Annotated in this window: 43 protein-coding genes, 1 tRNA gene and 1 pseudogene; 21 read left to right on the top strand and 24 right to left on the bottom strand. The window is 37.5% G+C overall.

The annotated features are described in order from the left end of the window. The 3 genes from GXZ72_08110 to GXZ72_08100 all read left to right on the top strand — a co-directional run. On the top strand, window positions 1–2271 hold a 2271-nt coding region (locus GXZ72_08110; GenBank protein HHT19507.1), incomplete at its 5' end, for a CDC48 family AAA ATPase. A 39-nt stretch (window positions 2272–2310) separates the two neighbouring features. Beyond that, complete coding sequence (locus GXZ72_08105) at window positions 2311–2754, top strand: archease (protein ID HHT19506.1); 444 nt, start codon at window positions 2311–2313, stop codon at window positions 2752–2754. 66 nt (window positions 2755–2820) lie between these two features. After that, complete coding sequence (locus GXZ72_08100; protein ID HHT19505.1) at window positions 2821–3849, top strand: DUF2927 domain-containing protein; 1029 nt, start codon at window positions 2821–2823, stop codon at window positions 3847–3849. Window positions 3850–4052: 203 nt separating this feature from the next. Here GXZ72_08100 and GXZ72_08095 read toward each other — a convergent pair whose 3' ends face one another. Continuing rightward, entirely contained in the window at window positions 4053–4406 is a 354-nt protein-coding gene (locus GXZ72_08095) for a hypothetical protein (GenBank protein HHT19504.1), read from the bottom strand. Window positions 4407–4611: 205 nt separating this feature from the next. Between GXZ72_08095 and GXZ72_08090 the strand changes: the two genes are divergently transcribed. The 6 genes from GXZ72_08090 to GXZ72_08065 all read left to right on the top strand — a co-directional run bounded on the left by GXZ72_08090 (window position 4612) and on the right by GXZ72_08065 (window position 12203). Further along, window positions 4612–6060: an RtcB family protein gene (locus GXZ72_08090; GenBank protein ID HHT19503.1), complete on the top strand. Its 1449-nt coding sequence runs from the start codon at window positions 4612–4614 to the stop codon at window positions 6058–6060. A 43-nt stretch (window positions 6061–6103) separates the two neighbouring features. Beyond that, window positions 6104–6883 (top strand): S-methyl-5'-thioadenosine phosphorylase, encoded by a 780-nt coding sequence (gene mtnP, locus GXZ72_08085; GenBank protein ID HHT19502.1) that lies wholly within the window; start codon window positions 6104–6106, stop codon window positions 6881–6883. 203 nt (window positions 6884–7086) lie between these two features. Then, window positions 7087–8001, top strand: coding sequence for a quinolinate synthase (gene nadA / locus GXZ72_08080; protein ID HHT19501.1), 915 nt, complete (start codon window positions 7087–7089; stop codon window positions 7999–8001). A gap of 151 nt (window positions 8002–8152) precedes the next feature. Then, window positions 8153–9163, top strand: a complete 1011-nt coding sequence (locus GXZ72_08075; GenBank protein ID HHT19500.1) for a hypothetical protein — start codon at window positions 8153–8155, stop codon at window positions 9161–9163. 50 nt (window positions 9164–9213) lie between these two features. Continuing rightward, entirely contained in the window at window positions 9214–10977 is a 1764-nt protein-coding gene (locus GXZ72_08070; protein ID HHT19499.1) for a glycosyltransferase, read from the top strand. Window positions 10978–11069: 92 nt separating this feature from the next. Beyond that, window positions 11070–12203: a DUF763 domain-containing protein gene (locus GXZ72_08065; protein HHT19498.1), complete on the top strand. Its 1134-nt coding sequence runs from the start codon at window positions 11070–11072 to the stop codon at window positions 12201–12203. A gap of 220 nt (window positions 12204–12423) precedes the next feature. Here GXZ72_08065 and GXZ72_08060 read toward each other — a convergent pair whose 3' ends face one another. The 3 genes from GXZ72_08060 to GXZ72_08050 form a co-directional block, all read right to left on the bottom strand. After that, complete coding sequence (locus GXZ72_08060) at window positions 12424–12717, bottom strand: 4a-hydroxytetrahydrobiopterin dehydratase (GenBank protein ID HHT19497.1); 294 nt, start codon at window positions 12715–12717, stop codon at window positions 12424–12426. A 46-nt stretch (window positions 12718–12763) separates the two neighbouring features. Continuing rightward, entirely contained in the window at window positions 12764–13249 is a 486-nt protein-coding gene (locus tag GXZ72_08055) for a tetratricopeptide repeat protein (protein ID HHT19496.1), read from the bottom strand. A 368-nt stretch (window positions 13250–13617) separates the two neighbouring features. Continuing rightward, window positions 13618–14121: a hypothetical protein gene (locus GXZ72_08050; GenBank protein ID HHT19495.1), complete on the bottom strand. Its 504-nt coding sequence runs from the start codon at window positions 14119–14121 to the stop codon at window positions 13618–13620. A gap of 267 nt (window positions 14122–14388) precedes the next feature. On the opposite strand from GXZ72_08050, the gene pdxS reads away from it, so the two are divergent. Beyond that, window positions 14389–15270 (top strand): pyridoxal 5'-phosphate synthase lyase subunit PdxS, encoded by an 882-nt coding sequence (pdxS, locus tag GXZ72_08045; protein HHT19494.1) that lies wholly within the window; start codon window positions 14389–14391, stop codon window positions 15268–15270. A 161-nt stretch (window positions 15271–15431) separates the two neighbouring features. On the opposite strand, the gene GXZ72_08040 is transcribed toward pdxS, so the two are convergent. The 6 genes from GXZ72_08040 to GXZ72_08015 form a co-directional block, all read right to left on the bottom strand. Continuing rightward, window positions 15432–15785 carry a PepSY domain-containing protein gene (locus GXZ72_08040; protein HHT19493.1) on the bottom strand — a complete coding sequence of 118 codons (354 nt, stop codon included), beginning with the start codon at window positions 15783–15785 and terminating at the stop codon, window positions 15432–15434. Between the two features lie 145 nt (window positions 15786–15930). After that, window positions 15931–16713 carry an Fpg/Nei family DNA glycosylase gene (locus GXZ72_08035; GenBank protein HHT19492.1) on the bottom strand — a complete coding sequence of 261 codons (783 nt, stop codon included), beginning with the start codon at window positions 16711–16713 and terminating at the stop codon, window positions 15931–15933. Between the two features lie 442 nt (window positions 16714–17155). Continuing rightward, on the bottom strand, window positions 17156–18682 hold the full coding sequence (locus GXZ72_08030) for a 4Fe-4S binding protein (GenBank protein HHT19491.1): 1527 nt from the start codon (window positions 18680–18682) through the stop codon (window positions 17156–17158). After that, window positions 18683–19822, bottom strand: a complete 1140-nt coding sequence (locus GXZ72_08025; GenBank protein ID HHT19490.1) for a hydrogenase — start codon at window positions 19820–19822, stop codon at window positions 18683–18685. It abuts the gene before it with no gap. A gap of 2 nt (window positions 19823–19824) precedes the next feature. Beyond that, window positions 19825–20514, bottom strand: coding sequence for a tributyrin esterase (locus tag GXZ72_08020; GenBank protein HHT19489.1), 690 nt, complete (start codon window positions 20512–20514; stop codon window positions 19825–19827). Window positions 20515–20523: 9 nt separating this feature from the next. Then, window positions 20524–21441 (bottom strand): glutamine amidotransferase, encoded by a 918-nt coding sequence (locus tag GXZ72_08015; GenBank protein ID HHT19488.1) that lies wholly within the window; start codon window positions 21439–21441, stop codon window positions 20524–20526. Window positions 21442–22265: 824 nt separating this feature from the next. On the opposite strand from GXZ72_08015, the gene GXZ72_08010 reads away from it, so the two are divergent. The 4 genes from GXZ72_08010 to GXZ72_07995 all read left to right on the top strand — a co-directional run bounded on the left by GXZ72_08010 (window position 22266) and on the right by GXZ72_07995 (window position 25403). Beyond that, the gene (locus GXZ72_08010; GenBank protein HHT19487.1) at window positions 22266–23765 is read left to right on the top strand and encodes a DUF2193 domain-containing protein; all 1500 of its coding nucleotides are present in this window, start codon (window positions 22266–22268) and stop codon (window positions 23763–23765) included. A 67-nt stretch (window positions 23766–23832) separates the two neighbouring features. Continuing rightward, window positions 23833–24057, top strand: coding sequence for a DUF2180 family protein (locus tag GXZ72_08005; protein ID HHT19486.1), 225 nt, complete (start codon window positions 23833–23835; stop codon window positions 24055–24057). A 4-nt stretch (window positions 24058–24061) separates the two neighbouring features. Then, window positions 24062–24808 (top strand): aquaporin family protein, encoded by a 747-nt coding sequence (locus GXZ72_08000; protein HHT19485.1) that lies wholly within the window; start codon window positions 24062–24064, stop codon window positions 24806–24808. Between the two features lie 301 nt (window positions 24809–25109). After that, window positions 25110–25403 carry a PTS system mannose/fructose/sorbose family transporter subunit IID gene (locus GXZ72_07995; protein HHT19484.1) on the top strand — a complete coding sequence of 98 codons (294 nt, stop codon included), beginning with the start codon at window positions 25110–25112 and terminating at the stop codon, window positions 25401–25403. An 82-nt stretch (window positions 25404–25485) separates the two neighbouring features. On the opposite strand, the gene GXZ72_07990 is transcribed toward GXZ72_07995, so the two are convergent. After that, a complete protein-coding gene (locus GXZ72_07990; GenBank protein HHT19483.1) occupies window positions 25486–26448 on the bottom strand; it encodes a malate dehydrogenase in 963 nt (320 codons plus the stop codon). A gap of 104 nt (window positions 26449–26552) precedes the next feature. Then, complete coding sequence (locus GXZ72_07985) at window positions 26553–27110, bottom strand: HEAT repeat domain-containing protein (GenBank protein ID HHT19482.1); 558 nt, start codon at window positions 27108–27110, stop codon at window positions 26553–26555. A 249-nt stretch (window positions 27111–27359) separates the two neighbouring features. On the opposite strand from GXZ72_07985, the gene GXZ72_07980 reads away from it, so the two are divergent. Next, window positions 27360–28373, top strand: a complete 1014-nt coding sequence (locus tag GXZ72_07980; protein HHT19481.1) for an NAD-dependent isocitrate dehydrogenase — start codon at window positions 27360–27362, stop codon at window positions 28371–28373. Between the two features lie 227 nt (window positions 28374–28600). Then, window positions 28601–29698 carry a fructose 1,6-bisphosphatase gene (locus tag GXZ72_07975; GenBank protein ID HHT19480.1) on the top strand — a complete coding sequence of 366 codons (1098 nt, stop codon included), beginning with the start codon at window positions 28601–28603 and terminating at the stop codon, window positions 29696–29698. A gap of 52 nt (window positions 29699–29750) precedes the next feature. On the opposite strand, the gene GXZ72_07970 is transcribed toward GXZ72_07975, so the two are convergent. The 3 genes from GXZ72_07970 to GXZ72_07960 all read right to left on the bottom strand — a co-directional run bounded on the left by GXZ72_07970 (window position 29751) and on the right by GXZ72_07960 (window position 31434). Next, window positions 29751–30413 carry a DUF434 domain-containing protein gene (locus tag GXZ72_07970; GenBank protein HHT19479.1) on the bottom strand — a complete coding sequence of 221 codons (663 nt, stop codon included), beginning with the start codon at window positions 30411–30413 and terminating at the stop codon, window positions 29751–29753. A gap of 185 nt (window positions 30414–30598) precedes the next feature. Continuing rightward, window positions 30599–30841 carry a DUF357 domain-containing protein gene (locus GXZ72_07965; protein HHT19478.1) on the bottom strand — a complete coding sequence of 81 codons (243 nt, stop codon included), beginning with the start codon at window positions 30839–30841 and terminating at the stop codon, window positions 30599–30601. Between the two features lie 17 nt (window positions 30842–30858). Continuing rightward, a complete protein-coding gene (locus GXZ72_07960; GenBank protein HHT19477.1) occupies window positions 30859–31434 on the bottom strand; it encodes a CDP-alcohol phosphatidyltransferase family protein in 576 nt (191 codons plus the stop codon). An 859-nt stretch (window positions 31435–32293) separates the two neighbouring features. On the opposite strand from GXZ72_07960, the gene GXZ72_07955 reads away from it, so the two are divergent. From GXZ72_07955 to GXZ72_07940, 4 genes are all read left to right on the top strand, one after another. Beyond that, window positions 32294–33337, top strand: a complete 1044-nt coding sequence (locus tag GXZ72_07955) for a PAS domain S-box protein (protein ID HHT19476.1) — start codon at window positions 32294–32296, stop codon at window positions 33335–33337. Beyond that, a complete protein-coding gene (locus tag GXZ72_07950; GenBank protein ID HHT19475.1) occupies window positions 33310–33909 on the top strand; it encodes a sensor histidine kinase in 600 nt (199 codons plus the stop codon). Before GXZ72_07955 ends, GXZ72_07950 begins: the two co-directional genes overlap by 28 nt. A 46-nt stretch (window positions 33910–33955) precedes the next feature. Then, window positions 33956–34672 carry a response regulator gene (locus GXZ72_07945; GenBank protein ID HHT19474.1) on the top strand — a complete coding sequence of 239 codons (717 nt, stop codon included), beginning with the start codon at window positions 33956–33958 and terminating at the stop codon, window positions 34670–34672. A gap of 230 nt (window positions 34673–34902) precedes the next feature. Beyond that, window positions 34903–34985 (top strand) — tRNA-Leu (locus tag GXZ72_07940). Between the two features lie 256 nt (window positions 34986–35241). On the opposite strand, the gene GXZ72_07935 is transcribed toward GXZ72_07940, so the two are convergent. From GXZ72_07935 to GXZ72_07895, 9 genes are all read right to left on the bottom strand, one after another. Beyond that, window positions 35242–36993 carry a DNA polymerase gene (locus tag GXZ72_07935; GenBank protein HHT19473.1) on the bottom strand — a complete coding sequence of 584 codons (1752 nt, stop codon included), beginning with the start codon at window positions 36991–36993 and terminating at the stop codon, window positions 35242–35244. Between the two features lie 248 nt (window positions 36994–37241). Then, window positions 37242–38429: an anaerobic nitric oxide reductase flavorubredoxin gene (locus GXZ72_07930; protein ID HHT19472.1), complete on the bottom strand. Its 1188-nt coding sequence runs from the start codon at window positions 38427–38429 to the stop codon at window positions 37242–37244. Window positions 38430–38511: 82 nt separating this feature from the next. Next, entirely contained in the window at window positions 38512–38838 is a 327-nt protein-coding gene (locus tag GXZ72_07925) for a hypothetical protein (GenBank protein HHT19471.1), read from the bottom strand. A gap of 338 nt (window positions 38839–39176) precedes the next feature. Beyond that, window positions 39177–39491 (bottom strand): DUF488 family protein, encoded by a 315-nt coding sequence (locus tag GXZ72_07920; GenBank protein HHT19470.1) that lies wholly within the window; start codon window positions 39489–39491, stop codon window positions 39177–39179. 249 nt (window positions 39492–39740) lie between these two features. Then, entirely contained in the window at window positions 39741–40427 is a 687-nt protein-coding gene (locus tag GXZ72_07915; protein HHT19469.1) for a M23 family metallopeptidase, read from the bottom strand. 76 nt (window positions 40428–40503) lie between these two features. Further along, window positions 40504–40710 (bottom strand): hypothetical protein, encoded by a 207-nt coding sequence (locus tag GXZ72_07910; protein ID HHT19468.1) that lies wholly within the window; start codon window positions 40708–40710, stop codon window positions 40504–40506. 210 nt (window positions 40711–40920) lie between these two features. Then, on the bottom strand, window positions 40921–41415 hold the full coding sequence (locus tag GXZ72_07905; GenBank protein ID HHT19467.1) for a hypothetical protein: 495 nt from the start codon (window positions 41413–41415) through the stop codon (window positions 40921–40923). Between the two features lie 65 nt (window positions 41416–41480). Then, window positions 41481–41879 carry a hypothetical protein gene (locus tag GXZ72_07900; protein ID HHT19466.1) on the bottom strand — a complete coding sequence of 133 codons (399 nt, stop codon included), beginning with the start codon at window positions 41877–41879 and terminating at the stop codon, window positions 41481–41483. Between the two features lie 433 nt (window positions 41880–42312). Next, window positions 42313–42717 (bottom strand): hypothetical protein, encoded by a 405-nt coding sequence (locus GXZ72_07895; GenBank protein HHT19465.1) that lies wholly within the window; start codon window positions 42715–42717, stop codon window positions 42313–42315. Window positions 42718–42952: 235 nt separating this feature from the next. On the opposite strand from GXZ72_07895, the pseudogene GXZ72_07890 reads away from it, so the two are divergent. Beyond that, a pseudogene (locus GXZ72_07890) lies at window positions 42953–43727 on the top strand (transposase).

Raw genomic sequence — 43727 nt, 5'->3', positions numbered from 1 at the left:
GAAATCGAGTTAAGAGTCGCTGAAGCACTGCAACAGGATGTGGGCAAAGGGATGGTGCGCATAGACCATGATCTAATGAATGAAATTGGCGCAAATCCTGGTGATATTGTTGAAATAATTGGTAAAAGAACCACCGGTGCCATAGCCGGGAATTCCTATCCTGCAGATGTGGGGTTGGAAATCGTTCGTATGGACGGACTCACACGATCAAATGCAGGAACATCCATCGGAGAAACCATAACTATCCGAAAATCACAACCCAGAATGGCTAATAAAGTAGTCATAGCCCCGGCAGCTAAGGGAATGCGTATAATGGCTTCAGGAGACATTATCAAAAGGAACCTCATGGGCCGAGCAGTAACCCGGGGAGATGTACTGGCTCTGGTATCCCCCCGAAGAACCAAAGAAACATTAAGAGAATTCCCCGGTTCTGAAGACATCTTCCGGGAATTTTTCGAAGCCACCACACCATTTTCTCTAGGAGAAATCAAGTTCACTGTAGTATCAACCAACCCTGCCGGACTGGTGCGAATCAATGAAACCACCCAAGTGGAAGTTAGACCTGAAGCAGTGGAGTTAATGGAGAAAAAAGTCCCAGACGTAACTTATGATGATGTGGGTGGGTTAAAAAAAGAAATTTCCAAAGTCAGGGAAATGATTGAACTCCCACTCCGCCATCCAGAAATATTTGACAGATTGGGAATAGACCCACCTAAAGGAGTGCTATTACACGGAGCACCCGGCACTGGAAAAACACTCCTCGCTAAAGCAGTATCCAGTGAGAGTGGATCAAATTTCGTGGCTATTAACGGACCTGAAGTTATGAGTAAATTTGTGGGAGAGGCTGAAAAGAAAATCAGGGAAATCTTTGAAGAAGCAGCTGCCAATGCCCCCACTGTAATATTCATTGATGAAATAGATGCCATTGCCCCTAAAAGGGAAGAAGCCACTGGCGAAGTTGAACGCCGAGTAGTGGCACAAATACTGGCACTTATGGATGGACTGAAAGAAAGAGGTAAAGTAATTGTTATTGGAGCCACAAACCGTCCTGATGCCCTTGACCCAGCCTTACGAAGACCTGGTCGTTTTGACAGGGAAATCGAGTTACGAGTTCCAGACAGGGATGGCCGGGCAGAAATATTAGAAATACACACACGGGCAATGCCCTTAGATGATGATGTGGAAGTTAGTAAACTAGCTGAAACCACTCATGGATTTGTAGGTGCAGACCTGGCAGCACTCTGCAGAGAAGCAGCTATGAATGCCTTAAGAAGAGTTTTACCCGATATTGACTTGGAAGAACAGCGAATATCATCGGAAATCTTAGACAAACTCTTTGTCACCAGCAATGATTTTATTGATTCCATGAAATCCATAAGTCCCTCTGCACTACGGGAAGTGTTTATAGAAGTTCCTAATGTACACTGGGAGGATATTGGAGGACTGGACGAACTCAAGGAAAACCTTAAAGAAGTGGTGGAATGGCCATTAACCAACATATCCTCATTTAAACGTATTGGAATACAACCTTCCAAGGGCATACTCCTATTCGGACCCCCTGGTACTGGTAAAACATTGCTCACAAAGGCAGTTGCCACCGAATCAAAGGCTAACTTCATCTCAGTTAAAGGATCTGAAATACTGAGTAAATGGTTCGGTGAATCAGAACGTAAAATATCCGAAATATTCACCAAAGCAAAACAAGCATCTCCCTGTATAATCTTCTTTGATGAGATCGATGCAATAACGCCCATCAGAGGTTCTGCTGCTGGCGAACCTAGAGTTACCGAGCGCATGGTTAACACCATACTATCAGAAATGGATGGACTGGAAGAATTGAGGGGGGTGGTGGTTATAGGAGCAACTAACAGGCCGGATTTGATTGACACGGCACTTTTGCGCCCAGGCCGATTTGATGAAGTTGTACTGGTACCCCCACCTGATGAAGACGCACGAAAAGAGATACTTCGCGTTCATGTGGGACACATGGCCCTGGATGAGGATGTTAAACTGGGACAACTGGCTAAGAAAACTGATGGATACTCTGGGGCCGATATTGAAGTGCTATGCCGTAAAGCAGGTATGATCGCCCTCCATGAAGATATGGACATAGAAAAAGTATCTTACAAACACTTCAAAGCAGCTTTAAAGAAAATAAATCCTTCAACCACTCCTAAAACCAAAGAATACTATGAACAAATAGCTCAAAAGCTGGGCAGAGGCATAGAACCTAAAAAGATTCGAGAGGAATTCCCTCGAGAAGTGGCCTAGTGAATTTTTCCAAAAAGATTATAGTTAGAGGTAAGATTTGTGGATAAAAAAGAAAACAAAAGGAAATTCGAATTTTTTGATGTAACTGCCGATGTGGGTTTCCGGGCTTATGGTACTAGTATAGATGAGACTTTCCAGAACGCTGCCCTGGCCATGTTCGAAGTCATGACTGACACCACCCACATTAATCCACAAATTAAGCGAAACATAACCCTGGAATCAGAAGACTTGCAAGCCCTCCTATATGACTGGTTAAGTGAATTGTTATTCATCCATGATTATGAATCACTGGTTTTTTCTCAGTTCAACGTTAAAATAACCAAGACTGCTGATGGAAGTTTAACTTTGCATGCTGAGATTGAAGGGGATGAATTCAATCAAGCCATCCATGAAGTTAGAGATGAAGTTAAGGCAGTCACCTTCCACCTAATGGAAATCAAGAAGGAAAATGGGTTCATGGTCCAAGTGATTTTAGATACATAGTAACATCTGGAATTTTAGATACATAGTAACAACTGGACATTATAATTGGGTTATGCTGTGATTTTCATGCCTTATCTGGTCTGTGGAGAATGTGGGAAGTATTACCAACTTCAGGAAGGTGAATCTCCTGAAAATTTCCTTTTGAGTTGTACTTGTGGTGGCAGATTAATTCTGACCGAATCACTGGATGACATCGAATCACTGGATGGCACGGAATTATTGCAAAAACAGGAAGAACAACACGGTTACAAAAATAAAGAAGTGTCCAATAGAATATTAAACTCTGATGAATTAGTGGATGCTCCCAATCTTGCAGGGTTACCAAAAACTGTGCAAAACCCTCTAACACTAAAATTTTTTAAAATCAGCAGTATTTTAGCCATATTTGGAATATTAATCATATCCGCCAGTATTATAGAGTTTAGTGACGGTTATGGTTTTATATCTTCCAATGAAAACGAAAAATACTCCCAGGAACAGATCAGCTGTTTCCTGGAAACTACTTTCAGCCAGGAGTATCATGGCCAATGCCATGATCGGGTGGGGAAATGGAACATTAACGTTGTCAGAATCAAAATATTTGGTTCACCCACACCAGAGGACATGAATACTCTGAACAAAGCTATTAATGATATAAATGTTAATGCTAAATCTTTTCGAATGGTAATTGATGATAAAAACCAGTATGAACCGGATATGGAAATATATTTCATACCCCACTTACAATTTGCCCAATACTCTGTTAACCCATCAGAAGCTGATGGATTCACTGAATGGCTGGTCAGCACCAGCAGTATTTATGGTGGAAATCCTGCTGGAGAAATATTCAAAGTAAGAGTATTCATTGGCAGTGACCAGCTAAGTCAAGCCAGGCGTTCCCATGTCATAGTCCATGAACTGGGACATTGTCTTGGATTTCATCATAATCAGAATCGAAACAGCGTATTATGTTATCAAGGACCAGTCATCACCGAATTCACAGATTTGGATAAAACTATGATACGAATGCTTTATCGTGAGGATATATTGCCTAACATGTCCAGAAATCAGGTGGAAACTATTCTAAACAATTCCAGAAGAAGCTTCTTTTTTTGAGAAATTACTCAACAAGGTAGTAGTATAGGGTGGATTTATTGAACAAGGCAGTAATATGCAAGGAATTATTCAACAAAGGAGTAATTATAGAATTCGAACTGTTAAGTGAAGGAAATTTATTTATAAGATGGTGTTAGGTATGGTGGGATTTATCTGGTTCAGGATGTTTTTATTAATTGATGAATAATAGAAGGGGAAGTTTTTCAGGGAAATATTATCTTCTGAAGTTCATTTAAGTTTTGTCGGATAAAATCTCCAGATTTAGGGTCGGCCAATATTTTTAACTGTTTCTGCCCTGTTTCATGGTAAGCCTTTTTTAAGATTTCCTGCAGTTCTGGAACCGGCATATCCATAACTTTTTCTATTTTCAACAATTCCTCCCTTGATAAATTAGCTTTATATTCCCTTACTTGGGATTCAAATGATCTGACCACATTCTTATTGCTATTAACCACCATCTTTAGGAGTAGTGGGGGGACTCGTGTGAAAAGATCCACTAAGCTAATAACATCTTCCTCAGTTACTGTTACTTCTTTTTTTGATTTTGTTGACATCATATCCTATTTTCCAAAAAGTTGGTCTTAGTTAATTCTATGTAAATCGAAATCTTGGTATACCAGTTCTGTATAATAAATTATCTAATAACTAAAAGACTTATATCATTAATTAATTAATGGATTTTAATTAAGGTTCCAATAGGCCAATTGGAGAAAAATTAAATAAATTTAAGTATGTTAATTAGATTTGAGGAGATCAGATTTCATGGTTACTGGAGAAATTTTGAAAAAGGTACGCGATTGTGTTTGGGAAGTTCCTGGCGATTATAAGAAGGAAATGAAGGTTCCAGGTAGGATTTTTCTGGATGAAGATTCTATAAAAACCTTAGAAAAGGGAGCTGTGGACCAAGTGGCAAATGTGGCTTGTCTTCCTGGAATCCAGAAGTTTTCAGTTGGACTCCCTGATATTCACTTTGGTTACGGGTTCAGCATCGGTGGAGTGGGAGCTTTCAGCAGTAGCACAGGAGTTATAAGTCCAGGTGGTGTTGGGTTTGATATTAACTGTGGTGTGAGACTTATCCGCACCAATTTAACCAGTGCAGAAGTCAAACCCAAAATCAAAGAACTAGTGGATTTAATGTTTCGTAACGTACCATCAGGTTTAGGGAGCAAAGGGAAAATAAGACTTCGTAAGGGTGAAATCGACGATGTTCTATTAAATGGTGCTAGATGGGCTGTTGAAAACGGTTATGGCTGGGAAAAAGACCTGGAATACTTGGAGGAAAACGGGTGCATGGCTGAGGCTGATCCATCCATGGTGAGTGATAAGGCCAAAAAAAGGGGTATACCCCAACTGGGTAGTTTAGGTTCAGGTAACCACTTCATGGAAGTTCAACAAGTTGATGAAATATTTGATGATGATGCCGCTAAATCATTTGGACTGGAAAAGGATCAAGTGACTGTACTTATTCATTCTGGCAGCAGAGGATGTGGACATCAAGTATGTACAGATTATCTGCGTAGCATGGACAAAGCAGCCAGACGATACAATATTAACCTTCCTGACAGACAACTTGCTTGTGCCCCTGTAAACTCAGAAGAAGCACAGAATTATTTCGCAGCCATGGCTGCAGCTGCCAACTATGCTTGGACTAACCGGCAGATGATTTTGCATTGGGTACGGGAATCATTTGAACAAATATTCCAGAAGGATGCAGAGGACATGGACATGGGCATTGTCTATGATGTGGCTCATAACATTGCCAAGAAAGAAACCCATCAAATTAAAGGCAAAAACACCCAACTTTATGTGCATCGTAAAGGAGCCACACGAGCATTTGGACCTGGAAGAGAAGAGGTACCTGCAGATTACCGGAACATAGGCCAACCTGTGCTTTTACCTGGAACTATGGGAACGTCTTCCTATATTTTGCATGGAACTGATGTGGCAATGGAGGAAACATTCGGATCAACTGCTCATGGTGCCGGTCGCCAGATGAGCAGGGCTGGTGCCAAACGCACCTACCGTGGTGAGGAAGTCTTAAAACTTCTTAAAAGTAGGGGAATATATTTGAAAGCCCACTCCATGCCTGTGGTGGCTGAAGAAGCACCAGGTGCATATAAGGATGTGGACCAAGTTGTGCAAACTGTCCATAAGACTGGTATTTCTCGAATGGTAGGCCGAGTGGTTCCATTGGGAGTGGCCAAAGGATAAATGTTCCTTCAAATATTTTTTTTTATATAGGAGATCTGTAGCTATGATGGGAATAATCGGAGGCACCGGAGTATACCGAATTGTTGAAAGGGGAGATTTAAAGGAGAAAACGATTATAAACACACCTTACGGTGAATCTCCGCCAATATCTATTTTCATGCTTGAAGATCAGGAGCTTGCTTTCCTCCCACGCCATAAAGAGGGTCATGACCTCCCACCGCACATGATTAATTATAGGGCCAATGTTTATGCTCTTAAAAAATTGGGAGTCGATGGTATTCTGGCAACCAATGCAGTGGGGTCCTTAAATGAATCCCTAAAACCGGGAGAGTTCCTCATACCAGATGATTTCCTGGATTTCACCCGAGCCCGGCCTTTCACATTTTACAATGACCGGGCAGTTCATGTGGATGTAACTCAGCCTTACTGTCCTCAGTTGAGGGAAACCTTAATATCCACTGGGAAAAAGGTTGATGGCAGGGTGGTTGATGGTGGGGTGTATGTCTGCACTGAGGGGCCTCGATTTGAAACTCCGGCAGAGATTCACATGTTCCGTCAGATTGGGGGAGCAGTAGTGGGTATGACTGGCCTTCCTGAGGTTGTCCTGGCCAGGGAACTTGAAATGTGTTATGCCACTATATGCATGGTTTCTAACTACGCAGCATCAGTATCTTCAGAGAAGATTACAATTGATGAGGTCTTTGATGTGGTGGAGCAGAAGAAGAAAGTGTTAACTGAACTAATCTATAATTCTATTCTCAACATTCCACTTGATAGAAACTGTCCTTGCAGTCGGGCACTGGAAGGAGCTGAAATTGAATAAGTAAAGGATATCTTACTATTGTGGGGGTATGTTTTTATGCAATTTTATGAAAAGTTTGTTCATAGGGGAAATCTTTTTTAAATGTGACGGTTAAAGATATCTTAACTAATTATTTATAATCCCATTTTTTTAGTATCCTTTTTACAATCTTAACCTTAAAAAGGGTTTTTATGCAGGGAACCTAATATAAAGGAGAGATTAGGTTGAACCAAGAGCAGAAAGAGATTTTAAAACTTAAAAAAGATAAGAATGCTGTAATTTTGGCTCATAATTACCAGGCTGCTGAGATACAGGAAATCGCAGATTTTTTGGGGGATTCCCTGGAGTTATGTGTTGAATCATCCCAAATTGAAGATGCTGATCTAGTTGTTTTTTGTGGTGTGGATTTCATGGCAGAAACTGCAGCTATTTTGAATCCATCCAAAAAAATATTAATTCCTGAACCCCAAGCAGAATGTCCAATGGCCCACATGCTCCCCCAAAAAGAACTACTCAAATACAAGAGGAGATATCCTGATGCTGCAGTGGTGCTATACGTCAACACCATGGCCGAGGCCAAAGCCGAGGCAGACATCCTCTGCACTTCAGCCAACGCAGTTAAAGTAGTTGAAAGCTTGGATGAGGATCAGATACTTTTTGGTCCGGATATGAACTTGGCCTGGTTTGTCCAGGAGCAGACTGATAAAGAAATAATACCCATACCAGAAAAAGGGCACTGTTATGTGCATAAAATGTTTAACATGGCTGACATTGCATTTTCTCATGAGAATTATCCTGATGCCGAGGTATTGGTCCATCCAGAGTGTGATGGTGAAGTGCAACAACTGGCCGACCATGTGCTGAGCACTGGTGGAATGATCCGTCATGTGGCTAATTCATCTAAAAAAACTTTTCTCATAGGAACAGAAGTGGACATGGTAACAAGACTCCGTCGTGAAAATCCAGATAAACTTATTTATCCATTACTAGATGAGGCGATCTGTGAAAATATGAAATTACACACCTTGGATAAGGTAAAAAAATCTCTGGAAGAAGAAAAATTCCTGGTTACTATCCCTCAAGAAATTGCAGATAAAGCTAGAAAAGCAGTTGAAAGAATGTTAGAAGTCAGTTTATAGTTTAACTGTTAATATAATAAATCATCTGTTAAATCTAGACAAACCATTAAAAAATAACTAACGATTTATTCAAAACCTATTCGGGTAATTTGCTTATATTAAAATTTATATAGGGAATTTCAGTCTAATCTAATAACAAGGGAGATGTGCTGTGAAAATAGATAAAGTTGGATTATTAGGAATTATACTGATATTTGCAGGTTTTCTTATTTATGTAACCTCAGCACTGGACCAGTTGGTAACCATGATCACCTGGCCGCTTTTATCTGGCTCATCAGAAGGAAAGGCCGTTCTTTTAATGGTAATGATGGGTGGATTTCTCATACTAAACTCTTTAATCAATAATTGGAAGTTTTTAGCACCATTAAAGGATAAGGTTACCAGTTACAGTCCTGATGGGAGGAAATTCTTTAAATTGACCCTGATCATCATACTAGTAACTTGCTTAGTAGGTATTTGCATAGAGTTTTACATCCGCTTAAAGTATGGAGTGCCTCTTTTAACAATCTTTGTCTCCACTAATCCCACTTCCACCTCAACCAGTCCTATGCACACCCATGTATTCAAATCAGTTTTCGGACATTTGGCCAGTATTATTGGCGGATTGGTGCCGGAACATGTTCACACTGGCGCTAGTTTGTATTCTGATGTTATTCCATGGGCTTATCTGATCTTAATCACCCTACCCCTTGCTTGCATTACTGGATTGTTCTCTCTAGATGATCGGAGTGATTTTAGCAGGATATTTTTAACATTTAGTTTAACTGTCGCCCTAATTGGAATGGTGGATGGGGGGCTGTACAGCCAACCCTCACTCATTGGATTAGGCCTATTATTCATTATTTATTTTGTAAAAAAGCCTTTTAAGTTCCGGCAACTAATCCTCCCCCTGGCACTTATATTTTTAGTAGCATTATCCGGCCTTGGACTGGAACTAGCCGGGAATAACAGTTCATACCGTGAGATAACGGTTATAAATCAGTTCGCCCCCGTTGATCTGAGTGGTTATAATGTTTTAGGCACAGATGAACAAGGAAACAAAACTGTGATCAGGATGGATACCAACATCAGTGATAAAAAAACATTGGAAGATCTTTTAGATAAATATGAGGGCCGTGCTGATGGTTTTTTCATGACTTGGAACTTTTTTTCCTATTTCTAGAATTCCGAAAGATATCTTAAATATAAAATCTAAATAAAATTTAGGTGAAAATGAAGCTTTCAATAATCATACCAACCTTCAATGAAGAATACTATCTACCCCCCCTTCTGGAAAGTATACGTTGCCAAGATTTCAGCGACTATGAAGTAGTAGTGGCTGATGCCGGATCAGAAGATGACACCATAGAAATTGCCAAAAACTGGGGATGTAAAGTTGTCAAAGGGGGGTTACCGGCTGTGGGACGTAATCGCGGAGCAGAAGTAGCTCAGGGAGAATTTTTACTATTTTTGGATTCCGATGTGATACTAACCAGAGATTACCTCCAGTTGTCTCTGGATGAATTTCAAGTTAGGGGGCTGGGAATTGCCATCACCCAGATTGCACCTTTAAGTGACAGTTTCTTAAACAAGATCACCCATGATTTTGCCAATTTTTTCATGAAACGAGTTGAAAACATCAAACCCCACGGTGCAGGGTGTTATGGAATTATCACCACCAAGAAACTCCACGATGAGGTGGAAGGGTTTGATGAAAACCTAGATTTTGGAGAGGACACCGACTATATTGAACGCATAGGCTCCATTAGCCAATTCAAAGTCCTTAGGAATCCTAAACTTCTGGTTTCCACCAGGCGTCTTCAAGAAGAGGGTCTGCGTAATGTGGCTTTTAAGTATGCTAAAAGCACTTTCTACCAGTTTCGGGGTAAGCATATTTCAGCCGAAGATCTGGATTACACCTTTGGACATCCTGAGCAGAAAAGAATTCTTTACTCGGTTTGTGGGGAAGGGATGGGGCATGCCATAAGGGCTAGAGTTCTCCTTAATCATCTGACCAAGAACAATGAAGTACACATATTTGCTTCTGACCGTGCTTATGATTATCTTTCCACATATTTTGACAATGTTTATGAGATTGGTGGATTTAACACAGTGTATGAGAATAATACAGTTCAAAACATGAAAACTTTTGTTAAGGGGATGAAAGACCTGCCTGGAGATCTGAAAAAGAGCCTACGCAATATGTACAGCGTGGCCAAGGCAGTGAAACCTGAGATCATCATTTCTGATTTTGAATTTTATTCAAACTTGTTATCCAAAATCCTTCGCCTGCCCCTGATAAGCATTGATAACATGCATGTTTTAACCCAAGCCGAGCTAGAAGTGCCTAAAAAATATCGTAAAGACAGATTAGCCGCTGAAAGCGTGGTAAAATCATTCATACAACTCCCTACTCGTTATTTAATTACCAGTTATTTTTATCCTCCTTTAAAAAATCCAAAAAAAGCCACATATTTCTCTCCAGTCCTGCGTGATGAGATAATGGATCTTAAACCTAATAAGGGGGAGCATGTGCTGGTTTACCAGACTAGTGACTCTAACCTTCGGTTACTGGAGATTCTAAACCAATTGGATGATGAATTTGTGGTTTATGGATTCCACCGGGATGAAAAAGATAAAAATATAGTGTTTAAAACCTTCAATGAGGATGATTTTTTTCAGGACATGGCTCAAGCCCGGGCTGTGATATCTAATGGTGGATTCACCCTTATAAGTGAGGCTTTGTACCTTGGAAAACCAGTTTTAAGTGTTCCTGTGAAAAAACAGTTTGAGCAGATTTTAAATGCTATTTATCTGGAACGGTTGGGATATGGTGAATTTCATGAAGAACTGGAAAGGGAAGATATCGAACGATTCCTCTCCCGTCTAGATGAATATCAGAAAAATATCAAAAAATATTTCTTCCATGACCATAACCAATTCATTTTAGAGGAATTAGATAGAATTATTGATGAAAATATTCAAAGGGATGCTTAGCTAGGTTCCTGGATTTTTAATCATTATTTTTTTTAATACTTCTCTGATGCTCTTACCTAAAAATATTATTCTAAAACCCAAAATATAGGAGCATGAGTCATAGAAGTGGAATATCCAACCTTCCTCTTCATGGGGGCAAAGCACCACGGTGGCTTTTTCAGAGAATGGTGAAGCTGGCTGGTGCTGTTGCTGAGGCTGTAATATTGGAATATGGGTTGAATGAATTTTTACACAGAATTTCTGACCCGCACTGGTTTCAGGCGTTTTCTTGTGTATTGGGATTTGACTGGCATAGTTCCGGAACAACCACCACAACGTGTGGTGCTTTAAAAACTGCTATAAATCCGGAAGTACATGGTATTCTTGTTGCCGGTGGTAAGGGCCGTGCTTCACGCCAAACACCCCATGAAATCCAGGATATAGGTGAAATTTTTTCCTTATCTGAAAAAAAACTGGATGAACTGGCATATTCCAGTAAAATATCCGCCAAGATCGATAATTCATGTATACAGGATGGTTACCAGCTTTATCATCATGTTTTCTTTTTAACTGAAAAAGGCGGGTGGGCTGTTGTGCAGCAAGGAATGAATAAATCCACTAGATATGCTCGACGTTATCATTGGCTCTCTGATTCAGTTGAAGACTACCTTAACGAACCTCATAATGGGATATGTTGTGATATTCAAGAGAAAAAAAGCTTGGATATGACTTCTCCTTTGAGTTTTGATGCCCAACAAACCAGTCTGGATCTGATTCTGGATAACCCTGATCACCTCTGGAAATACTTCTCAAAAAAGCCTCACATTGACCTAAAACAGGCAAGTCTGGATAATTTCTGCCCAGAACTAACATTACCCAGCCACCATCCAGTTCTGGATACTGATCTATCTCCTCGTGAATTTGAAGTACTTAAAAATGCATGGGAACTGCAACCCGACAGTTATGAAGAATTAATATCATTAAAAGGCATGGGTCCTAAGAAGATACGTGCATTAGCCCTTATTTCTGATCTGGTTTATGGTGACAGTCCCAGCTGGAATGATCCAGTTAAATACAGTTTCACCCACGGAGGTAAAGATGGTTTTCCCTACCCTGTGGACCGGGAAGTATATGACCATTCAATCCAGACAATTAAAGATTCATTAGAAGAAGCTAAATTAGAGAAAAAAGACAAGTATCAGGCGATCAAACGATTAGAAAACTTGATTCAATCCGATAATAATTAGTTACAATAGTTGCGCATGGTTTTTAATTGTATATCTCTTAGTTTGGATTATATTTTTGTAATATTCCACTCATTGAACGTTTCATATACTCATTTTTTCATTTTTTTAAAAATAGGTAGGGGTCTGGTTAAATGCACACCGTCGGCATGTGATCAGATCACCATTGTGGACATACATTTCAAGTGTAACTGTTCAAAAAAATAAGGGGGTGGGATACTTTTTATAAGAGTAAGTCATTAATTTTTTTGGCATATAAAAAGTCCAGTTCTGTTAAACCACCACGATCATTGGTGGTTATCTCTAAAGCCACTTTTCCCCATGATAGATTTATTTCAGGGTGATGTTGCATTTCTTCTGCTATTAAACCAGCTTTAACTGTGAATTCAAGTGCGTGTGTGAAATCTGGAAATTCGAAAACTGCTACCAGAGAGTGTTCTTCAAGAACAGACCAGTTTTTAAGGTTATTTGCCCTATTTTTTATTTCTGATGGACTCAGAAGTTCTGGAACATCCATAAAATCACTCACTAAACTTTTTTTCTATCATACTTGTTGGTAATTTTTATTTGACTTTTTCATTTTCAATTAAAATCATAAGTTCCCGGGCTTCTTTGAAAGTTTTATCCTTTTTAAGAGCCTTTTTAGCTGTGTTTAAAGATTGATCATATTCTTTAAGGCAATACAAGCCCTTAGCTTTCATATATAATGCGTATTTATAAAAGTCATCCTTGGGGGATTGTCTTCCCAGAAATAGGTCAAAGGTGTTTACTGCTTCTTGATATTCCTCTAAAATCAGCAGTACATATCCACGGTTGTACCAGGCCATGTTATCGCTGGGTTCCAACCTTATAACTTGTTCAAAACATTTAAGTGCGTCTTGAAATTTTCCAAGCTCCATTAGAGCCACTCCTTTATCATTCCAAGCTGAAACATAGTTATTATCAATGTTTGTCGCACTATCAAAAAATTCGATTGATTTACTAATGTTTCCCTGGTTTAAAAATTCCATAGCTTGTTTGTAGAACATTTCAGCTTCTTTAAGGGCCATACCATCACTTCTGAAAATTGTTTTTGGTAGTTTTTTGGTAACATTATTTTTTGGGTTGTTTATCTTTTTTGTATATTAATAATCCCAATTATAAATAAAAATCGGGTAAAAAGTATTACGAACTACTATTTATTCATTAACTTATTACTCAATCTGCCACTACCATTGATGGGATCAGAATCAGATCTAGCTAATCAGATATTAATCAGACTTTTTTTTTGATGGACCTGATGATCCATACTGTATGTCAGTACTAGGCATTACAGTTAATTACAATACTTACAAAATTAATAGAATTATTAACCAACAATTTTGCAAAAATCATCTTTATCTAGAAAAAGGATTCCAACAGATTTAACTAGTGTGAGTCATTTTTTCATCCATTTTTCTTCGTAGTTCCTGATCCAAATGAGTTCCTTAATCAAGAGATCCCCATGTCCTCGGGGATTATTTTTAATTTCTTCCAATCTGTCTTCAGACAAATGATCCAAGAGTTGTTCCCAATCATCAACATCAGAAAAGGTCTGTTTTTTAACTTGATAAACACTATGCTCAAAAGATTCAAGAACCAAGTCAATATCTTCATCATCCTCAAGAAAAGCAATATGCTGTTCTAAAATTGGTAAAAGAGCATCACTCACTTGGATCTGGGCATTAAGATAAGCTTCATAGGGATTATCATAACAAATGTAATCCACTTTCCTCGGACCTTCACCTTTAGGAAAACCCTCAATACTAGACACATTCTTTTCGCTATCCTGATGATAATACTTCTGAAGATCTTCTGAGAGTTTTGGCCCATTTTTTTCTAAAAATAACTTATAATTCCTAAGTTTTTCTATAACTAAGATTCTTTCATCAGGATTTTCCATTTCCAAGCCCCATTAAAAACTTAAATAAAATTGATAATTAATTATTAGTTATGTATTTCATGATTATAAGGTTCTCCACTTCCAATCTGGGTGGTACATAAATTATTAATAACCCAGAGGGAAAATTCAATTATGTACACTAAAAATATTGAATAAATAAATTCCCCATAACAAAACATGTACAATTATATTTATGGGGAGTTGCACTGGTTTGAATGTTTTTGGTACTTCTAGAATTACTGTATAACCTATAATGGAGGAAACTAAATGCTACATGGAACCAAACTATTGAAAAAGGATTTCGCTAAGATGACCAAGGGCGGAGTGATCATGGATGTGGTTAACGCAGAACAAGCACAAATAGCTGAAGAAGCTGGAGCCGTATCAGTAATGGCCTTGGAGAAAGTCCCAGCAGATATCAGAGCTTCTGGTGGTGTGGCTAGAATGGCTGATCCTAGTAAAGTCACCGAGATCATTGATGCGGTAAGCATTCCAGTAATGGCCAAAGTACGAATCGGCCACTTTGTGGAAGCTCAAGTCCTGGAATCACTGGGTGTTGACATGATTGATGAAAGTGAGGTGCTGACACCTGCTGATGAAAAATATCATATTGATAAGAAGAAGTTCTCCATTCCATTTGTATGTGGGGCCAGGAATCTCGGTGAAGCTCTCCGCAGGATAGACGAAGGTGCAGCCATGATCAGGACCAAAGGAGAAGCTGGCACTGGTAACGTGGTTGAAGCTGTCCGACACATGCGTATGATCCAGGGAACCATCAGAGAACTCAAAGACAAAACTGAAGAAGAATTATGGGCTGTGGCTCGCCAAGAAGAAGCCCAGTTTTATCTGGTAAAAGAAACCCAGAAACAGGGCAGAATACCAGTGCTGAACCTCGCAGCTGGAGGAGTGGCAACACCAGCCGACGCTGCATTAATGATGCAACTCGGAGCAGATGGAGTTTTTGTGGGTAGTGGAATATTCAAATCCGAAAACCCAGTAGTCGTGGCTAAAGCCATCACCGAAGCAACCGCCCATTACCAGGATGCTGAAATTATTGCCGAGGTTTCCAGAGACTTAGGTAAGGCTATGCCGGGATTGGAAATCAGTCAAATTCCAGAATCAGAAAGACTCCAAGACAGAGGTTGGTAAAACCTCTTTTTCACCAGTTTTACTTTTAATTTTATAAAAAAACGACCTATTTTAAATGGTATTTTAAAAAAAATTATATATTATTTTGTCTAATTCTTTAAAATTCTATTATTTTATCTAATAAATCTTCAAATATCCAAATTTTATGGGAAATAAAGGGTTTAAGGAGCTCCACCAGCTCCGCCTATGTTTTCTCCAGTTACTGCATCTATTTCTATCTCACCAACAATATTTCCGTTTTGGTAAAGGGGAACAACATATATTTGCCTACCATCCACAGTGGTGAGTGTGGGGGTTTCTGCAGTTACTCCTGGTTCTTCCACAAATCCTTGGGCTATGGTTTTAGCTTCTTCAGCAGATATAATATTACTGTTATTGTTGTTAGTGTTAGGGGATGTTTGATTGGAGATGCTAGTAGTAGTGTTGGTGGTGTTGTTTTTTTCAGTACAACCTGAAACTACAACCATCAAAACCATTAAAGCCATCAACATTGTCAGCGAACATTTTTTAATCATTTTCCTTTTCCTCATTTGTGAATAAGTGATTATTAATATTAGATGATCTATCTTCGATCCTATAAAATTTTGGGAAATTTAATTAGATTCTCACCACCGATCCATTTTTTCTGCATAAATAGATGGGTAAGTGAGGAATTAATTATCATATTTTCTGCCTACCAGGACAGAAGAAGGTGGTACGACCTCCAACTTTAATAACTTCTAAACTTCCACCTTCTGTACAACATCCCCCCTTATGACGATGAGGTAATAAATAGGAATCAGGTAATGAATCAGGTTGATCTTGATATTTTATGGCTATCTCTAGTACTTTTCTCATATTCAAAAAAAGGTCTTCCCATTGACGGTTATCTAACTGGTCAGCACCAGTCATTGGATGGATAGCTGTTTGGTATAATATTTCATCAGCGTAAAGATTACCAATACCTGCTACAAGGTTCTGATTCAGCAGCAATGGTTTTATCATCCCTTTCCTTCCCTTGAAAATTTTCTGAAATTCTTCCAGTTCCACTTGGAGAGCATCTGGTCCCAATTTTTTCAACTTAATGAATTCATCAGGGTCAGTGGTTATGCCCAGTTTACCGAATTTACGTGCATCATCAAAGGCCAAGTGATTACCATTGGAAAAATCTATTTTTAATCGGGGATACGGGGAGGTGTCCTCATTTTTATGGCTGTAATGTAAGTAGCCGGTCATTCCAAAATGCATGATAAGATGTAAGTCATTATCCAACTGAGAAAATAAGTATTTCCCGTATCTCTGGCTGGAAACGAACTTGTGGCCCTCCAGAGTTTTTTCTAACTTTTCATGGTTATTGTAAACCACCAGCTTAGGACTTTTCACATCCACCTTTTTTATCAGTTGGTTAAGGGCATGTTCATCAAAATAGCGTTTAAAAATTTCAACACTGGGTAGTTCCGGCATTTTATTCACTCATTCCTGAATTTTTTTCACATATAATCCTACATTAATATTTAAAATGCCCATAGTGGTTCTTAATTTCTTATTTTTCATTTAATTTTCCCATGCTCCAGTGATTAATATGATTCCTATTAATTTTTTATAAGTTTTTGGCGGATATTCATTGTATCTAAAGTGGCCAAGTTGAGTATATATTTCCCAAATCCTATTGGAACTTTCCCTATCTTACTGGAACTTCAGGGGTTAGGGGATGGTGTCAGGAGAAACTACTGATTTTTTCTGCAAATGACATTTTCAGAAATGACATTTTTATCATCCAACTAGAAAAAGAGCTATTTAAAACTAATAATGAATAGCTAGGTATTTTTGGTTTGATAATTCCAATTTTTTTAAAAAAAATAATAAAAGAAGGGTTAGAAGAACTTATAAAAACTTCTAAATATTATTATAAGTTTTTAACTGTTTTAGAGTCATTAACACTTATGGGTGATTCTAACCCTGCCATTTTAACTCCAGTCATGGCTGAAGATTCCATAGTAAGAGCCCGAAGATCATCCTTTTCTAGTTTCAAGATATCGGTGTTACCAGCATGTTGAGTTAACATTGCTGCTTCTTCGGTCATGGCTTCGATGTAGCGGGCCACACGCTTACCACCTTCCATGTAATCTAATCTGCGTCTTAATTGTGGATTTTGGGTGGCTATTCCTTTACGACAGGTTCCAGCATAACATGTTTGGCAGACTCTGCAACCAATACTTACCAGGGCACTGGTTGCAATGTAACAGGCGTCAGCCCCAAGAGCTATGGCCTTGGCAACATCTGCCCCATTTCTTATTCCTCCAGCAGCAACCAAATTCACTTCATCCCTTAAATTCACTTCTTTAAGTGCTTCATCAGCTTCTACAATTGCAGCAATGGTGGGCACTCCACTGTGTTCTGTAATTACACTGGGTCCTGCTCCGGTACCTCCCTGCATACCATCCACTACAATAATATCTGCGCCACATTTTGCTGCAATTTTCACATCAGCACTGACCCTTCCACTACCGAATTTAACAATGATAGGCACTTTCCAGTCGGTTATTTCTCTGATTTGGTTGATTTTCATAGTTAAATCTTCAGGTCCAACAATATCCATATGTCTGGCTGGACTTAGTGCATCGGTACCTTCCGGAATCATTCGTATTTTTGAGATTTCTGCAGTGACTTTTTCTGCTAAAAGATGCCCTCCCAATCCAGTTTTAGCACCTTGACCAATTTTAATCTCCACTGCATCTGAATTGTTCAAGTATTCTGCACTAACTCCGAAACGACCAGACGCATACTGGGATATTAGTTTATTAGCATATCTACGTTCTTCTGGGAGCATTCCTCCTTCCCCAGTGTTGGCGGCAGTACCAGCTAAGGTGGCGCCCATGGCCAGGGCAATTTTTGCTTCTTTGGATAATGCTCCAAAGCTCATTCCAGCAATCATAATTGGAGTGTCTATAACCAGCGGGTTTTCAGCGTAACGGGTTCCGAGAACTACACGGGTGTTGCATGGTTCTCTGTATTTGTCAATGGGTGGACGGGAGGCTTGAGCTGGTACTACAACCAGATCATCAAAGGTAGGTAGGGGGCGGGTTGCACCGCAGCCTCGAACTTGGTAGGTTCCTTCTGATGATTTTCGGTTTATTTCCACCAGATCGTTAAAGCTCCAAACATTCCTAATATCTTCCGGTATTGCCATAACTTCTATAGCATGGTTAGGGCACATTTCTTCACAAATACGGCATCCAACACAATTTTCATGGTTTAAAGGGAATGGTTGGTCATTTACTATTTCAAATACTCCATGAGGGCAGTTATTGTAACAGGAATAACAGTTCTTACAGAGATTTTCATCAGGATTGTCACAGAGATACCAGCAACAACCAGGGCGACTGAAATTTCTCAAGCACAGTTCCTGATTTCTTTCAATTTTAAAAGGCATCTAAGACACCTCCTTTACTGAATCATTTCTAAAATCTTGAGGATCTTTTTTGTAATATTCTTTAAGTACTTTAAAAACAGGACAAGCTGAGTATTTAGTGCCTGCAGCTTTTTTAACATCTTCTACATTAGAAGTTAGTATAGCGTTTGGTTTCCATGGATTTTCAGCCATTTTATCCGCAACCACTGCCTTTTCTGAGATATTGTCCTCTAAAAGATAATTCAATATGGCAGTAACCACTCCACCATCTTGGCCTTTTACATTAGATGCGCGTGCTGAAACAATTTTCAAGTAGTCTCCCAAGGCTTTCTGGTCCAGATCTCTGTTTAAAACTTCTTGTGATAAGTAAGTGCGGGGGCAAGCCATATAACATAAGTTACATTCTGGTGGGCAATTTCCCTTTAACTGTGGTCTGCGATCCTCGATGGATATTATGTTCTCAGGACAAACGCAGTAACAAGCACCACAAAGCACACAACTACCTATATCAATGACGTCTGCTTTTAGATCATCAAATTGGCAGGAGAATACTTCATTTATGAACTCTTCATCATTAATGTATCGCCGGTAAAGCACTGGTCTGGCAACTGATTCTCTTTTTTTAATTTCTTCCTGGTTTTCTGTTTTTTTCTTTTTAGCAAGTTTTGTTAGTAAGTTTAAACTTGACTCTTCGAATGGTTTTGTTTCTATGAAACCTTCATTTTCAGCTTTTTGCAATGCTCTAAGGCCTTTTTCTGTCCTGGCGATTACGGTGGACCACCCCTGATCTGATCCAACTGATCCCACTGACAGATCAGCCAGTTCTGAGGTGTAATCCATGCACACTTGGCAGTTTTTTCGCATAAAACTCTTGGCTTGGGATAGCGGTAACTTAAAAACATTCCCATTATTCAGATAAGCCCATAAATATCCTTTTTCAACCCGGAATTCATCGATATCTTCTATTTTGATATTTTTTTCTGATAAGAATTCCTTAAGGTATAAATGGGAAAAGTTTTCCATACAGAAAAGTCCTAATTTAAAATCAATTGGGGATCTACCCAGAACTTCTGCATAATGGTCCATTTTTTCGGCAGCTATGATGTGGCAGGGAGTTCCTACCAGAGCTACATTTGTTTGAAGGTTTAGGTTATTGTTCATATTTATCCCTCCTCAGAATCCTTACCATAAAATGGTCTATCACTTCGTGGCACTATTTTTTGGAATTTTTGGTAATCTTCTTCTGTTAGAGTGAATTCATAGTTTTCGAGGAGTTCTTTCAATTTTTCTATTTCATCTTTGTCAAGTTCTTCGATCATGGCGTTTTTTCCAAGACTTTTGATCTTACCCTTCACATAAATGGTTCCTCTAATCATTGATTCTCCTGCGTCTTCAGAAATGTCTCCGAGGATAATTAGTTGTCCGCCCATCATGTAACGGCCGCTCATGAATCCTGAATTTCCTCCTATGATGACAGTGCCGTTTTTCATGATTTCCCCGGTGCGAGAGCCAACATCTTTTTTCACAACAACTGTTCCATTATAAATCCCTTGGCCAACACCATCCCCAGCAGAACCGTCAACAATAACTTCTCCTTGGGTCATGTTATCTCCAGGGAACCAGCCAGCGTTTCCATTGATATGAACACGAGCTCCGTGGATCATGGTTGCTGCAAAATAACCGGCTGATCCATCTATTACTATGTCGACTGGTTCTGTGAGTCCAGCTAATAAGTAATGCATGGAATTTGGGTTTTCAATTATAATACGGTCGTTTTCTTTGGCAGCTTGTTTAACAGCACGATTGACTTCTCTTGGCTGTTTATTTGCAGCGTTAATTTTAATTTCTTTCATTTTTTCCTCCTAAATGGTGTAAGCACGGGTTTCTCCTGGTGATATCTGTTCAATGTTTGAAGTGTCTATCACTTCTCGAAGGGCCACTTCTTCAGAGGCAATTGCAAATATTTCATCATTTTCAGCCATGACTCCGGGCCTGAGGCCGAGTTTGTCCTTTGCAATTCCAACTCCTTGGGGTGTGCCTATCATATATGAAAATGGTCCATCCATGTCTTTAACTGACTGTTCTAAGCTTTCTTCTAGACTGTAATCTTGGGATAATTTATCTGCAATGTAGTGCACAATGCACTCGGTATCATTGTCCGTTTCAAAAATATGGCCTTTGCGCTCTAAGGAGTCCCTTATTTTCCAGTAATTGGTGATTTGGCCGTTGTGAACCACAGTTATGTCGGGTATGATATAACTCTGAAAGGGATGGGCGTGGTAACGGTCCACTATACTTTCGGTGGAAAAACGTACGTGTCCAATGGCATGGGTACCTATCTTCTCTTCGGTGTTGTAACGGGCGGCAATATCCTTGACCAATCCCACATCCTTGATCATTTCAAATGAATGAGCTCCATTTAGGACAGTCACGCCTTCAATTTCATCCACACACATAATCAGGGGTTTTAGTTGTGAAAAGGATGCTAAAACTATTTTAAACCGGTATATGATGGAATTTTCTACTGAATGGATTATTTCTTCGCTTTGGATTGGAAAAATAGTGTTCACTTTGTTTTTAACTTCTTCTAAAAGCTCAGGTTTTTCTTTAATTTCGATATTTAATATGTATTCATGTTCATTTAATCCTAAACCGCCGTAAATAGCGAACCCTGCTGAATCTGTTCCTCTATGTTGTAGGTCGTTAAGCATGTGGGTCATGTACTTGCCCACTGGATGAATTTTCTTATCTTTAAATACTATTCCTGCGATTCCACACAATTTATTACCTCCTCTATGAAATTCTTATGAGTTATCGTATTTTTGTTGAGTTTTGGATGAAATTCTATTGTTTATGGTTTTTTATAGATGACTGCGATTTGTTTATCAGTGATGATGGTTGTTTTTCAGTTCCCTTTTGGAAAGTGTAGTGTGTTTGATAAAAAAATAACTTCTAATATAATGATAATCCATTATTTTTAGTTTTATTTGATTTGAATGGGAATTCATACCTTCCAAAACCATTTAATTTAACTTTCATGCGTATTAGGTCAAGCAATGTATGATTAATGATTATTTTTAATTTTTTCCTGCACAAGTGTATTAATGCTGGGGTTGGGTGTGTTGATCAAATATGTCCTTTTTTGGATGAATCTATAAATGGATTTTGTCCTTTTTTCAGGGAAATAATAATTGTCTGGCATTCTACTACTTTTCCAGCAATTTTATCGTTAAAAGATTTTGTTTCAAGGTCATTTGCTTGACGGTTTCGTGGGTAATAGCCATGTGTTGGTAGATGTCTTCTTGAAGGTTTTGTGCTCTAGTTTTTTGCCATGCCAATGCTTGATCTTATCTGTTTTTTTTTTAATTGGTGGTAAGTAAAGAAATATTATGCACCATAGGATATAAACTTACCGGAAATCTTGTTCCGGCGACTTATCTTTTTAAAACAAAATTTGAAATTACTCAATAAACCTGTACAATGTTTAATTATTTCGAAATTTTTTAGTTCAAATGAACATTCTTATAAATCATGCGGATATGGCATACTTATATATGCATAAAAAAACATATATTAAAGCCAATAAGTAAAAGGAGGATTATTTATGGTTGAATTATACGAAAAAATGGTTAAAGAAGCAATGGCAGCTCAAAAAGCCGATGTAGAAACTATTAAAAATAAAAGAGGAACCAAATTCAATATAAAAGACACTAAATCATATCTTGATGTAGTGGAAAAAATGGAAACATTACCCGAACAATCAGAATCAGTCATAAACCTCCACGTAGATTCAGTAAAAGCTCATTACAATACCTTAAGCGGCTTAACCGATTACATCAGACCTGAAGATGATCCATTTGTGGAACACTATCAAACACCAGCAATTCTGGAAATAATTCGCGAAGTAGACTCTGAATTTAAAACCAGCCTCGATAAATTCATTGAAGCCATAGGAAAAGCCGAAGCATTGATTGGTAAAGAAGTTGTCCGTAGATACGGCGGATTTTACGGACCGACTTGTGTGGTTGATTTTGCCCTGATGCCAGGTAGTACCAGTAACACCATAAATCGAATACTTAAAACAGTGGACATTCCTGAAAACCATAAACAAGCTATATTATCTGCTAAATCATGGGGAATGAATACCTCTTATGGTATAGGCGAGGTTTTTTCCAATGAAATCGAAGCTGGAACCACCGTGGCCCAAGCAGCAAAAAAAGAAATAGAACAACTTCAGAATATCTACCAAAACCCAGTTGAAGCCCAAGCAGAACTAATGGATAATGCTGGGCACACATCATTCGATGTTCGCAAGTACATGTCCCAATATGGGGATAAAATGGAAGAAACCATTAAAGCAGCCATGGATGACGGGGTACATTACGGAAACATCCTCACAGTCCCAGCTTACTGTGTCGGGGATGTATCTCACCACATTGCCCAGTCAACCTTTAACATGTGTAAAGATGATGTCACTATGGCCATAATCGAAGCCACCACTGCTGTAATGGATTCCACATTGAACAAAGCCCTTCCTAAATTTAAGAATGAACACGAGATTCTTTCACTGGCTACTGGTTCATCAGCATGTGCTGTGGAATACATACTGGAGTTAGACGGTTTCAACGCACCAACAGTGGTAAATCTGCTAACCCAAAGGTTCCACAACTTTGTACAACTGAATCCAACCAGGGGCGGTGCTGCCGAACTGCACAACAGCGACTTTATGGACATGATCTACAGAGGATGGGGTTACGTTGACGAAGCCCGCAGACTACTCAATGGTTCTTCTGGTAAATTAGTACCAAAAGTGTCTGGCTATGCAGTTGATCTTGAACCAATACACCAAAATGAAGTGATAATGAATCCGCAACGCTACACCTACCCTGCTTGTGCCATCACTGTCCGTTTCTCATCGCTCATGAGACTGGCAGATTATCCATGCCTACTAACCAGTGAACCAGTAACTGCTACCATGCTAACTAACATCATAGCCCTTAATAAGGAGAACCCAGCATCTCCGGTAAGAACTTGTAAAAACTGTGCTGCAGCATCATTAGTTGACTTCAGACACCACCACTGCCAATGGAGAGAAGCAGTATAATGAAGTTGTTCTTATTTAGAACAACTCATTAATTCCATTTTTTTAAGATAAACATGGGGGTTAATAAATGAAGTGTTATATATGTGCCGAAGAAGGTAAATCAACCGATGCAGTGGCTATGTGCATAGTTTGCGGTATGGGATTGTGTATGGACCATGCTATACGCCAGGAAATAGAATTATGGACTGGAGGTTATCCTTTCCCTGCTGAGAAAATAGAGGAAACACTTCCCAGAATACTATGTAAATATTGTGCAATGGCCCTTAAAAAAGGTGAACCTAAAGGAGGGTGAATAAATGATCCCTTTAATGAAAAGATCAGTAGCTGAACTAATTGGAACTTTCCTCCTGGTTTTTTTTGGTACAGGAGCAGCTATCATCACTTTGATGATAAGTAAAGGCCAAACGCCTCCTAACTCTTTTAACATAGGGATAGGTGCTCTGGGTGGCCTTGGTGACTGGTTAGCAATTGGTTTAGCTTTTGGATTAGTGATCACTGCATGTATCTATGCGTTTGGTAAAATATCAGGTTGTCATATAAATCCAGCAGTTACTTTAGCTTTGTGGGCGGCGAAAAAATTCCCTTCACGTGATGTGACACCCTACATAGTTGCTCAGCTTATTGGGGCAACTCTGGCCAGCTTTACATTAGCATTTATACTGGGAATGGGAGCAGTTAACACCGGAGGATTAGGTGCTACAGCACCATTTGAAGGTATTGGTTATGTACAAGCTATTATAGCTGAAGCAATTGGAACATTCATCCTTATGCTGGCTATAATGGGAGTTGCAGTAGATAAGGAAGCACCTCCAGGTTTTGCAGGTCTAATCATTGGTTTAACTGTTGCTGGTATTATAACAACTTTGGGAAACATCACTGGGGCGTCAATTAACCCTGCCAGGACATTTGGGCCATATCTCGGTGATCTGGTTTTAGGTGGATCTAATCTGTGGATATTTTTCCCAATATACCTAATAGGACCCATAGCAGGAGCAATTCTAGCTGCACTTGTATACAATTACCTATCAGAAGGAACTGGATAACTAAACCAACCTTTTTTTTAACTTTTTTTTTCTTAGGATCAAAAAAAGAGATTTAGCACGATTTTTTTTAAGAAAGAGTTATTATTAATTTAGGATTATTTTTGGGTATAATTTTTCAAACAAAATTACTCAGATTTTTGGATGTAAAACAAATTTTTTAGGGTAAATTTATTATAGGATCACTTATGATACTAATGTGATGTGTCATAATAGATGCACTGACATCATTTTTCCAATAAAAATTTTGTTGAAGAGGGATATCAAAAATTTTCACTACAAATATGATTGAGAGTAGATTAACATGGATATTAAAAAGGATAAGAAACCCATTACATTAATTGTGATAATTGTGGTATTAGCATTTATCAGTGGCTATTTTATCGGTATTTTAAGCTCTGCCGGGAATTTCACACTCAATGTAACTAATAAAACCAATGACACTGGAACCGATTATAAGGACTATAACTACAAAAACTCTTACAAGCCAACAGATGCTAACCGGACACCTATACATCCTCAAAATGATACACCGGGTCCAAAACCTGATCCAAAACCTGATCCAAAACCTGATCCAAATTCTACTATTAAATACTGAGGAACGGGTTCAAAATCAAGAACCCTTAAATAATATTTTTTTTAAGGAACTACTCCTACCATAGAAACAAATTTGTAAATATTTAATTAAAATCAATTTCTTCTTTTATCATTGCTATTATTTCATCAGTAGATGTTTTAACATATTCTGCAGCTATTTTAAAAGATTCTAGTTCATCATCACTCATATTAACCTTAATTATTCTTTCAACACCGTTTTTACCCAATTTTACTGGCACTCCCAGACAAACATCACTGGTACCATAAATCTCTCCATCTAGATAGGTGGTAAGAGTCAGTATCCTTTTTTCATCATTTAGGATGGTTTTGACAATATTAGAAACAGCGTAAGCAGGCCCGTACTCAGTTGCCCCTTTTTTGTTTATGACATAACTTCCTGCATTTTTAACTTTCTCAATAATTCCATCTATATCAAAGGATTGATACTGAGAAAAGTCTTTAAACATTATTCCACCAATGGAAGTGGAACTTAAAAGAAGAACCATGTGATTGCCATGTTCTCCAATTATTCTGGTGTGTATTTCACTAACATGAATATTGAATTTTTTGGCAAAGATATTCTTCAACCGCAATGAATCAAGGTGGTTTCCTAATCCAATTACTCTATTACGCGGAAACCCGGAAGCCTTATGGGCTATGTATGTCATGACATCAACAGGGTTAGTTATAACTAGAATTATGGATTCTGGAGCATATTTTGCTACTAATTTAGCATATTTTGCAACAATCTTTGCATTGGGAACTGCCAGATCCATGCGTGTCATTTCAGGAGTTCGTGGAACACCTGCAGCAATTATAACAATTTTAGAATCAGCCATATCTTCAAAATTTGCAGATGGGGTTATGGACACTCTAATATCCTTTGCAGCAAGGGCATCATTCATGTCCAAGGTTTCTCCCTGGATCTTATCCAAACTTTTTTCCCGTGATAAAAGTACAATCTTGCTTACAACACTCTCTTCAGCCAGACAAAAAGAAACAGCCTTCCCTACTCTGCCTGATGCTCCAATTACACTAACTTTCATGTTCCACCTTGATAGAAAAACAAGATTATCATTAACACTTAGTAATCCCACTCAATCTTAAATGTTATGTGTATGATTGTTGCCAACTAAAAAAATAAGTTATATTATTCCTTGTTCAGGAAACCTTCGGCAACTCTACGAACATAACTACTTTTATCATTTAGGGCTTTTTCAAGTGCTTTTTCTGCTTCATCTCCGCCAATGTTTCCCACAGCCATAACTGCACCAGCCCTGACGAATCCGCTATCATCATCCATGATCTTAATCAGTGCTGGCAATGATTCTGGGGCTTTGATGTTTCCTAGTGCCCAAGCAGCTCCTCCTCTGACTCTCCAATCATCATCTTTCAATGTTTCAATCAGGGGATTCACAGCAGATTTACCCATATTGCTAAGAGCACCCGAGGCTGCCCTGCGCACCCACTTATTATCATCTTTCATGGTTTCAATAAGGGGGGTAATGGCTTTCTCATTACCAATTATTCCTAGAACTTTTGCAGATCCCTTCCTAACATTTTTATCTTCATCATCAAGGGCATCTATGAGCTGAGGCACTGCAGGTTCTCCAATTTCCTCTAGCATTTCTGTGGCTTGCACCTGCACATGTTCATCATCATCCTTTAAAGTTTCAATCAATCTTTCAATGTTTTTTTCAACTTCCATAGTCCATTTCCCCTTGAAATTAATGTAATGGTTTTTTTTTGACTAAATCGATTTAATGTTCGATCTAGAAAAATTATAATTTGTATTTAATAGGCAATATATTTTGCCCCAAAAGAATAAACAAAAAATTAACCTTAGTATATAACTAACTCCTTGGAATTATTTATCAAACCATCCCTAGTCTACGATTAGCTCCATGGGATTATTAACCAAACCATATATATTATTCATACGTTAAGAGGATTTACCATGCACAAAATAACTGTAATACCTGGTGATGGCATTGGTCCAGAGGTAACCCAAGCTGCAATCCATGCCTTAGATGCGATTCCTGTTGAATTTTATTTTCAAGACGCTAAAGCTGGAAATTCCTGTTTTGAGGATACTGGTACTACCATTCCCGATGAAACAATTAAAATGGCTAAAAATTCTGATGCAACACTTTTCGGTGCTGTAACCACAGTTCCTGGTCAGAAAAGTGCAATAATCACTCTTAGAAAAAAACTGGGCCTATATGCTAATTTAAGGCCTATCAAATCATATCCTGGTGTTAAATCTGTTTATAATGATTTGGACATCCTTATTGTCCGGGAAAACAGTGAAGGACTATATTCTGGAATTGAAAAATTCACTAAGGATGGAGCAACTGCTGTGAGGGTTATAACCAGGAAAGCATCGGAAAAAATAACGAAAGTCGCATTTAAAGAGGCATATGAAAGGAGGAAATCCCGTTTAACTGCAGTACATAAAGCTAACGTGCTTAAAAAAACTGATGGAGTATTCCGTGAGTCTTTCTGGAAGGTGGCTAAAGAATATGGAAAAATAGATGGTTATGATGATATCGAGGTTGACGAAGTTTATGTGGATGCTGCTGCCATGTTTCTAATTACTAAACCCCACCGTTTTCAAGTAATTGTTACCACCAACCTTTTTGGAGATATATTGTCTGACGAAGGCGCAGGACTAGTTGGGGGTTTGGGGATGGTGCCATCTGCCAACATCGGTGATCATAATGGATTATTTGAGCCTGTGCATGGTTCTGCTCCGGATATTGCAGGTAAAGGTGTGGCTAATCCTACTGCTATGATTCTATCTGTTGTACTCATGCTCCAATTCCTGAAAGAGGACCACGAAGCATTGAAACTGGAACAGTCTCTTTTGAAGGTTTTAAAGGAAGGAAAATATGTCACACCAGACTTAGGGGGAACGTCCACAACCATGGAGATGGCACAAGCAGTTAGGGACAATTACCAAAAAATTTAACCGTATTCAATCCATGGTATGAAGAAAAATGGAAAGTAGTAAATTTTATATGTCTATCTTATCATAATTTCTTAATAAGAAGGGTTTTGTTAGAATAGCTACAAGCTGTTTCTAAACTGGTTTTCATCTAGAAAACTGGTTTCATAATTATAGATTCAATCTACCCTTTTTTTAGCATTAAATAATGCTGTTTTAGAAGTTTATGATTTTTTTAGAGGTGTAAAAGTATGAAAACCACCATTAGTGTGATAAAAGCAGACGTTGGAAGTATAGCAGGCCACGGATTAACTCATCCTGCAATATTAAAAAAATGTGAAGATATTCTAGCCAAAGCAAAGGAAGAAGAGCTTCTCACTGATTATTATGTAACCAATTGTGGGGATGACACCGAACTGATCATGACCCACACCCAGGGTGAAGAAAACGAAGAAATCCATGAATTAGCATGGAACGCCTTTTTAGAAGGAACTGCTGTTGCTAAAGAACTTAAATTATACGGTGCAGGTCAAGACTTGCTATCTGACACATTCTCAGGTAACATCAAAGGAATGGGTCCTGGATGTGCAGAAATGGAATTTAAGGAAAGGCCTAGTGACCCGGTGGTTGTTTTCTGCTGTGACAAAACCGAACCTGGAGCATTCAACATGCCTCTATTTAAAATGTTTGCAGACCCTTTTACCACTGCTGGTCTGGTAATTGACCCGTCCATGCACAATGGATTTGAATTTGAAGTATTTGATGTCATGGAACACAAAAAAGTTAAAATGACTTGTCCTGATGAAATGTATGATTTACTGGCCCTTCTGGGTACCATTAGCCGATATGTGATAAAACGTATCCGCCGAAAGGATGATAAGGAAATTGCTGCATCAGTCAGTACAGAACGATTAAACCTAATGGCCGGGAAATATGTGGGAAAAGACGATCCTGTGGCTATTGTAAGAGCACAATCCGGATTTCCAGCAGCTGGAGAAGTTGTGGAACCATTTGCATTCCCTCACTTAGTGGGTGGATGGATGAGAGGATCACACAACGGACCATTAATGCCTGTTGCTCAGAAAAACGCTTACCCTGTACGTTTCGATGGCCCTCCAAGAGTAATGGCTCTTGGATTCCAAATAGCTGATGGTGAATTAGTAGGACCTGCTGACATGTTCGATGACCCAGCTTACGACAGATCCAGAGCATTGGCATCAGAGATTGCTGAGTACATGAGAAGGCACGGCCCATTTGAACCACACAGACTACCTTCCGATGAGATGGAATACACCACTTTACCGGGTGTAATGGAAAAATTGGCCAACCGATTTGAGGATATTGAATAAATATATCCTTAATTCCTTTATTTTTATTTTAAAAAAATTGAATTTCACTTAATTATTTTATTTTTTTGTTCATCCTTGCAATGTAACTGGGTATGTCCAGCACTGTTTCTACTTTATCAATTATTATCCCATCACTGGTAGCTACCACGCCTTTCACTTCTTTGGATAGTTTCACCAGTTCGGCATCCACGTTACTAGCAGTTTGAGCATCACCTGGAACTTCAAGTGATTTTAAAAGTTCTTTAGTTTCCCTGGCCAGTTTACCACTCATACTCACTGGACTGTCATAGAAAAAGAGTACATTTTTAGGATTAAACATTTTCAAGAGTGATATTATTGAATTCAAGGCTTCCTGTGTAGTTTCATCTTTTTTGTATTTCCCGAAAACAGCTTTGATATCTCGAGTAACACCATCATCACAGTGAAGTAGAAATTTATCTCCACTACTGCAGATGCTTTCAACTGTGATTAGGACGTTATAACCGTCTATAAAAACATTTTTATCCTTCACATCTGATAATAAAATTAATTTTTTCTTCCTTGATTCTATTTTCTGCTTGGAAAAAACACTTCGATTAAGATAATTCCTTTGCTCCTCATTGAGGAGGTAATGATTACTCACAAAAGTTAAAGCCCCGGTTCTGGGAAAACCACGGTCCAGTAAATATTGAAAATCTTTTTTAGCTTCTTGTAGAATATTATCTTCGAAATTCATATAGCCTCTTATTCTTATATGTCTCACGATTATTCATAGAAGTTTCAATTTTTAGGAACGTACAGATAGATAATTTCCGTATGCAAGGTGTATTATTCCCTTTAAGGATTCCTTCCCCTAGAATATTTTTAAATATCTTATTATATTATTAAATCACTAAATGGTTATGAAGAGGGTGTATGTTATTATTCTTCGATTATTAGGTCATGAGTAAGGCGAATGGCATCTAAAAGTCCGTGTGCATAGGTTATGCAGCCAAAAGATGTTAAATAATCCTTTTTTTCTAGGTAATATTGGGCGTCGTTCCGGTAGTTTTTGGCCATTTTTATAATTTTTTCTTCTTCACCATTGACTTTTATAGATTTCACTTCTTTTATATTTTTTTCAAAAAGCTCTAAATCTTTTTTAATTCTTTCTTTTGCGTCCATAGTATCTTATGAATATTTTAAAGTTTTTTAAACTCTTTCCAGGAGTGATAAATTCGTTGCAATACAGTTACATATCCTAAGATGATTATCAGGAGAATGGCTATTGACATGAAAAAGTGGGGGTCAATGAAGTATCCCAGGAATGCTCCACCCAATATTATGAATATACGTTCTGCTCTTTCTGCGATTCCAACATCACATTTTATCCCTTCCACCTCTGCCCGGGCACGGACATAACTCACAGTTAATGAGGCTAACAATGCCAAGATACCCCAAAACCAGTTTACAAATCCTCCATATATCACTCCAATTATTATGAAGGCATCTGCAAAACGGTCGCATGTGGAGTCTAGGAAACCTCCAAATTTACTTTTGGTGTTATTGTTCCGGGCCACAGCACCGTCTATAACATCAAAAAATCCGCTGCATAGTATGAGTAATGCGCCTGCTAACAGATTTCCCATGGCTAAGGCATATGCTGCAAAAAGGCTAAGAACTAATCCAATTATGGTTAGAATGTTAGGGTGTAATCTGATTTTACTGGCTACTGGGTTGATTAATTTTTGTATTTTGGGCCGTGCTTTGTTTAACATCTTTTTACACCACATATTCGAATTTGTGCAATTGATAGGTTGTTTTATATTAGTAATTTCTATGGGTTTCGATTAACAATATCATGCGTCCAATTAAAAGATGATCTTATTAAAAACTTGCTTAAAGAGGGATAAAATTTTCTATAATTATATTAGATTGAATCATGTGGAGTTCCAATTTAGAAATTGTTAATTTGCTAGAATATTATTGTAAAATAATATTATGATAAAAATCATATACGTTGGTTAAAATTTTTGAAACTAATACAATTATATGTTAAATTTTAATGATTCAATCATACATTTTTTTATTGGCTTATAAATTATTTCATTTTTAGATTATAATTTGGGCTGTAAATTGTCTGGAAACACCAATTTATTTATAAGAAGACCATATCAAATTATGTAAGAATGGATTTGGTTTAGGGGAAATTAGTAAATGGGGATTGGGGAAAAACTTTCTACTGGTAATATATCATCTGCATCCTTTAGGCAAGTATTCCTTTTATTTGTTCTTATTATTGTGAGTTATGGATTTTTTACTATATTTTTTCGTAATAGCTCAAATATTACCATTTCCATCAATGACATTACTGTACTTTTGTTTAACATCATTACTTTGGTTATTTTATTTTTCGCTTTCCAACATTCGCAAAGCTATGGAAAAGGTTATTATCATGCATGGCTGGTTTTTTTCATATCCCAATCTTTTTGGGTTGGGGGAGATTTGTTATGGTTAATTTGGGGTTATAATCTAATTTATCAATCGATTTTGAGTTTTACTTACCTATTTTTTATTTTTAAAACAGTTTTCTTTTGTTTAGGCCTTTATTTAATTCCAAAACCACACGTGGACATTTTGAACCGTTACCGGCGGGTGATTGAAATTGGTATGGCACTGGTTACCATCAGCATGTTTTTCTGGTCATTTTTAATACTCCCTTTTACCAGAATGAGCCCGGTAAATTCTTTTAACTCCCTTGTTATATCACTAAATTTTTTATCCCTATTTGCCTTGATGTTTTTCACCATTTCTTTATTTGTCTTCTACACTGGAAACTTGAAGAAGGGACCAACACTTTACCTTATTGTGTGTGCCATTTTTCAAGTTGTAGCGTCTGTGACATATGTTTACGAATATATTCTCAATTTATATCCGGCTGGTGGGTTAGAAAATATTTTTTGGATATCAGCCAGTCTATCTCTGGCCCTGGCTGGTTTGGTGCAGATCCGCTGCCACCCTCCAGCAGTACTTGAAGATCTTTCCACAGATTTCTGGAGATTCAAAGTCCCATTCGAGACAAACGTGGCATTATTATTCGGGGGAGTAGCTTATCTATTCATATTATGGGCTTATTATAATAATAAAGAAGTTTTTGAAGTTTTATTAGTTGGGGGAGGATTTTTAGTTGGGTTGGCAATTGTAAGGGCGATAATTAACAATAAAGAAGTTCGGAAATCTTATACAAAACTAGAACTAAGTAAAAAAACATACCAAGCCATTTTAAACTCAATAAATGATGCGCTGTGCATAATAGATCCTCAATTACGGTTTTTAGAAGTAAATCAGGGAGTTCTGGATATGTATGGATACAGTAAACAGGAAATATTAGGGAAATCCTTGCACATGTTGTCGGCTCCTGGTAAAAATGATATGGAAGAAATTGTGAACTCCGAGTTCCTAGCTTTAGATGGAAAACATCAGACCTTTGAATTCTGGGGCAAGAGGAAAAATAATGAAATCTTTCCAATAGAGGTTAAACTAAACAAAGGAACTTATTTCGGTCAAGATGTGGTGGTGGCCGTTGCCAGAGACATCACCCTCAGAAAAGAGGATGAAAAACGTTTAAAAGTTCTCTGGATGAGAAGGAGGCCATGGTACAGGAGGTACACCACCGGGTGAAAAACAATATGCAAGTGATTTCCAGTTTACTGGGACTCCAATCCATGTACTTGGATGATGATGAAGTCCAGAATGCTCTGCAGGAAAGTCAAAACAGGGTGCAGTCCATGGCAATGGTTCATGAGAAACTTTATCAGAGCAAAAACCTATCCAGTATTGATATGGGAGATTACATGCATCAGATCGCACACCACCTCCTTGATAATTATCATTTGAAATCTAACCAGATAAAAATTCGTATCAAGACTGAAAAGGTGGAAATGGATATTAAAACTGCCTCACCTTTGGGTCTCATCATTAATGAACTTATCACTAACTCCCTTAAATACGCCTTTCCAGATGGAAAGGGAGAAATAAACTTGAAAATTTCTTTAATTGATGATTATTATAATTTAACTGTTGCTGATAATGGTGTGGGGTTGCCTGAGGATTTTAAGTTGGATAATGCTGAAACACTAGGATTACAATTGGTAAATCGGTTAGTGCGACAAATTAGGGGATCTATAGAATGGGATGGTTCTAAAGGTACTGCGTTTATTATAAAATTTCCATCTAAACATCTAGAAAGATAGAGATTTAATACTTAAATGGGGAAAATAGGTTATTGGCGGCGATTTAATGACTAAAAAAGTGTTAATTGTGGAAGATGAAGGCATAACTTCACTTGAACTTGAAAATAAAATTCGTAAATGGGGTTATGATCCAGTAGGAGTTGCTGTTTCAGGAGAGGAAGCTATGGTCATGGCACGGGATCTTAAACCCGATCTGATGCTGATGGATATAAGACTTCAGGGAGAAGAAGATGGAGTGGAAGCTGCTGAGAAAATCCTGAAAGAAGTGAAAACTTCACTTATCTATATCACTGCTCATTCATCTGACTTAATAATGGACAGGGCCCATAAAACTTCCCCTCATGCTTACTTTATTAAACCATTTAATGATAATGAATTGAAGTTCGCAGTCGAAATGGCATTATATAAACATGAAATGGAAACAAAACTCGCAGAATCTGAAAATAAGTACAAAGTTCTCATTGATAACTTGATGGTTGGAGTTTTCATAACTGAATTAAATGGCAACATATTAATGATGAATCAATACTTAGCTGATTTGTTCAATGGAAATTCTCTAAAGGGAGTTGTAGGGAGAAATTTTAAGAACATGTTTACCCAGTCACAGGAAATTGAAAAACTCATGGAAAAATTAGAAAATGAAGGTAAGCTAATTAATGAAAATTTAACCCTAATTAATGGCAATAACCAAAAAATAGAAATTGAATTAAGCGCTAAAACCAGTAAAAATCTTGTTTATGGGGTGGTAACTTCTATAAAATGAAGTGTCTCCTTATTAAAAGTAATTTGATATTTTTCCTATCTGATTTGGATTGGTATTCATTACTTTAATAAGCTAAACAGTAAATGAAGAACCTTAATTTATTGGTTTTCTAAAAAAACCAGCACCGGTTTTATATGAGGAATATCCGCTATTAGATATAATCTTATTAATGATGTGGAAATAAACTATCTTACATCTTTATCTTTCCTCTAAGAACCAGGATAACTATTGCAGGGGTTCCCGAGCGGTCAAAGGGGATAGGTTCAGGGCCTATTGGTGTAGGCCTTCAAGGGTTCGAATCCCTTCCCCTGCACTTTGTTTGTTGGTGATATCGAATTTTTTTCATAAATTTGCACTTTTTTTATTAACTATTCCTTGATTTTTTTTATTTTACCTACTTAACAATAGGGGAAGGTGAGTTAAAACTAAAATAAAGCCAAAAAACAGGATTTGAGGTTAATTTCAACGAATTAAAGTATCCGAACATTTTCTGAGCATTTTAATCCCATATAAGTATAAGAACAGCTTTTGAACATTATCGCAAGTAGACTGGCTTTTTACAAGCTAAGTCATTTATAAGTTGCAAAAAACCCATCAGTATCTGCATAAACTGGTTTAAATCCTTTTTTTTCAGCATATTCCATAGTTTTTTTGAGAAAATATCGTCCCCATGCAGTTATTGCTTCAGAACATTCCAAACTATACCATCGAAAGGAGTCGTGATTATACAAGCCATATATGGTGTTGGCCAGTCTTTTCAATGCTTTTTGTTCTGTGTCTAGAATTTGGTACTGTCTTTTATCTATAGATTCTTTCATTAAGGATTTAATTCTCATTCTATCTTGGAGAATTTTGCCAATAGCTGATGGAATGAAACCTACTGGTTCTTTACGAAACTTATGCCCATATTCAGGACTTATATGGCAATCTAGCTCAGTATTATGGGTGAGGCTGTCTGGGGAGATGTTTTTGGAAATTATTATACTGGGATACAAGCTTTTAAAATCAAAGTAGACAATATTCTCATGTAAACCTTGCACTGGTTTTTTAACATAACCCCCTACAACATGGATGTCTTTTCGTCGGGCTAATTCTGATGATAAAGCTGTATTAGGCACTAAATTTCCATATTCGAATGATTTTTTGATTAAATACCATTCAACATGTCTTCCTGATGCCATGCGGGCCACTTCAAATAGGGGTTGTCCCACAATACGGGTTAATTCTATGCTAAGAGGTAACATCTTCTCACCTATTTGGGTAATGGACTTAGCATCATCCAGGGAGTACCGGAATAGTTGGTCTGATTTATCTTTGCCTTCTTCCCAGTAAGTGTGAATATCTTCTTGGGGAATGTCCAGTTTTTCCACCTCAAAAAGCTCCTTGTAGGCATGTTTTAGGGTGTGATGGTTTAATTGAAGGTAACGGCGAATGTAGGGGTAAAGATCAATGTGAATTCGCCCCCTGATCATGGCTGCATTTTTTCCACTGATTTGTGTGAACTCCAGTTCGGATTCATCTACTCCTATTTTAAGGGTCACACCTAACTTTGCAGCCCGATCTCTGATATAGGGGAAGTCAAAGTTGTCTGAATTATATCCCAGTATAAAGTCCGGGTTTTGGGATTTAATAGTTTCCACGAACTTTTCCAATAACTCTTTTTCATTAGTTACTGTCTCCACAAAATTCATTCCAGACTTTTTGGTGGAGAACACTTTCTTGAAACCCTGATTACTGGAAAAACTAATTATTATAATGGAGTTTTGGCCGGGTTGGGCTGTGTTTGGGGGATTGTAGATTTCCATATCAAAACTTAAAACCTTAAGTTCTGGTAAACTGGATTTTTGGGGTGTGGGTGGCTTTTCTGCTTGGAAAATGCAAGTCGAAGAGTTTTCAGATAGTATCCTACCATGTACTTCCACCATATTCATGGGAGATAAACCTTTATCAATAAGGTATCTGCGGTAAAATGGAATATCATACTCTCGAATTTCCTTCACAGATTTTAAATTCCTTGCTTTTTCTACGAATTTAGGAATATCTTGGGGATGGTTAAAAATTACCTTTAAAACCTCTTTCACCAACTCTCCATCATTTTTATAGATTTTTTTCCATTTTAAGATGTTTAATTTTTTCAATTCATCTAAACAGACATCAATATCATGGGGAATGACATAAATGTAATGTTTAAAATGTTTATCCAACACGATAATATGTTTCTGTTCATTATTTTCTAGGAGTTTGCCGAATAATCGTATGACTGGTTTTCGGTTCCTGGTGACATAGTCAATGTCCATGAGAATGAAATTTTTAGTCTGCATAGGGCCTTCACTAAGTTATACTTTGGTAGAGGTGGGGTGAAATCAGTTAACTTAGAGGAGGTGAGAAGTAATTCCCAGTATAATGATCCGGGTCTTATTATTTTAGGCACAAATAATTTGCTGATAAACCATCTTTTCGTGAAATATTAAGGGGTTTTCAAAGTATCTAGCGATCATCCTAACTATATATCTTTAAAAAATAGTAAAATCTTTCCCAATAAAAGAAAAAGGGATGTAAAATCCTAAACTCATGCTCTGGCGATTTTTTCCCCGAATTTTATGGCTGCTTCTTGTGCATCAACATCTGGATTCCAATGGTTTTTAAAGCCATCATCAATAACTTCAAAACCAGCATCCTCCATTAAACCGTTTAACACCTTCACAGATTCACCACTCCACCCGTAACATCCGAATGCAGCTGCTTTTTTATTTTTGAATTTTAATTCCTTCATCAAATGGACGAAACCAGCTACATTATGTAAGATGCTGTTAGAAATAGTTGGTGAACCCACCATAACGGTTTTTGATTTGAAAACTTCGGTTATAACGTCGTTTTCATCACTTTTGGATAAGTTGAAGACTTTAACAACCACTTCCTGATCTGCCAGGCCTATTCCTTCAGCTATCTTCTCAGCCAGCATCTTAGTACCGTTCCACATGGTGTCATAGATAATGGTGATCTGATTTTCTTGGTAATCATTGGCCCATTGTGAATATTTTTCAACAATCTGCAGGGGATTGTCTCTCCAGATAACCCCATGGCTAGTGGCAATCAAATCGATTTCTAGGTTTAATGAAAGGACTTCATCCAATTTTTTCTTTAATATAGGGCCGAAAGGGGTTAGGATATTAGCATAGTACTTTATGGCTTCTTCGTCAAGGTCGCATTGATCTACCAAGTCATTGTATAACTTTTCAGTGGCCAAGTGCTGTCCAAAAGCATCGTTACTAAACAGTATATTGTCCTGGGTAAGGTAGGTTGCCATGCTGTCTGGCCAGTGCAGCATCATCATTTCAACGAAGACTAGTTCCTTCCCATTCCCAATATCCAATGTATCCCCGGTTTTAACCACACGAAAATCCCAATCCTGGTGGAACTGTCCTTTTAGGGATTTAACTGCATTAGCTGTGCAGTAAATTGGAGTGTCAGGAATATGTTTCATTAAGGCGGGCAGGGCTCCGCTGTGGTCAATTTCTCCATGATTGGCTACAATGTAATCAATTTTATCCAGATCTATCTCTTGGGCTAAGTTTTCCACAAATTCTTCCGCGAAGGGAGACCACACTGTGTCAATTAGGACAGTTTTTTCTTCCTGTATCAGGTAAGAATTGTAGGTCGAGCCTTTATGAGTTGAATATTCATTCCCATGAAATTTTCGAAGCTCCCAGTCTACTTTACCTACCCATGATACATTATTTTTTATTTGCTTTTTCATTTTGCTCACTCTCCTAAACTAGTTTATTATGCTAATAGTTCCACTAAAACTGGATTTGTTTTCATTAAAAAAAAATGATAATTTACTCCTTTTTCAGTGTGCCAGGCGCTGGAGCCTTTACAACAATCAGTTCTAAAGTCTCAGAGTGCAGGTTTTTAACATTCATCTTGGTTTGAAAGGGTATTTTAAGGAGGGTTCCAGCTTCATATTCATGTATTTCCTGGTCATCAAGGCCGATTGAGAGTTTGCCTCTGATAACCGTCATATAGACGTTGGAATTAGATAAATGTTCAGGAAGTCCTTCATCTTGGTTAAATACCATGTGAAGATAATGAACGTTTTCATCAAAGATAACTCGTTCAACAGCCTTTTCATTTCCACGGGATAACCTAAAAATTTGTTCTATCAAATAATAACCTCCTAATTATAATAACAACTGTTGTTACACTGTAATATTATTATTTTTGAAGCCTAAATAATTTTTCATATGGTTACACCTGAAATTTTTATTAAAAATAATTTTGGTAAAAAAAGGTTATAGTTAATTAAAAGTGTTTTGATCTTTTCAGATGCTTAAAATGCGATAAAAAAGCGATATTCCTTGCCAGTTAAACTAAGTTGTGTGTGGATGATCCACCCTTGCATAAGTGGTGGATCTAGTTAGTTTAACCTTTCTTTAGGGAGGATGAGTTTAATCTTTTTAATTACCTTGATCTAAAAAAATAAAATAGTTTGGGATGAGATTTTTCAAAACTGTAATCGTTTCAAGCTCTGGAGATTAGAGCATAAAAATGTAACAGTTCCTCTCTTTTTTTCGGTATCCCTAATAAATTTTATAGGGTTATTTTTCCAAAGTTCTGCAGGATCTTTTTTATTGACAATAGCAGAATGTGTAAGTTTATCCTCCGACAATTGGCTGGAATCAGGGGGGTATATGTCTTTAAGCCATAAATCAATTTTAGCTTCTTTGGAGGACATGTTGGAGGGCCATGATTCATCTATTAATATTCTGAATCCATCTTCTTTTTTTGGGAGTTCGTATATTCCTTTTATTTTTAACATGAGTATCACTTTCCAAGCAGTTAATTTATCATGATAAAACATGATAATTAATTTAACATTATTAATCATGATATATAAAATTAACTATTTCCCAAGTCAAGTGCACACCCAACACGATCCAGATTTTAAGTATTAATTTGAGGGGAGGGTCAGTCAATTTCGAAGGACTTAAAATAGTACATCAGGGAATATCCATCATCCTCGATCTAACACAAAATTAACAAGCAAAAAATCAAAAATAATAAATTCTTATAAACGAATTCTGTCCTTATTTTTGGGTATTCCATTTTTTACAGTGATCCAATGGTTATCCTGATATAGTTCATACTCTCTAAAACAACAAGGAATACCCTTAGCTTTGGTTGCATTTGGGTGATCCATAAGCTGGAAATGAAGGTGAGGGGCGGTAGAGTTACCAGAGTGACCTACATTTCCTATGAGATCTCCGGATTTGATTAAATCACCATTTTTTACCTGCACCGAACCAGTTTTCATATGACCCAGGAAGGCCCATACTCCCTTCCACATTCCTTCACCCTGAATTATCACGAAGTTGCCAGTGATATCCTGAAGATTATGTTTGTCAGGATCGAAAAACAGGGCATTTTTAAAGGCCACTGAAATATCATGAAAGGGCTGTACCGGGTTTCGTTCAGGGTGCCCGTCTAAAGATTCAACCACTTGGCCAGAAATGGGTGCATAAATAGGTTTCCCATAGGCATAACAATCATTTAGACGTACTTGGCCTAACATATAATCTAAAATACTTTTTTTGTAGAATTTCGCTGATTTTTGGGACCAGTCTACTTGTAAAAGGTCAAAGGCATATGTTTGTGCAAGATAATCAGTACCATGACTGGGAACTTTAGTACCAGGACTGTTTAATACCATCCACTCATCCCTAAGGGGTGCTTCTATAGGTACAAGTTCCATCATTATCGCCATTAGCATCTACTTTATGGATATGCCACCCTATTTATTGTTTCAATCATTTTAAGATAATATGAATTTTTTATTCAATAGAAGTGCATTCCCATGTTTCAGCTTCAGTATCTATGGTGGCATATAATTCTGTTTCTACATCTTTAAAAAGGTCTTCGCAGCCAAATTCTAAATCCGCAGCCTTTTTAACTGCATACATTCTGCCCCGCGCACTTTTAACCACTATATCACCCTCACGGGTTATTCCTACCACTAATTGTTTGATTTCTTTTGCCATTTTTATCAACTCCCAAATAGCTCTTACTGAGATAGGTACAGCTTGTAATTCCATTAATTCCTATTTAACTTTCATGACCTATATTTTATCTATTTATCGTAATCATGTTAGTCAGTGTTTTTATACAATAATTGTTAAAGAAGCTCTAATTGTTAGAATAATAAGGTTTTCCAATTATTTCAAAGTTTTCAACCAACAATTAGCTATAAACTACTTTTTAGCCTTATTTTTCAACATTCGAGCATAACCATCCTCCAAACTCCACAGTTTATGAGCGTAGTCTACAATTTCCATCATGTGTAAGTACTTTATCCTGGGAGTTATCTTAATGAATTTTCTATCTATTTTGTTCATGTACCGGCCGTAATAGTTGTTTCTGGGTTTTTTGTATTCGTCATCCATAACGGAAACATAGTTGTAGGTAAAATTCATCTTCCCATCTGGATTGAAAATGTTCTCCAGTTCTTCATTGATGTTAACCACTAATCCCTGGACCAGTTTCACATCTTCCACATCCACCAACCGACCCTTTCCCATATTTTTAGCGTTAATCTGATAAATACCATCTAAATATTCTCTGATATCACTTTGCCATTTTTTTAATTCTTTACTGGGGAAAATCAGAATATCTTCGGTTTTTCGGAATAGATGAGGCTTGTAAAGTAGCACTTTTCTGTGGTCAACAATCCCGTAACTATGTTTCATCCCAACCAACCAATCAATAAGAACAGCTAGTACCAGTTAAACATAATTCAAACTTCTTCACTGGTCTATAAAAAATCCAGACCCACATCTGGAGCTTTCCTGGATTCACTAGCTAGTTTAATTAAAGATCCTAACCCATTATCTTCTCTTTTTTTAATTGGACTGTGCAAGTATGCGTCCAGATAACTTTGGCTTGGCTTGGCGCTGAGAAATGAGTCCAATTCTGAATTTATTATATGAATTTTTCCCATTATCCAGTACCATTGGCCCATCAACTTTTTATTATCTTCCTGATCCCAAAGGCGTTCCATTAAGAAAATATCATGCACCTGGTTATGCATAGCTACATAAGTCCTCTTAAACTCTTCTCTTGAATATATAATAACCTCTTCACGGTCATGGAAAGAATCAGGATCATATAACTTGGCTTTTGCCCCTACTGGTATTCCTTGACTAACCCTCATGATAATTTTCACCTCCACTTTATAGGGGGATGGAATACTATAATTTGGGGAAGGTCAAGGAATTTGAGGTAGAGAGCACAAGAAAATTAATCCCAGTATCATATTTTTTTCTCAAAAAATATCACATAATGCTTTAATAAATATAAATGATAAGGGAGTGGTTTATGCATGCACAAGACAGCCATCGTGTTGCCTATAGATTTAAATAAACGGTTTTTTTCAGTTTTTGAAAGATACTGGCTACATTTCACGAAAAACTACTTGGGGATGCTATGAATATTTAAAACAAGAAAAATAATTCCTGATTAAGAGGTTATGGAACAGAAATTTCATATGGTATTTTGATCTAATATTTAATGGTCCAAGGGTTATTTAATGATTTAAAAGAATGTGTTCATGGCTTGCGTAGGCCTCCAAGGGCTTTCGTCTGTATCTATTCTGTTTTTTTATCCAGCCCGGCATGGAGAAACATGTTGATGGTGAACTTGTCAAAACCTTTTTCAGCCAGCATCTTGGCAATCTGCTGATTTTCCTGGTAATATTCATCTTCAAGCCGCTTATCTTCCACTGGATCCTTACTAACCAGTCGCATGCTGCGTAATGCTGGGAGGTTCTTCACTTGACCATCCTCATAGATGCGCACATGTTCATCATCGGTCATTCTATGGGCTGCATAGTAATCCAGATATTCACCATGATCATCATTCCCAAAGCAGTACTGGATGAGCCATCCTGCATTCTGGATGTATCCACCACTCCTATTTTGCATATCTTCTTCGGGTAAAACGATCCCCCAATGGTCAAAACGACTATTAAAAGTTTCTGCAATTAATTTCATTAACATTCCCCCCTAATTATTGCACTTTGTTAGATCTTTTACACATTAATACTAATAGCCCCTTAGATTTTTGTTAATGAAAGAAAACCTTTGGGGTATTTTTTTGATATTAAGACAAGTATTACTCTACCTTTTTCTAAAAATACATCTTTATTTTTATAATGTAATAATTAATGGGCTTTTAAACCGTTAAATTTAAGTATTGATGTTTATATACATTTATTTGGCGAATAAAATTAATTATCACTTAAATTACAGTAAAGAAGACCCAAACTATATCTTGTTAGAGAAAATATTTAAAATTATCGGTTCTCATATCTATTCGCTGTGAGTTTGCTGAACATAGTTCAGCAATTCTCGAAAATCAAAAACCATAATTGCTTCTAAAGGTGTTAAAAACACCAATACGATGATTTTATCAATCAAAATAATATTTACTGTTATTTTTTTTAATACAAACATTGAATTTGTAGTTTCTGAGCTTAACAGAGATAAAAAGTTGCAGAAATTCTTCCAAATCAATGAAATGCCCAGTGCACTTCAAATTTCAGAATTCATCTCGCGATTCCATCCTGATACATTCGTTAAAATCACAAAAAGCATATTAATGCAAACTAAACCAATTAAAAAACGTGTAAAAACGAACATTTATCATTGATGCCATGCTTGTGGATTTAGATTACAATACTAAACGTAAACACTGATCTAAAGAATATCTCGAAAAATTTAAAATGGAGCTACGCATCCTCCTACGGATTTTTACATATGATTTAAAGCCACTATAGTTATAGAACACGAATTTACAATGGCTGTTGCTATTTTAATCCACGGTGGAGCGCCACACGACACCAAAATCTTCACAGAAATAATGGAAAACCTCCGAAAAAGGCGAATAATCAGGAGGCGAATAATCAGGAAAAAAGACACCATAATATTCGACAGGAATTATTTACAAATACGAAAACTACCAAATCGGGATTTCTAAATATAAAATCGTTACTTTCTTTTTT

It is taken from the genome of Methanobacterium sp., from assembly GCA_012838205.1.
Taxonomy (GTDB): Archaea; Methanobacteriota; Methanobacteria; order Methanobacteriales; family Methanobacteriaceae; genus Methanobacterium.
Note: the sequence above shows the minus strand (reverse complement) of the source record. Positions and strands in the feature narration are given on the sequence as shown.

Coding starts and splice junctions, on each gene's coding strand:
- GXZ72_07910 (HHT19468.1), bottom strand. CDS start 40,710: ATGGCAAAAGAAATCAAACAATTAGTGGTAGGAATAACCCGTGAGGGT.
- GXZ72_07995 (HHT19484.1), top strand. CDS start 25,110: ATGGATATTAAAAAGGATAAGAAACCCATTACATTAATTGTGATAATT.
- GXZ72_07975 (HHT19480.1), top strand. CDS start 28,601: ATGAAAACCACCATTAGTGTGATAAAAGCAGACGTTGGAAGTATAGCA.
- GXZ72_07960 (HHT19477.1), bottom strand. CDS start 31,434: ATGTTAAACAAAGCACGGCCCAAAATACAAAAATTAATCAACCCAGTA.
- GXZ72_07950 (HHT19475.1), top strand. CDS start 33,310: ATGGTACAGGAGGTACACCACCGGGTGAAAAACAATATGCAAGTGATT.
- GXZ72_08005 (HHT19486.1), top strand. CDS start 23,833: ATGAAGTGTTATATATGTGCCGAAGAAGGTAAATCAACCGATGCAGTG.
- GXZ72_08095 (HHT19504.1), bottom strand. CDS start 4,406: ATGATGTCAACAAAATCAAAAAAAGAAGTAACAGTAACTGAGGAAGAT.
- GXZ72_07965 (HHT19478.1), bottom strand. CDS start 30,841: ATGGACGCAAAAGAAAGAATTAAAAAAGATTTAGAGCTTTTTGAAAAA.
- GXZ72_07980 (HHT19481.1), top strand. CDS start 27,360: ATGCACAAAATAACTGTAATACCTGGTGATGGCATTGGTCCAGAGGTA.
- GXZ72_08050 (HHT19495.1), bottom strand. CDS start 14,121: ATGGAAAATCCTGATGAAAGAATCTTAGTTATAGAAAAACTTAGGAAT.
- GXZ72_08020 (HHT19489.1), bottom strand. CDS start 20,514: ATGAAAGAAATTAAAATTAACGCTGCAAATAAACAGCCAAGAGAAGTC.
- GXZ72_08100 (HHT19505.1), top strand. CDS start 2,821: ATGCCTTATCTGGTCTGTGGAGAATGTGGGAAGTATTACCAACTTCAG.
- GXZ72_08030 (HHT19491.1), bottom strand. CDS start 18,682: ATGCCTTTTAAAATTGAAAGAAATCAGGAACTGTGCTTGAGAAATTTC.
- GXZ72_07985 (HHT19482.1), bottom strand. CDS start 27,110: ATGGAAGTTGAAAAAAACATTGAAAGATTGATTGAAACTTTAAAGGAT.
- GXZ72_07930 (HHT19472.1), bottom strand. CDS start 38,429: ATGAAAAAGCAAATAAAAAATAATGTATCATGGGTAGGTAAAGTAGAC.
- GXZ72_07915 (HHT19469.1), bottom strand. CDS start 40,427: ATGATGGAACTTGTACCTATAGAAGCACCCCTTAGGGATGAGTGGATG.
- GXZ72_08000 (HHT19485.1), top strand. CDS start 24,062: ATGATCCCTTTAATGAAAAGATCAGTAGCTGAACTAATTGGAACTTTC.
- mtnP (HHT19502.1), top strand. CDS start 6,104: ATGATGGGAATAATCGGAGGCACCGGAGTATACCGAATTGTTGAAAGG.
- GXZ72_08055 (HHT19496.1), bottom strand. CDS start 13,249: ATGGCCCTTAAAGAAGCTGAAATGTTCTACAAACAAGCTATGGAATTT.
- GXZ72_08010 (HHT19487.1), top strand. CDS start 22,266: ATGGTTGAATTATACGAAAAAATGGTTAAAGAAGCAATGGCAGCTCAA.
- GXZ72_08025 (HHT19490.1), bottom strand. CDS start 19,822: ATGAACAATAACCTAAACCTTCAAACAAATGTAGCTCTGGTAGGAACT.
- GXZ72_07990 (HHT19483.1), bottom strand. CDS start 26,448: ATGAAAGTTAGTGTAATTGGAGCATCAGGCAGAGTAGGGAAGGCTGTT.
- GXZ72_07970 (HHT19479.1), bottom strand. CDS start 30,413: ATGAATTTCGAAGATAATATTCTACAAGAAGCTAAAAAAGATTTTCAA.
- GXZ72_07920 (HHT19470.1), bottom strand. CDS start 39,491: ATGTTAAAAATAAAAGGAATATACGAACTCCCAAAAAAAGAAGATGGA.
- GXZ72_07895 (HHT19465.1), bottom strand. CDS start 42,717: ATGAAATTAATTGCAGAAACTTTTAATAGTCGTTTTGACCATTGGGGG.
- GXZ72_08070 (HHT19499.1), top strand. CDS start 9,214: ATGAAGCTTTCAATAATCATACCAACCTTCAATGAAGAATACTATCTA.
- GXZ72_07905 (HHT19467.1), bottom strand. CDS start 41,415: ATGAAACATAGTTACGGGATTGTTGACCACAGAAAAGTGCTACTTTAC.
- GXZ72_07900 (HHT19466.1), bottom strand. CDS start 41,879: ATGAGGGTTAGTCAAGGAATACCAGTAGGGGCAAAAGCCAAGTTATAT.
- GXZ72_08060 (HHT19497.1), bottom strand. CDS start 12,717: ATGGATGTTCCAGAACTTCTGAGTCCATCAGAAATAAAAAATAGGGCA.
- pdxS (HHT19494.1), top strand. CDS start 14,389: ATGCTACATGGAACCAAACTATTGAAAAAGGATTTCGCTAAGATGACC.
- GXZ72_08065 (HHT19498.1), top strand. CDS start 11,070: ATGAGTCATAGAAGTGGAATATCCAACCTTCCTCTTCATGGGGGCAAA.
- GXZ72_08035 (HHT19492.1), bottom strand. CDS start 16,713: ATGCCGGAACTACCCAGTGTTGAAATTTTTAAACGCTATTTTGATGAA.
- GXZ72_08040 (HHT19493.1), bottom strand. CDS start 15,785: ATGATTAAAAAATGTTCGCTGACAATGTTGATGGCTTTAATGGTTTTG.
- GXZ72_08090 (HHT19503.1), top strand. CDS start 4,612: ATGGTTACTGGAGAAATTTTGAAAAAGGTACGCGATTGTGTTTGGGAA.
- GXZ72_07945 (HHT19474.1), top strand. CDS start 33,956: ATGACTAAAAAAGTGTTAATTGTGGAAGATGAAGGCATAACTTCACTT.
- GXZ72_07935 (HHT19473.1), bottom strand. CDS start 36,993: ATGCAGACTAAAAATTTCATTCTCATGGACATTGACTATGTCACCAGG.